Source organism: Kitasatospora sp. NPDC057940, from assembly GCF_042887425.1.
Classification (GTDB): Bacteria; Actinomycetota; Actinomycetes; order Streptomycetales; family Streptomycetaceae; genus Kitasatospora.
Window position 1 is genome coordinate 377,234 of the sequence record NZ_JBHVPH010000001.1, and the last position, 56,836, is coordinate 434,069.

A 56,836-nucleotide genomic window follows, 5' to 3' on the forward strand; every position below is an offset into this window, starting at 1 on the left:
CCGAACTCCTCAGCCGCCCGCACTGCGGACAGCGGATCAGCCGCCCGGGCCCGAGCCGGCCCGGCCCGAGGTTCTGCATCGGGAACGTGGTGGTGCTGAACAGGTGCCCCTCGGCACAACGAACGACGGCGCGCTGCTCCATCGATCCCCTTCCCATCCCTAACCCAGTACTCACCCGTACTCATCGCGCCCCACGGGACCTCGCCCCGGGACAGCGTCACATTAGGGGATGCTCCGGACATTCCACACCGTGGCTCGCCGCCCCGGACCCACCCGCCGGAGCACTCGTACGCGGCCCACACAGTACGCCCCCCGCCCACCCCCGCCCGCCCCACTACTCCCCGGGCGGGCCGTGCAACCACAGTCGCGAATGGGGTACAGTGACACTGGATTGAGCGGTCTCTGACGGCTCATCAGGCGGGCGTAGTTTAATGGTAGAACATGAGCTTCCCAAGCTTAGAGCGCGAGTTCGATTCTCGTCGCCCGCTCCATACCGAGAGCCGCAGGTCATCTGACCTGCGGCTCTCGTGTTGTCCGGACCACTTCGGGGCCGCCGTGCCGGGTCCGTGCTCGCGGGGGTCGGCCGTAGTTCGATGGGGTTCGCACTGTTGTTTCCGTCGCTCGCGGTCACGCATGGTGGATCAATCGGATACGGGCTGCCCGCGGCCCTGTTGTCTCATGGGGTTGGGTGGGCGGGGGTTGCCTGGCAGGGGAGGACGCGGATGATCAGGGTTCTGTTGGCCGAGGACATGGCCATGGTGCGCAGTGCGCTGATGGCACTCCTCGCGTACGAGGACGATCTGGAGGTCGTCGCGGACGTCGAGCGCGGTGACCTGGTGGTGCCGACGGCGTTGCGGGTCCGGCCGGACGTGGCGGTGCTCGACATCGACATGCCAGGTCTGGACGGGCTCCGGGCCGCGGCCGAGTTGCACGACAAGCTCCCGACGTGCGGGACGCTCATCCTGACCGGGCTGGCGAGACCCGCGCATCTGCGCAGTGCGATGTCCGTTCACGTGCTCGGGTTCCTCGGCAAGGACGCCCCGGCCGAGGAACTGGCCGCGGCGATCAGGAAGGTGGCCGCCGGCGAGCGCGCCGTCGACCCGGAGCTGGCCCTCGCCGCCCTGGGGGCGCGCGAGAACCCGCTGACGCCCAGGGAGTTGGACACCCTGCGGCTGGCCGCGGAAGGTGCCTCCGTCGCGGAGATCGCCGCCCGGCTGTTCATTTCGGCGGGAACCGCGCGCAACCACCTGGCCGCCGCGGTGACCAAGGCCGGGGGACGCAGCCGGGTGGACGCCATTCGGATCGCCGAGGAGATGGGCTGGCTCTCCGCCGGCCCTCGCCCCTCGTAGGGCCCCGGACGCAGGGGTCGAACCATCGGAAGTCCGGAAAGCCGGACCGGAAGTTTTCTTCGTCGAATTCCGAAGGCCGGCGTTCGGTTGTTCCGCACAAGTGTGGTCCCGGTATTCGGGCGGCCTTTTGGCTGCGATGAATTCCATGGAGCGCCCCATGCGATTCGCATGGATGTGTCCATGGGTTGTCCACGTCTGGACCTTCCCGGCCGGGCGGTCCAGCAGACGGAGTGGCCGGTTGACCTGGGGAGGAGCCTCCGGGGCCGCCGTCCGGGCGCTGTCCGGACGCCGTCGGAGGTCCCGGGCGGGCGATGTGGATCTGGCTAGGCTCGCGGTGGACGAGGGCAGGGCGCCACATCGAGGAGGGGATTCCCGTTTTCTCGCGGACTGCGGATCCCAGCGATCCGGAACAGGCCCGTTCCACTGCGGAGCCGGACCTGGCGGTGCGGCTCGACGGGGTGAGCAAGGTGTACGGGCGCGGGGCGGGGGCCGTGCACGCCTTGCGGGAGGTGTCGATGGAATTCCGGCGGGGCGGGTTCACCGCGGTGATGGGGCCCTCGGGGTCCGGGAAGAGTACGTTCCTGCACTGTGCCGCAGGGCTCGACCGACCGACCTCCGGGCAGGTCCGGCTGGCCGGCGTGGAGTTGGGGGCGCTCGGCGACACCGAGCTGACCGTCCTGCGCCGGCAGCGGATCGGCTTCGTCTTCCAGTCCTTCAACCTCCTGCCCTCCCTGACGGTCGAGCAGAACGTCACGCTGCCGCTGCGACTGGCCCGGCGCCGGGCGGACCGGGCCTGGCTGGGGGAGGTCCTCGACCGGACCGGCCTCGCCGACCGGGTGCGGCACCTGCCCACCCAGCTGTCGGGCGGCCAGCAGCAGCGGGTGGCGATCGCCCGGGCCCTGGTGACGCGACCCGAGGTCGTCTTCGCGGACGAGCCCACGGGCGCCCTGGACAGCACCACCGGTACGGAGGTCCTGCGGCTGCTGCGGCACGTCGTCGACGGCCTGGGGCAGACCGTGATCATGGTGACGCACGACCCGGTCGCCGCCTCCCACGCGGACCAGGTGTTCTTCCTGGCGGACGGCTCCTTCGCCGAGGCACTCGCCAACCCCTCGCCCGAGCAGGTCGCGGACCGGATGACCCACCTGGGAAGGCGCTGAACGGCATGCTCCTCCTGGCCTGGCAGACGGTGCGCGCCCGCAAGGCGGGCTTCGCCGGTGCTTTCACCGCACTGTCGTTCGCCCTCGTCCTGACCGCCGCGTGCGGTGTCCTGCTGGAGTCCGCCCTGCGTGCGGGCACCCCCACCGAACGCTACGCGGCGGCCCCGGTCGTGATCAGCGGCTCGACCCGGATGGCCGACGTCGACCCGCTGATCGGGAAGCTGGCCGCACTGCCCGGCGCCGGGACCGTCGCCCCGGAGGTCTCCTTCCCCGCCGCCGTGATCACCGGATCGGGGCAGGTCCTCTCCGGCCCGCAGGGCGGCGCGTCCCTCGGGCACTCCTGGACCAGCGCCGTCCTCGCCCCCTTCCGCCTGGCCTCCGGCCGCCCGCCGACCGGCCCCGACGAGGTGGTCCTCGACGAGGCGACGGGCGCCCGCGGCGGGCTCAGGACCGGCGACACCGTGCGGCTGGCCACCACCACCGCCCCCCGCGCCTACACGGTGTCCGGACTGGCGTCACCCCCAAGGGAGTTGGCCCGCCAGTCCGCCCTCTTCTTCAGCCCCGACCAGGCGGCCCGGCTCGCGGGCACCACCAAGGGCGCGGACGCGATCGGCATCACGGCACGGGACGGAGCCGACCCGCAGGCGTTGGCCGCGCAGGTCGAGCAGGTCCTTGCCACGGCCTTCCCGGCCACCGGGACGGCGCTCTGGTACGGGCCCGAGGTGAGCACCGGCGACCAGCGGGGCGAGCGGGAGTTCTCGGACACACCCGGGCCCGGCGACGGCCTGGCCTCGCTCGCCGGCACCGTCGGCGTGCTGTCCCTGTTCATCTCGGTGTTCGTGGTGGCGGGAGCGCTCGCGCTCACCGTCCAGCAACGCCTGCGGGAGATGGCCCTGTTGCGGGCCGTGGGTGCCACGTCGGGACAGGTGCGGCGGATGATCGCGATGGAGACGCTGGTCCTGAGCCTCGGCGCCGCGCTGGTCGGATGCCCGGTCGGGGTCGGCGTCGCCTCGCTGCTCCGCGGCGTACTCGTCGACCGCGGTGTGGTCCGCTCCGACGTCCCGCTCCACGTCGGGCCCACCGCACTGCTGACCGTCGTCGGCGTGGCCGTCGGCACCGCGCAACTCGCCGTGTGGGCCTCCGCGCGCCGGGCGTCCCGGGTCGAACCGACCCGGGCCCTGCGCGAGTCCGCTGCGCCCGCGCCGCGGATCGGCCGGGTGCGGGCGGTGCTCGGGGCCGGGACGCTCGCCGGGTGCGCCGTGGTGCTGGCGTCCTCCACGGGCAGCCGGAGCGGGGCGGGCACGGCCGAGAGCATGGTCCTGCTGCTCCTCCTGGGGGTGGCGCTGCTCGGACCGGTGATCGGGCGGGTCGCCAGTGTGGTGATCGGTGGACCGGTGGGCAGGCTCTTCCCCGTGGCGGGGTTCCTCGCGTCCGCGGCCCTGCGCGCCCAGCCCCGCCGCTTCGCCGCCGCCGTCACCCCGCTGGTGCTGGCGGTGGCCTTCACCGGCACGGTGCTGTTCGTCCCCGGCGTCAAGGCCCAGGCCGCCGGGGTCGAGGACGGCCGAAGGCTGCGAGCCGACCACGTGGTCCAGGCCGACGGCGTCGGGCTCCCGCCGGACTTCGCCGCTGCGGCCCGCCGACTTCCCGGCGTCGAAGCGGTCAGCGGGGTCGTACCCGCCATGACCATGGTCTCCGACGCATCGGCCGGCACCGTCGGCTCGCGGGGCGTCAGCGCCCAGGTGGTCGATTCCGCCGACCTGTCCGAGCTGCTTGATCCCGGGGTCACCGCGGGCTCGCTGGACCAACTGCGCGGGGACGGCGTCGCGTTGGGGCAGCGCTCGGCCTCAGGACTCGGCGCGGGCGTCGGCACCAGGCTCCGGATCGGCTGGACGGACGGCAGCGAGAGCACCGCCACGGTGGTCGCCGTCTACGACCGCGACCTGGGGTTCGCCGACGCCCTCATGCCCACCGAGTTCGCCGCCGCGCACACACCGAACCCCCTCGCGCCGACGGTCCTGGTCCGCTCCGCCCCCGACGCCGACCCGCAGCAGGTCGGCCGGGAGCTCCAAGGCCTCACCGCCGCCTACCCCATGGCCCGTACGAGCGACCGGGCCGCGTACGACGACGCCCGCAGGCACCGGCAGGAGTCGGCCACGGCCGTCGGCCGGCTGCTCCTCGGCATGATCAGCCTGTTCACCGCCATCGCCGTCGTCAACACCCTGGTGATGGCCACGACCGAGCGGTTGCGCGAGTTCGCCCTGCTGCGCCTGGTGGGCACCACCCGCCGTCAGATCCTGCGGATGATGGCCTGGGAGGGGGGCATCACGGTCGGCGTGGCCCTCGCCCTCGGCGCCGCCGTCACCGCCGCCGTCCTGGTGCCCGTCAGCCTCGCGCTCACCGGCTCGGCCTGGCCGTCCGTATCCGCGACCTGGGCGGCCGCGGTGCTGGGCGGGGCGGCTCTGCTGGGTCTGGGCACCGTGCTGCTGACCACCCGGCTGGCGCTGCGCAGGGAGCCGGTCGAGGCCATGGGACTCCGGGAGTAGCGGGCGCCATGCGGTCGTGGCCGTCGCCGCCGGGCTGACCGCGCGGCCACGACCGCACGGTCAGCCGGCCCTGGACGTCGTCCTGGTCTGCGGGGCCGCGATGACCGCCGAGAGGTGGAACCAGCCGGTCTCGCCCTCCTCCGCGGTCAGCCGTCCCCCGACGGCGAGCAACCGCTCCGTGAGGTTGCCGATGCCCCGGCCGCCGCCCGGCTCCGCCGGGACGCCCTCCGCCAGGACGCCGTCGTTGGACACCACCAGGCTCACGTCGCCGAGTTCGCCCCTGACGGCCCGGATCTCGCAGCGCCGTGCCGCGCTGTGCCGCAGCATGTTGGTGACGGCCTCGCGCGCCACCGTCGCCAGTACGGCGTCGTGCTCGGGCGGCAGGGTGCCGTAGGCCAGGTCGACCTCCACGCTGATGCCGGCCGCCCGCAACGCCGAGGCGGCGAAGCGGGTTTCGCGTGCCAACGACATCTGGAGATCGCCGCTGGAGATCCAACGGGTGTCGGACATCGCCTGCCTCACCATCGTCAGCACCTCGTAGATCTCCGCCCGGGCGCGCGGCGGGTCCTCCAGTACGGTCCGCTCGGCGATCTGGCACTTCAGTGCTGCCACGGAGAGGCTGTAGCCGAGCAGGTCGTGCAGGTCCCGCGAGAAGCGCAGCCGCTCCTGGTCCACGGCGCGCTCCGCCAGCTCGGTGCGAGCCGCCCTCAACTCCGCTGTCATGTCGGCCAGTCGGGCCACGCCGTAGACGACGATCCCGCCCGCGGCCGTGGAGACGCTCGCGTTGAGGCACTGCCCGGCGTTGTCGCCCAGCGCCGCGTAGACCGGGTACTGGCCCGCCACCAGCAGGGTGAAGAGGATCCAGGACCTGGGCGCGGCGACGGTCAGCAGCACCGATCCGGCGAACGACCCGGGAAGGCCGACCCACGCCCCGTCGAAGACCAGGAACGGCAGGTAGGTGATCACTCCGTGGGCGAGCAGGCTCCACGGCCACCACGGCCGCCACGGCCGCCTGTGGCGCCACGGGCCGGCGTGCAGGAGCTGGAAGCCGAGCAGGACCAGGAGGACCATGACGGCGGCCAGTTGGTACGGGAGGCCGTCGCGGTTGCGGACGGTGGCCACGACCGAGGCGGTGAAGAACCCGAGGGCCACCATGACCACGATGCCCTTGGCGAGACGGGACCGGGGATCCCTCGGGGGTGGCTGTTCGTCCGACGACTCCGAGTAGCGATCGTCGCCCCGTCGGTACGCGTCGTGACCCAATGAGAGCTCCCGAAAAGCGACTTGACCCGCCATGGGCGCATGTGAGGACCGTCGCCCACCTCAAGGCCCCCCGTGCTTCCGACCGTGAGCATAGTTCCCGTCGGAAACTCACCGTCAACGTTCGTCCCCGGCCTACGAATCCGAGATTCACTGCCGGTTGCTCCTGCCAACTCGCCCTGGACTTGGCGATGATCGGCTCCCGGCGGACCGGGCGGCGGCTCGTACAGGTGGTGCGGCGGTCGAATACGGGTCCGGGCGGGGGCTTCACTCGATGGGGGGAAGCGTGGCGGCGGGGTCCGCTATGCCCTGATTCCCGGACGTGCGTGGGCGGTGTGCTCGGGTGGGATGGGCGTCCCGATCGACTGGAGCCGCTGAGCATGGGCCTGTTCCGACGCTCCGGGAAGGCGGCTCGGACCGCCCCGGAGCGCACCGATACCGCCGACACCGCCGCGGTCGCCCCGGCCGGGGCGGTCAACGGCCATCAGGTGCTGGAGACGGTCGTCGCCCTGCCCATCAGCACCTGGCGCTACCTGTGGGAGCCCGAGCAGGTGCGGCACATCGGACCGATGGCCCAGGACTGGCACGCCTCCTTCGACTTCCACCACGAGAACACCCGCGTGATCCCCGTCGTCGACGCCAACGGCATCGCCCTGGTCTGCATCCAGGCCCTGAGCCGGCGCATCGACGAACTCGCCGCCGAGGTCCAGCGCCTGAGCGAACCGCGGGATGCGGGGGACAAGCGGGATGCGGGGGGCGCGGGAGGGGCGTGCGGGAGTGGTGCGGAAGAGGGTGTGGGAACGGTAAGAGGCGGAACTGTCCGTCCACGTCCACCGTCCAAGGAGTGACGGAATCCCGGCCCGGTCCGAACGCCGGGCGGAGCGTGGAGGGGACCAGTGCAGCCAGGTGGTGCCGAACTGAACGTCGGATGCCCGGGTGGAAGCCGAGGCGGTGCGCCGGTCGTGCCACCCGCCCGGTGGCCCGGCCCGACGCCGGCGGTCGATCAGCTCGACGCTGCCGAGCGCTGCGAGACACTGCTGCAGGACACCCTGGACGCCGTCCGGCCGGCGCCGGTCTGGCAGGGGGCGGCGCCCAGGGCGGGCGCGCGGCTGCCGCTGCCGGGGCGGGACCCGGACCTGCGCTGGTACGTCACCCGGGGGCGGGACATCCTCACCATCGTCTCGGCCGTCCGGCGGGCGGCACTGGTGGACGCGGTCGAGCGGCACTGGCGGCAGCGCGGCTGGACGATCACTTCGCTGAACGCCGGCCGGAGTCGCCCCGGAGTCGCCGCCGCCACTCTGGATGGTTATCAACTGGCTCTGACATTCGGCGAGTTGGGCGAGGCAGGACTGACCGCGAGCTCGCCCGGCGTGGCCCGCTCGGAGCGGCTGCCGTCGCTGCAGGGCGCCGGCGGTCGCGGCCCGGCGCCGCTGCCGAACGTGTGCTGCCCGTACTGGAGCGCGATGGCCTAGCCGGGCCCTGTCCGGCTGCGGGAGAACCGGGAACCGGAAGAACCGGGGAGCCGGAAGGCGCTGGGGCGGCAGAGGGTCGTGGACGCAGGGGAGGCGCGGAGCGAGTCCCCCCGGACTCGCTCCGCACCGCCTCGTTGCGCGGCTTCGCGTTGCCGCTCCCCCCGACTCCCCGGCAGCCTCGCCGTTCCCCCCTGGCAGCACCCTCCGGCGAGAGCGGTACACAGGCCCCGGCGAGCCCCCACCCCCGGGGACGTCGTGGTCTCACGCTAACAAACCGCGTGGTTGGTTTGTCAATAGTGAGATCCACGAAAAATCCACAAACGTGATGGTCGGTCCGGAAGGTCCCGCCAAGCGCTGGACCAGCGGGTTGAGGCCAGGCAGGACGCCCGGCGACCCTTCGGTGGGCGCACGACGGGCTCCGGCACGGGAAGCGAGCCGGGCGGCCGGCCGTGCTGGAATCCGACATTCCGAGCATCATGGCAGCACGCAGTGACACCGCGCGAGCGCTGAGCGCAGCGGGTGCGTCCGAGGGTGCTCCGGCAGGCTGATGCGGAGTGAGTTCACCGGTGGGCCGGGCCGGCCGTAGGTGAGGGCCGGTCAGCGCAGCAGTCGGCGCTCCTTGGCCACGGCCACCGCGCCGGACCGGGTGTCGACCCCCAACTTGTCGTAGATCCGGCCGAGATGGGTCTTCACGGTGGCCTCGCTGATGAACAGCGCCCGGGCGATCTCCCGGTTGCCCAGCCCCTGCCCCAGCTGCGCGAGGATGTCCTGCTCGCGTTCGGTGAGCTGCGGTGCGGGCGTCCGCATCTGTGCCATCACCCGGGAGGCGACCGGCGGCGAGAGCACCGTACGGCCCCGCGCGGCGGCGTGCACGGCGGCGAACAACTCCTCCGGCCGCTCGGCCTTCAGCAGGTAGCCGGTGGCGCCCGCGCCGATCGCCCGGGTGATGTCGGCGTCGGTGTCGTACGTGGTGAGCACGAGCACGTGCGGGCCGCCCGGGGCGGCGGTGATCCGCCGGGTGGCCTCCACCCCGTCGATGCCGTCGCCGAGTTGGAGGTCCATCAGCACCACCTGCGGTGCCAGCCCGGCGGCCAGCGCGACCGCCTCCTCCCCGGTGCTCGCCTCGCCGACCACCTCGATGTCGCCCGCGCTGGCGAGCAGCGCCAGCAGGCCGGCCCGGACCACCGCGTGGTCGTCGCAGACCAGCAGCCGGACGGGGGAGGGTCCGGTTCGTTCGCTCATCGGTGCTCCAGGGGGATCGCGGCGGAGACGACGGTGCCCTCGCCGGGGGTGCTCTCCACGGTCAGCGTGCCACCGAACTGCCGCAGCCGGGCGCGCATCGCGGGCAGCCCGTACCCGCGGCCGCCGGCCGCCCCGACCGCGCCCGGATCGAAGCCCCGCCCGTCGTCGGCGACGTCCAGGACGGCCTGGTCGCCGAGGTAGGACAGGGTGATCGCCGCAGCCGACGCACCGGCGTGCTCCCGGACGTTGGCCAGCGCGCCCTGGGCGATCCGCAGCAGCGCGGACTGCGCGGCGGCGGGCAGCGGGACGGGCGTGCCGTCCAGGTGGAAGCGGACCGGCAGACCGCTCTCGGCGGCCTCCCGTCCGGCGAGCGCGCGCAGCGCCTGGTCGAGCGGACGGCCGTCGGCGAGTTCGGCCGGTGCGAGGTCGTGGACGAAGCGGCGGGCCTCGGCCAGGTTGCGGGCCGCCACCTCGGCGGCGGTCCGGACGTGGGTGCGGGCGGTCGTCGGCTCGGTGTCCCAGGTGCGCTCGGCGGCCTGCAACAGCATCTGCTGGCTGGACAGCCCCTGGGCCAGGGTGTCGTGGATCTCCATGGCGAGCCGCTCGCGCTCCGCGTGGGTGCCCTCCCGCCGTTCGGTGGCGGCGAGTTCGCGTCGGGTGCGGACCAGGTCGGCGATCAGGGCGCGCTGCCGGGCGTCCTGCCGGTCCATGAAGAGGAACACGCCGGTGGCGAGCGCGGCCACCGCGAACGGCAGCAGGACGAGGGTGGCGTCCGCCCCGCCGGCCAGCCGGAGTTCGGCGATCACCACCAGCAGCGTCAGGGCCGCCACGAGCGGGATCGCCGCCCGCGCGGGGAGCGTGCGCAGCGCGGTGTAGATCAGCGGGACGGCGCACCAGGCGAAGCTCGGCGCGAGCAGCACCAGCACCGCCCAGAGCGCGACCACCAGGGCCAGCGGCCACCGGCGCCGCCGCGGAACCCGGTTGCCGGGCGCGGCTTCAGTCCCAGCTCCAGGCACGGGCGCGGGTGGCGGGTGGCGGTGCGCGAGCCAGGAGCCGGCCGGCTGGGCGAGGGCGAGGGCGATGCTCAGCCCGATCACCCAGGGGATCCGGGGGTTGCCGGGGTGGTGGGTGAGGTAGCGGCTGAGCGAGGCGGCGAGCAGCAGCAGGAAGGCGGAGTCGAGCAGCACCGCCAGGCGGCCCGCGTCCGGGTCGCCGGCGTCGTGACCGGCGGCGGGGCGGGGCTGCTGCACGGGTGGCTCCTGGCTGGACGGGCGATCGGCACCTGGGCGCCCCGGCGGGCGATCGGCATCCGGACGGGCACCGGCCGCCTCGACCGCGTGCCCGGCGTGCCCGGCGGGCTCGGTGCGCCCGGCGCACCGACCTGCACCGATCCCTCGATGGTGGCCCGTTCGGCCCGGTCCCGCATCAGCCGATCGGTTGACGGGGTTGTCCTCCATCATGCCCGCGCGGTCGCGCCGGAGCGTCGATGTGGCGGGCCCCGCCCCGGCCGGAGGATCGGGGTGGAGCCGGGCGGACCCCCTGCCGCCCGGCGGCCCCGATCCCGTTCGCCGATCCGCTGAGGAGCTGGACCATGAAGAAGATCTCCGTGCGCACCCGGGTGCTGACCGGCACCCTCGCCGCCGCCGCGCTCGCCGCCACCGTGGGCGCCGTCTCGGCCAGCGCCGAGACCTCCGAGACCCCGGCCGCGCCGGCCGCGGTGAAGGTCGACACCCAGAACAGGAACCTCGCCCAGAGCACCGGCCTGACCATCGACGCCGCAACCCGCGCCGCCCAGGCCACCCTGGACGCGGCGGCCAAGGCGGGGCAGCACGTCTCGGTCGCGGTCGTCGACCGGGACGGCGTCACCCGGGTGCTGCTCAAGGGCGACGGCGCCGGCCCGCAGTCCCCGGAGTCGGCGCAGCGCAAGGCGTTCACGGCGGTCTCCTGGAACGCGCCGACCTCGGAGCTGACCAAGCGACTGGCCCAGGCCCCGACCCTCAAGGACATCCCGGGCACGCTGTTCCTGGCCGGCGGCGCCCCGGTGCAGTCCAAGGGCGCCCCGGTCGCGGCGATCGGTGTCGCGGGCGCGCCGAGCGGAGACCTGGACGAGCAGTTCGCGCAGGCGGGTGTCGCCGCACTGGCGAAGTGACCCCCCGGCCGGTTGCCCGTCCCCTGATGCGCGGGGCGGGCCGACCGGCCAGGATGTGCGGTATGCCGACGATGACCGATGACCAGTGGCGGGCGTTCCTCTCCGAGGGCACCCGCACCGCCAAGCTCGCCACCACCCGGGCCGACGGCCGCCCGCACGTCGCGCCGGTCTGGTTCCTGCTGGACGGCGACGAGCTCGTCTTCAACACCGGTGCGGGCACCGTCAAGGGCCGCACCCTGGCCCGCGACGGCCGGGTGATGATCTGCGTGGACGACGACCGGCCGCCCTTCGCGTACGTCCTCGTGCAGGGCACCGCCCGGCTGAGCGAGGACCTGGCCGAGGTGCGCGCCTGGGCCACCCGGATCGCCGCCCGGTACATGGGGGAGGACGTCGCGGAGCAGTACGGGGCCCGGAACGGCGTGCCGGGGGAACTGCTCGTTCGGGTGAAGATCGAGAAGGTCTCCGCAGAACACGGGGTGGCCCTCTGAAAAGCCGGTGCCGCTGTCAGTGGTGCATGGCAGGCTTCCCGGTATGACGGCGTGGACCCTCAACGACATCGAACGTGCGATCCGCTCCTCCTGGGGTGTCGACACCTGTGCGCCCGAGGATCTGGCCCACTGGCGTCCCGACAATCCCGCCCGCGGCCAGTGCGGGGTGACGGCGATGGTGGTGCACGACCTGCTCGGCGGCGAGCTGATGATGGGCGAGGTGCACGTCGGCGGGATCCGGACGGATCTGCACTGGTGGAACCGCTTCGCCACCGGCATCGAGATCGACCTCACCCGCGAGCAGTTCGGGCCGGACGAACTGGTCAGCCCCGGCCGTCCGGTCGCCCGCCCGGCCCGCCCCGGCCGGCTCCAGGCCCAGTACGAGCTGCTGAGCCACCGGGTGGTCACCGAACTGGAGCGCGGCCGCGTCCGGCTGCCGGAGCGCGCCTGCGCGTGAGTCCGTCCAGTGCGCCGGAGACCACCGTCTCCTGACGTACAGTCATCCGCAGTGCGGCGACAGTGACGGTGACGGCGACGGGAGTGCGTGATGGCCGGGGCGACGATCGGCTTCGTGGGGCTGGGTGCGATGGGGCGGGGCATGGCCGGCAGCCTGCTGCGGGCCGGCCACGCCGTCCGGGTCTGGAACCGCTCGCCCGAGCCGGTGGCCGCCCTGGTGGCCGAGGGCGCCGAGGCGGCCGGCACGCTCGCCGAGGTGTACGCCGCCGACACCGTGGTCTCCATGCTCGCCAACGACGAGGCGGTCGAAGGGCTGCTGCTCGACCCCGCCCTGCTCGCGGGCGCCGCGACGACCCTGCACGTCAACATGGCCAGCATCTCCGTCGGGCTCGCCGAGCGCGCCGAGGCGCTGCACACCGAGCACGGCATCGGCTACCTGGCCGCCCCGGTCCTCGGCCGTCCGCCGGTCGCGGCGGCCGGCCGGTTGAACATCCTGACCGCCGGCGCGCCGGAGCTGCTGGCCCGCGCGGAGCCGCTGTTCGCCGCGATGGGGGAGCGCACCTGGCACTTCGGTGCGAGCCCGCGACAGGCCAACACCGCCAAGATCAGCACCAACTTCCTGCTGGCCTGCGCGATCGAGTCGATGGCCGAGGCGTGCAGCCTGGCCGAGGCCCACGGCGTCCGGCCGACCGACCTGGTCGAGATGTTCTCCGGCACGCTGTTCCCGGGGCCGGTCTACTCCGGCTACGGCGCGATGGTGGCCGAACGCCGCTACGAGCCGGCCGGGTTCAGGCTGCCGCTGGGCCTCAAGGACGTCGGCCTGGCCCTGGAGGCCGGGGCCGCGCGGAACGTCCCGCTCCCGTTCGGCAGCATCCTGCGGGACGCCTTCCTGGACGCGCTGGCCCACGGTGACGCGGACAAGGACTGGGCGGCGGTCGCGGCCGTCGCCCGGCGCCGGGCCGGCCTGCCCGCCTGAGCGGACTCCCGGGCGAACTCCCGCGCGCCGGAGGCGGAATAACCGGGGTGCGGGGGGTGCTCGCACCTCCATCCGCACCACCGACCGGGGGAGTTCCGATGGCAGACCAGCCGACGGGCGCCGAGGCGCCGCGCACCTTCCTGTTCCTCGACGCCAGTGCGCGCGCCGGCGGCAACTCCGAGCAACTCGCCCGGCTGGCCGCCGAGGCGAGCCTGCCGGCCGGGTCGGAGCAGCGCTGGCTGCGGCTGAGCGAGCACCCGCTGCCGCCCTTCGAGGACCTGCGGCACGTCGGGGGCGGCCGCTACCCCGAGCCGGTCGGTCACGAACGGACTTTGCTGGACGCCACGTTGGCGGCCACCGACCTGGTCTTCGTCGCACCGCTGTACTGGTACTCGCTGCCGACCAGCGCGAAGCTCTACCTCGACCACTGGTCGTCCTGGCTCCGGCAGCCCGGGGCGGACTTCCGCGCCCGGATGCGCGGCGGCACCGTCTGGGGCGTCACCGCCCTCGCCACCGAGGACGACAAGGCCGAACCGCTGATCGGCACGCTCCGGCTGACGGCCGAGTACATGGGGATGCGCTGGGGCGGCGCGCTGCTCGGCAACGGCACCCGCCCCGGGGACGTGCTGCGCGACGAGCGGGCGCTGATCGCGGCCAAGTCCTTCTTCGCGGGCTGAGTCCGCGCGCCCGTTCCGGCGGGCGCTCACCCGGACGTTCACCCGGACGTTCACCCGGACGTTCACGCGGGCGTTCGCGTGGACGTCCACAGGGCGTTCGCGCCGGCGCGCACAAGGCGTTGGCGCCGACCCTCACAGGACATTCACCCGGGCATTCGCCGGACGTTCACACGACCGATCGCTTCACGCCACACGAGGCGGTGCGATACGGTCCCCCGGGCGTGTACCCGTCACTCTCCGGTCATCTTTCGGCAAAGCGCAAAAGCCTTACCACTGGACGGAATTGGGCGATTCGGGCACTCCCGTCCCGTGAGCGGTCCCCAGCGTGACACCCGCCTTCCGGAGTGGCCGGATCCTTCGGTAATCTCCGTCGGACTTTCAAGCTTCGCGAGGGGTCAGAGGCGTCCACGGCCGCCCGCCCCGCCGCGCCCCGGGCCTCGCCCGGACTCTTCCGTGAGGTCTCCCTTGTCCATACGTCGCAGTCTTGCCCTTGCCGGCGTCGCCGCGCTCGCGTCCTCGCTCGTGCTGTCCGGCGCCCAGGGCGCCATGGCCGTCGGCACCACCGGTTCCCCGTCCGCCGCCGCCCAGGCGGCCGGCAAGGCCTCCCACCAGAGCCTCGACCTCTCGGTGAACGGCGTGCCCGGCACCTTCATCGCCGGCGGCGACGCCCGCGACTTCACCTTCAAGATCGACAACTCGACGAAGCACGACTTCCTCTTCCTCCCGCTGCTCAAGTTCAAGAACAAGGCGGGCTCGCTCAAGGCGAAGGACCTCAAGGTCCAGTACCAGCTGCCCGGTGGCCAGTGGCAGACCGGTTCGGTCGCCGCCGACGGCGGCGAGGACAAGGACAAGTCCGTCCTCACCCTGCTCGGCGCCCTCGGCCAGGACGGCAACCCCACCGACGACGACCTGCTCGTCGTGAACCGCGGCAAGAGCTTCTCGATCAAGGTCCGGGTCTCCTTCACCTCGGAGGCGCCGCTCGGCCGGGCCGGCGTCGTCCCGGTGGTGTTCTCCGCCGAGCTCGACGACGAGACCCACGCACCGGTCGACGGGGGCCACCTCAGCTGCGACGGCGTCCGCGGTGCGGGCTTCGTGATCAAGGCGGGCGGCGGCGGCAAGCCGAGCCCGACCATCAGCCCGACCCACACCGGCAAGCCCAGCCCGACCGCGAGCACCTCGCCGACGGCCTCCCACTCGCCGACCGCCTCCACCTCGCCGACGGCCTCCCACTCCGCGACCGCGAGCACGTCGCCGACCGCCTCCGCCTCGGCCACCCCCTCCACCTCGGCCACCCCGAGCGCCGAGCCGACCACGCCGTCGCCCTCGGTCCCGCCGACCACCCCGACCACGGGCGCGCCGTCCGGCTCCGCCTCCGCGTCGACCTCCGCCCCGGCCCCGGCCGACGGCAACGGCGACACCGCCGGCCCGATCGACTTCCCGGTGGCCGTCCCGACCCTCACCCCGCCGCCGCTCACCCCGGCCGCCGTCACCAAGGCCAAGGCCGCCGCCGACAACGGCGACAAGGCCCTGGCCCAGACCGGTGGCGGTGACGACACCACCGCCATCGCCGCGGCCGGCGGCGCCGTGCTGCTCGCCGGTGTCGGCACCCTCGTGGTGCTGCGCCGCCGCAAGTCGGCCCAGCAGGGCTGACCGCGGCCGCAAGGCACGCTCCAGCCGCTGCACCGAGGCGGCACCCGCCTGACAGCCGCCCGCGCCGCCCGGCCGTCCGTTCGACGGACCTCCGGGCGGCGCGGGCGGGACACCTCCGTCACATAGGATGTCCGGCCGGAGGGGGGCGGAACCGGCGGGGAGAGGGACAGGTGCGGGCATCACGCACGGCACGGGCGGCCACCGACTACGAGTCGGCGACCGGGCGGATCGCGGGGCTGCCGCTGCGCAGACACCACGTTCTGCTGGTGGCCTGGACGGTGCTCTGGTTCTTCCTGGTCGAGCCCAGCGGCGGCTTCTCCTGGCACTACCTGCGCCAGGGCGAGCAGCTGCTCTTCAGCGACCACCCGGACGGCGGGCTGGCGCTCTACGCCCACCACCCGGAGCTGCAGATCGGCCCGGTCAGCCTGGCCGTGGCCCGGCTCACGGCTCCGTTCTCGGCCCACACCGGCCAGCTGATCGCCGAGGCGGCGATGTCCGGGCTCGGCCTGGTGATGCTGGTCCTGATCGGTCGCACCGCCGCCCTGTACTACCTGGGCACCGGCACCAACCACCGCCGGCTCCAGCAGCGCCTGCTGATCGCCGGGCTGGCGTTCATCCCGATGTGGGTCGAGGTCTCGGTCCGCTTCGCGCACCTGGACGACGTCCTGGCGCTGTTCTTCACCACCCTCGCCGTGCACGCCCTGGCCCGGGGCAAACCCACCATGGTCGGTGTCTACCTGGCGCTGGCGGTGGACTCCAAGCCGTGGGCGATCGCCTTCGCCCCGCTGATCCTGGCGCTGCCCAGGCCCGCCTGGCTGCGCAGCGCGCTCTGGTTCGTCGGACTGGTGGCGGTCGCCTGGCTGCCGTTCTACCTGGGCAATCTGGACACCCTGGCCGCCGCCAAGTTCACCATCCCCAACCAGCCGGCCTCCGCACTGCGCTGGTTCGGGGTGACCGACCCGGCCACCCCCTGGTGGGACCGCCCGACCCAGTTCGCCCTCGGCCTCGGCCTCGGCACCATCGCGGTCTGGCGCGGCCGCTGGCCGGCCGTGGTGCTGCTCGGCGCGGACGCCCGGATCCTGCTCGACCCGAGCGTGTACACCTACTACACGGCCTCGATCCTGCTCGGCACCCTGCTCTGGGACGCGGTCGGGCAGAAGCGGCTCGTCCCGTGGTGGAGCTGGATAGCGCTGGCCGCGCTGTACGGCGGGACGCTGTTCATCCCGTCCGACGCGGGCCGCGGCTTCGTCCGGCTGGCCTTCGTGGTGGTCTCCGCCGCGTACGTGCTGTTCTGGCCCACCCAGCAGACGCGCCGCCCGCGGACCCCGGCGGACGGCGAGGGGCGGCGCCGTTCCTCCCGGCGGCGCGAGCGCGTCCTGACCGGCACCGGAGCCTGACGGGCACCGGCACCGGCACGGTCCCCAGCGCGGGCGCAGGCACGGCGCCGGGGCCCTCCCTCCCGAGGACGGCTTGACCCTCACGCGGCGTGAGAGCGGAGGCTGGTGGTCAGCACGAAGGGAGAACCCGGATGAGCAGCGAGGGCTACTCGGTCGGAGCCGTGGCCAAGATCGCCAAGGTGACCGTCCGCACCCTGCACCACTACGACGAGATCGGCCTGTTGTCCCCCGCGGACCGCACCCGGACCGGCTACCGCCGCTACCAGGACGCCGATCTCGACCGGTTGCAGCAGATCCTCTTCTACCGCGAACTCGGGTTCCCCCTGGAAGAGATCGCGGCGATCCTGGACGACGACTCGGTCAGTCCGAGCGAGCACCTCCGTCGGCAGCACCGGCTGCTGACCGACCGGATCAGGCACCTCCAGGACCTCGCCACGGCCGTCGAACACGCCATGGAGGCACGAAGAATGGGCATTCAGCTGAGCCCGGAGGAGAAGTTCGAGATCTTCGGCGAGGGCTACCGGGAGGAGTGGGAGCAGGAGGCCGAACAGCGCTGGGGCGACACCGCGGCCTGGGCCGAGTCGCAGCGCCGCACCGGCGGCTACGACAAGGCCGACTGGCAGCGGATCCAGGCGGAGATGGCCGCCCTCAACACCCGCCTGGTCGAGGCGCTCACCGCCGGTGAACCCGCCGACGGCACCGTCGCCACGGACCTCGCCGAGGCGCACCGGCAGCACATCTGCCAGAACTTCTACGACTGCACGTTCACCATCCACCGCGGCCTGGCCGGGCTGTACGTCTCGGACCCGCGGTGGACCACCACCTACGAGGACCTCGCCCCGGGCCTGGCGCAGTGGCTGCACGACGCCATCCTCGCCAACGCGGACCGGCACGAGCAGGCGTAGCCACAGGCGGAGACCGGAAGCCGGAGACCGGAAACCGGAAGCCGGAGACCGGGCCGCGTGGCCGAGGGGGCTACGCGACCCCGCGCCCGAAGGAGCGCCGGTAGGCGGTCGGGGAGGTGCGCATCACCCGGCCGAAGTGGTGGCGGAAGGTCGCGGCGCTCTCGAAGCCGACCGCCGCCGCGATCTCCTCGACCGTCCCCTCCGGTGACTCCAGCAACGGCAGGCTGGCCGCGATGCGCTGGGTGACGACCCAGCGCATCGGGCTGGTGCCGTTGCGGGCCGTGAAGTGCCGCAGGTACGAGCGGTCCGACATCCGGGCGGCGCGGGCCAGCAGCGAGATGGTCAGCGGGGACGCGAGGTGGCCCATCGCCCACTGCATGCTGCGGGCGACCCCGTCGTCCTCGTCCTCGACCGGGCGGACGGCGGCCTCGATGAACTGGGCCTGCCCGCCGTCCCGGTGCGGCGCCACCACGAAGCGGCGGGCCACGCTGTTGGCCACCTTGGCGCCGTGGTCGCGGCGGACCAGGTGCAGGCAGAGGTCGATCCCGGCGGCGCTGCCCGCGCTGGTGAGCACGTTCCCGTTGTCGACGTACAGCACGTCCGGGTTGACCAGCACGTCCGGGTGGCGCTGCTGGAGCAGGTCGGCGTACCGCCAGTGGGTGGTCGCCTCCCGCCCGTCGAGCAGTCCGGCGGCGGCCAGCGCGAAGGCGCCCGAGCAGATCGAGACGATCCGGGCGCCGCGCTCGTGCGCCGTCCGCAGCGCGGCGACCAGCCCGGGGGAGACCGTGCCGCCGAACGCGTTCGGCACCCCGGGGACCACCACCGTGTCGGCCGCGGCCAGGTCGTCCAGCCCGTGCCGGGCGGTCAGCGCGAACCCGCCCACCGCGTCCAGCGCCGTCCCGGGCCGGTCCGCGCACACCTTCAGCCCGTACCAGGGCGCTGCCAGCAGGCCGCCCAGTTCGGGCCGGGCCAGTCCGAACACCTCCACCACCACGCCGAGCTCGAACGGCGCCATGCCCGCGAAGGCGTACACCGCGACGTGGTGCACCGGTTCCGGGCGGGGGCCGATGGCGACGGGCACCGGGCCCGGCCCGGTGCCGACCGGGCCCTCGACGTGCTGCTCGGTCATGCGGACCCCCTGCTGACGGGTGGCGGGATGGCGGTGAGTGTAGCCGTTCCGGCCGGTCGGAAATCTTCCTCGGATCCACCTGCAACCTCCACCCCGGTCACACGTCCATTGGTACGGGGGCGGAGAGAGGCGGGCCGAGCGCGGCTGTCAGGATCTCCCCGATCACGATCTTGATCAGGAGTCCTGACGGTCCGGCGAGAGCCGCCACCGTCCCGGGGGAAAGCGGAAACGCGCATGTCCATGGCCATCGGGCCGATCGCCGGGCCGACGAGGGGGCGCGGTTTCTCCGTTCGCGGAGTGGTCGCCGTGCTGTTCGGCGCGCAGGAGTCCGGCGAGGTGCCCGCCGGCCCGGGCGACGAGCAGGCGGCGCAGCGCCGCTCCGGCTTCCGGCTGCTGCGCGGCGGGCGCAAGCCCACGGAGGACCGGCCCACCCTGACCGACCTGTACCACGCCCACCGGCTGGGCCTGGTGCGGATGGCCGTCCTCCTGGTCGACCACCAGGACCTGGCCGAGGACGTCGTCCAGGAGGCCTTCACCCAGCTCTACCAGCGGTACGGCGAGCACCTGGACGACCTGGACAACGCGCTCGGCTACCTGCGCACCGCGGTGGTCAACGGCGCCCGGTCGATGCTGCGCCGCCGGAAGACCGCCCGCGAGTACGTCCCGCCGCACGAGCCGGACGCCGCCTCCGCGGAGGACCACGCGGTGCTCAACGACGAGCACCGACGGGTGCTCGCGGCCATGCAGGAGCTGACCTCCCGCCAGCGCGAGGTGCTGGTGCTGCGCTACTGGTCCGACCAGTCGGAGGCGCAGATCGCCGAGACCCTGGGGCTGTCCCGGGGCGCCGTGAAGTCCACCGCCAGCCGGGCCCTGGACGCCTTGGAAAAGCATCTGGAGAAGGTTCGATGACCGACAAGCTCCCCGGCCGCGAGAGCGGAGGCCGAGACGGTGACGGGCCGGCCGAGACGGCGACCGAACGGCTGCTGCGCGAGGCGATGAGCGCCCGCGCCTCGCTGATCACCGCGCGCGACCTGCGCCCGGCGCAACCGCCGCGCGGCCGGGTGCGGCGACTGCGCCCGGTCTACCTGACGGCCGTGCCGGTCTTCGCGCTGGCCGCCTCGCTGGCGATCGGCCTGCTCACCTTCCACGGCGATCCGCTGGCCAAGAAGGACGTCCCCCCGCCGGCCGCCACCATGACGACCTCGCCGAGCCCGACCCCCGAGCCGACCGCCGCCCCGACCCCCACGGCCACCTCGCCGGACACCGGCAGCCCCGCCGCCGACCCGGGGACCGGTGCCCCCCTCTCCGACCCGACGTCGGCCGGCACCCGGACGACGGCGCCGCCCACCACCCCCGCCACCACCGCGCCGGCCGGGACGACGTACCCCTTCCGGGGCGCCAGGTTCAAGATCCCGCCGGGCTGGCGGGCCGTCAATCCGGATCCTGCCGCCAACAGCCTCTGCATCCTGAGCCCGAGTGCTCCGCAGGACGCGTCGGCCGGTGACTGCCTGCCGCACGGCGTGCTTCTGACGGTCCTGGACCAGGAGTCGTACACCTGGCCGAGACTGTCCGACCTGGATTCCGACAGCGGTTGGACCACGCAGCCCTGGTGCCCGGCGTGGTCCTACTCCCCCACGCTCGACAGGAGCGGAGGGATCGACAGTGCCGGGCCGACCAAGAGCACACCCACCGTGGCAGGCCGCGCCGCACGCAAGTCGCAGTGGCAGATCAACTGCGGCGGCGACGCCTTCACGGCCCAGATGTGGGCCCTGCCGAAGGACTTCGTGTCCGTCTCGGCGATCGGCCTCAAGGCCGACTACCAGCCCGGACTGATGACGATCGTCAACACCCTCGACCTGAGCGGCCGCCAGGCGCCGCCCACGGAGGCCAACCGGAACGACATCGCGGTCTCCTTCGACGGCCTGGCGGCCGGTCAGCAGCTGACGGCGGGGAGTTCGGTCGTCACCTTCTCGGTGACCTTCCGGAACACCAGCCAGAACACCTACGGAAAGTTGCAGCCGCTGGTCGTCACGGAGCCCTACCCGGGGTCGCCGCCGGTGCAGGTCGTGCAGACGCCCAACGACGGCAAGCTGGAGCGTCAGGACGGCGACACCTGGAAGCCGGGGCCGATGGGGCCGGGCAGCGACATGGGCTACGCGATCGCGGACCAGGCGTCGCTCTTCTCCCTGGCCCCGGGGCAGAGCCGGAAGGTCACCTACCGGCTGACCCTGGGCGCCGGGAACGGCCCGGGGGACATGCCGGTCTCGGCGCAGGTGACGCTTCCGTACAACGGAAGCAAGCTGACCGTGCTCGGCGAGAAGAAGATCTCCGTCAAGGTCACCAAGTGACACGAGGGCCCGGCCTCCCCACCACGGGGAGGCCGGGCCCTCGGTGCGTGGCTCAGGCCAGCGAGGCCATCCAGGCCTCGACCTCGTCGGCGCGGCGCGGCAGGCCGGCCGAGAGGTTCTCGTTGCCGTCGGCGGTGACCAGGATGTCGTCCTCGATCCGGACGCCGATGCCGCGGTACTCCTGCGGCACGGTCAGGTCGTCCTGCTGGAAGTACAGGCCGGGCTCGACGGTGAGGACCATGCCGGGCACCAGCAGCGCGTCGGCGTGCTCCTCGCGGCGCGAGTGGGCGCAGTCGTGGACGTCGAGGCCGAGCATGTGGCCGGTGCCGTGCAGGGTCCAGCGGCGCTGGAGGCCCAGCTCCAGGACCTTCTCGACGTCGTGGGCCGAGGCGTCCAGCAGGCCCCAGGCGAGCAGGCGCTCGGCGAGCACGCGCTGCGAGGCGTCGTGGAAGTCGCGGAAGCGGGCGCCGGGCTTCACCGCGGCGATGCCCGCCTCCTGGGCGTCGTACACGGCGTCGTAGATCTTGCGCTGGAGCTCGTTGAAGCGGCCGTCGATCGGCAGGGTGCGGGTGACGTCGGCGGTGTAGAGGGTGTGGGTCTCGACGCCGGCGTCCAGCAGCAGCAGCTCGCCGGGGCGGACGTCGCCGTCGTTGCGGACCCAGTGCAGGGTGGTGGCGTGCGGGCCGGCGGCGGCGATGGTGCCGTAGCCGACGTCGTTGCCCTCGACCCGGGCGCGGCGCCAGAAGGTGCCCTCGATCCAGCGCTCGGAGGTGGCGACGGCCTGGCCGAGCTCGCGGACCACGTCGGTGAAGCCCTTGACGGTGGCGTCGCAGGCGGCGCGCAGCTCGCCGACCTCCCACTCGTCCTTGACCAGGCGCAGGCCGCTCAGGAACTCCTTGAACTCGGCGTCCCGGTCGGCGTCCAGCACGTCGGCCAGGGTGTCCTCCAGGCCGGCGTCGTAGCCGCGGACGATCCGGGTGGGCACCGAGGAGTCCTTGGCGCGCCCGGCCAGTTCCTCGGCGGCCTTGCGCACGTCGCGCGCCGGCAGGCCGAGCAGCTGCTCCTGCTCGCCCAGGCTGTTGCGGCGGCCGACCCACAGCTCCCCGTAGCCGTCCAGCCAGAACTCGCCGTTCTCGCGGTCGGAGCGGGGCAGCAGGTAGAGGGCGAACTCGTGGCCGGCGTCGCCGGTGGGCTCGGCGACGAGCACGGCGTCCTCGGTCTGGTCACCGGTGAGGTGCACGTACTCGCTGGCGGCGCGGAAGCTGTAGTCGGTGTCGTTGGAACGCACCCGCAGGTTGCCGGCCGGGACGACCAGCCGCTCGCCGGGGTAGGCGGCGGAGAGCCGGGCGCGGCGCTCGGCCGCGTACGGGGCCTGGGCGACCGGGACGAGGCCGTGCAGGTCGGTGTCGGCCCAGCCGGTCTTCATCGAGGCGGCCAGCTCGTCGGAGACCTCGCCGTACAGGCCGTTCTTGCGGCCCTTGAACTGCTGCGGCTCGTCGCCGCCGTCGGCTTCGGGGTTCTCGGCCACTGCGGGCGTGCGGTCCTCGGTCACGTGTAACGCCTCCTTGGGGTGGTACCGCCGCCCCTCGGGGGAGTGTCGGATCGCGACAGGCGCGGGCGGCCGTGCGTCCATGGTACGGACGCCCGGCCGCTCGCCCGTTCGGGGTCGGGACGACTGTTCGGGGCGGCTATTCGAAGCGGGCCGCGAGCAGCAGCAGGTCGTCGGTGGCCGGTCCGGGCCCGGGGTCGGGGCAGACGGCCAGCAGGTGGGCGCAGAGCCGGTCCGGGTCGATCCGCACGTCGCGCGGGGCGTCGGCGGCGGCCCGGCGCAGGTTGGCCTGGCCGGCGTGCAGGGTCGGGCCGCAGCGGCGGGCCAGCCCCTCGGTGTAGAGCAGCAGGGTGTCGCCGCGGTCGGCGGTGAGCTCGACGCCGGGGGCCTCCCAGCAGGTCAGCATGCCGAGCGGGGCGGAGAGCGAGGTCTCCACGAACTCGGCGCCGTGCCGGCCGACCAGGACGGGCGGGCAGTGGCCGGCGCCGGCCAGGGTGATCCGGCGCTCCTCGGGTTCCACCCAGGCGTAGACGGCGGTGGCGGTGCGGGCCGGTTCGGTGGTCTTGAGCAGCAGTTCCAGGTCGCCGAGGACGGACACCGGGTCCTCGCCCTCCAGGACGGCGTAGGCGCGCAGCGCGGCCCGGATCCTGCCCATCGCGGCGGCCGCGCCGGGGGCGGAGCCGGGGCCCGCGCCGGGGCCGTCGCCGGAGACGGAGCCGACGGTGAGGCCGACGGTGCCGTCCGGCAGCGGGATGGCGTCGTACCAGTCGCTGCCGCAGGAGCGGTCCAGGCCGGCCGGGAGGATCCGGGCGGCCAGCCGCAGGCCGGCGGGCTGGGGGAGCCGGTCGGGCAGCAGGCCGCGGCGCAGCGCCTCGGTGGTGCGCCGGACCTTGTCCGCCTCCAGCTGTTTGGCGAGCAGCGGGGCGGCGATCCCGGCGTAGCGGTGGGCGAGCGCGCGCTGGCGCTCGGTGGGTTCGGCGGGCTCGTCGTAGAACCAGAGGGCGGCGGCGAGCGGGCCGTCCTCCTCGGTGGCGAGCGGCAGGCCGTAGCAGCCGCCGAGGCCGAGCTGGGTGGCGAGTTCGCGCAGCCGGGCGCCGGTGGCCGGGTCCTCGGCGAGGTCGGGGGAGTGCAGCCGTTCGGGCCGGTCCTGTTCGCGCAGCAGCCTGGCGAGCAGGCTCTGCTCGGGCGGGACGGTCTCCAGCGCGCCGAGGCTGGCGCGGTCGAGGCCGAGGCCGACGGGCTGGCCGGGCCGGCCGCCGGGCATCCGGGTGACCAGGACGCCGCGGCGGGCCCCGAGCAGGGCGGCGCCGGAGGCGAGGACGGTGTCCAGGGTGGCGTCGAGGCCGCGGGCTCGGGCGAGCTGTTCGGTGTGCCGGTGCAGGCTGGCGAAATCGGACAGTCGTCCGGCCAAACGGTCCTGCACCCCGGCGGCCGGGGCCGTGCGGACGTCCGCCGTGCCGTCCTGCGCGTCGGCGGGGCCGGGGAAGCCCGGTGGGTCGAGGACGGTCAGCCCGCCGGCGCTGCCGGGTTCGCCCGGCTCGGAGGGTGTCGACGACGACGGGTGGGACTCGGTCATGCCGCCACTCCTGACGTGCTACGTGCCATGCGGAACCCCCAGGTACGGCCGGTGTGGAGCGATGACGGCCAAAGGGCGCGTTTCGCCTCGATTCGCTACTACTCGTCATTGATCGACAGCAATGCCACCACTTCTACACAGGCCATTTGGGGCATGTCCAGATCCAGGACGACGCGGTGGCCTGTTCCACATCCGCGAGACCCGGTCGGGGGGCGCGTACGGCCTGGGCACGCGCTGGTCCGGTCGGGAGGAATGGAGGGGACCGGGAGCGGGCAGAACGGAGGGGACGGACCCGGCGGCCGTCCGGATCGTATGCCCGCGCCGCCCGGGACCCGGGCTGGCCGGAAGTCTCTCACTCGTACGGTGGAACCAAGCGCGCCCGGGCGGCGTCCATCCGGTCGCATACGGGATTCTCGTTCCAGGGGCTGTTCCAGTGCGCGGCCCTTCTCATGTCGTGCTCCACACCGTGATCCACGTCGTCGCCGCGCCGCCCGCCATGCCGCCCGCCCCCCTTCGCGCCGCCGGGGCCGTGCCACCGCGGGTCCGCGTGACGAGTCCCGGCGGTGCCGACGGGCCGGAGCGAACCGAGCGGTCAGGGAAAGGAACGAGCGCCATGCGTGAGAACCCGAAAGATCCGTGTCCGCCCGCCACTCCCCACCACCCCGTCCAGGACGACGTCGCACGTCAGCGCCCTGCCCGGCTCGCCGCGGCCCTGACGGCCGCCGTCGACCACCGCTGGCCCGTGGTGCCCGGGGCGGTCCTGCGCGGCGGTCAGTGCTCCTGCGGCGACCAGGACTGCGCCGTGCCGGGCGCGCACCCGCACGACCCGTCGCTGCTGGCCGCCACCACGGACGCCCGGATGGTGCGCTGGTGGTGGGAGCGGCAGAGCCCGGACGCTCCGGTGCTGGCCGCCACCGGTTCGGTGGTCTCGGCGGTCAGCCTGCCGGCGGCGGCCGGCGCCCGGGCGCTGGTCTACCTGGGCGCGCTGCGGCTGCCGCTCGGTCCGGTGCTGGCGATGCCGGGCCGGTACGCGCTGCTGGTGGCCCCGTACTCGCTGGACGCGCTCGGCGAGATGCTCTCCCAACTCCCTTGGGTGCCGGGCTCGTTGCGCTATCACGGGGTGGACGGCTTCCTGCCGCTGCCGCCCGGCGGAGCGGCCGGCCGGGTGCGCTGGGTGCTGGCCCCGCGCCCGGACGCCGACGGCGGGGTGTGGCTGCCGCAGGTCGGGCCGCTGCTGGGCGAGTTGGTGGAGGCGACGGTCCGACTGGACAGCGGTCGCTCGGCGTACTGATCCGCCGGTCCGTTCCCGGGCCGCTCGTCGGGGCCCTGCGGAAAACAAAAGATCCGGCCGCTGGCGACGGGGGATGCACCAGCGGCCGGACTCTTTAGACAGTAACAAGGATCCGCGCCCGCGCCAATTTCCAAGACGCCCTGCCCGCCCGGAAATTGCGGCTCCATGGCGACAATGTGACGCGTATCACCCGGATCCCGGGCGCTTTAGTTCAAGGTGACCTGACGGTTCACCAGGTTCGCGCGGGCACGCCGCTCCTCGGCGGTCAACGGGGTCTCGTCGGCGAGCACCGAGGCCAGCCGCTCGGCGAACTCGGCGGCCGGCTTCTCGCAGTCGGCGGCGGTCATGGCGAGCGGGAGGTCCCAGACCGGGACGGTCAGGCCGTGCGCGCGGAACGAGCCGACCAGGCGGGTGTCCGGGCCGAGCGAGGACCGGTCGGCGGCGCTGAGCCGGGCCAGCGCGTCCAGCAGCCGCTCCTCGGGCACGGTCATCACCCAGCGCAGGTGGTTCTTGTCGGGGGTGCCGCACCAGTAGGCGGCGTCGGCGCTCGCCAGCTTCTCGGTCGGGATGGCCGAGGCGTTGGCGCGCTCCAGGGAGGCGGCGACCTCGCCGGTCGCGGTCTCGGCGTCCTCCAGCCAGAACTCGAAGCCGGTGTGCACGGCGGGCGTGAACGCGGCGGTGACGTCCAGCAGGTCCTGGAGCCGGCGCCCGCCCGCCTCGGTCCGGCGGGACGGCACCGGGTTGCCCGGCTCGGTGGCCAGCGCCAGCTCCAGGGCGTCCGCGAGGTCGCGGCTGAGGTCGCCGGAGGAGGACTGGGTCTGCAGGCCGAGCAGGATGGAGCCGTCCTGGCGGCGCAGGGCCGGCCAGGCCAGCGGCAGCACGGTGGCCAGGGTCACCGACGGGACCTCGCCGGTGGCGCCCTCGGCCACCCCGGCGGCCAGCGTCAGCGGCACCGTGGCGGCGGGCACCAGCTCGCGCAGCGCGACCCAGTCGGCCTCGCCCGCCAGGCCCTCGAACGGGCGGTGCACCAGCTCCTGCACCGCGTGCGAGGCCTCCCGGCCGTGACAGGCCTTGTACCGGCGGCCCGAACCGCAGGGGCAGTTCTCGCGGGCCCCCACCACGGGGACCTCGCCCGCGACGGCGGTGGTGGACTGACGCTGCGGCGCCTTCTTGGCGGCCTTCTTGCCCATGGTGCGGCTCTCCCGGGAACGGTGGTCCTTTGCTCCGGGCAGCCTACTGACGTTCCCCCGGCGCGCGGGCACACGCCGGGCGGACGGGCGGGGAGCGCGCGTCGGTTCAGGCGCTGCGGGCGTCACCACCGGTGCGCCGGGCGTGCCGGGCCCGGGCGGGCAGCGCCGCCCAGACCGTCACCTCGCCGGGCGCGTCGCGCACGCCCCAGTCGCTGGCCAGCTGGTCGACGATGTTCAGTCCGCGACCGCCGCGCGAGGTCAGCGAGGGGCCGGCGGGCAGCGGCCGGGTGGTCGCGCCGCCGTCGGTGACCTCCAGGGTGAGCACGCCGTCGGCGTGCAGCTGCCAGCGGACCAGCACGCCGCCGTCCGTTCCGCTCCCGTGCTCGTCGCGCTCCCGGCCGCCCGTGGCGGAATGTGCCCCGGAGGGGACGCCGACCAGTAGCTGGTCCACCACCTCGGCCCGGGCGCCGCGCCCCAGGGCCCGCAGCGGGCCGAGCGGACGGGCGTACCGGCAGGCGTTGCTCAGCAGTTCGGAAAGGATCAGTACGGCATCATCGATGACCGGCTCCGGTATCTCCCGGTCACCCAGATCTCGACGCAGTCGGCGCCGTGCGACCCCGACACTCGCCGGGCCGTGCGGCACTGCCATGGTCGATGAAGTCGGCACTTCACGCGCCACCATCAACGCCACCCCCGGACCTCCTTCAGCGTATGCCGAGGGAGAGATGCCCCTTGGTAATGCGTCGGAAACGACCGCCGGACGATCCCGCGAGGACATTTCAAGCGATTGCGACCGAGGGTGGACCTGAGGTCATTCCGTGCTCACCGTGCGTCGCCCCGGCGCATGAATTCCGGCAATAACGGGCCCGGAAGGTTTGACTGCCGACCAGAACGATCAGGTTGTGTCCGGGCTTTGCGGGTGGATTTGCGGGCGGCCCGCCGTCCGACGCCGGATCACCGGCCGAGCTGCGCCAGGACCTCGGCGGGCCGGTTGGTGATGATCGCGGACACCCCGAGCTCCAGGCACAGTTCCACGTCGGCCGGTTCGTCCACGGTCCACACGTGCACCTCGTGCCCCAGCTCGCGCAGCCGCGTCACCAGCTGCGGGCGGGCCCGCACCAGGTCGATGCCCGGTCCGGCGATCCGCGCCCCGCCGGGCAGCGGGGAGCCCGGGCGCAGCCGGCCGACCAGCGGCAGGGTCCGTTCGAACAGGAACACCCGCCGGTACTCCGGCGCCGAGGCCGCCACCCGGTCCAGCCCCACCGAGGAGAAGCTCATGATCCGGGCCGAGGGGCGCTCGCCCTCCCGGCTCGCGCCGATCTTGAAGCGTTCGAGCGTCCGCAGCAGTTCGGCCTCCACCCGGCCGCGGTAGCGCACCGGGTGCTTGGTCTCGATCGCCAGGTCCACCGGGCGGCCGCAGTCCACCACCAGCTCCAGCAGCCGCTCCAGCCGCAGCACTCCGCGCAGCTCGGGGTCGGTGCTGGGGCGGCCGGTCTTCCAGGCGCCGAAGTCGTACGCCTCCAGCTCGGCCAGCGTCATCGCCGAGACGGTGCCCTGGCCGTTGGAGACCCGGCCGATCCGGCGGTCGTGCACGCAGACCAGCTCGCCGTCGGCGGTCAGCCGGACGTCGCACTCGACCGCGTCCGCGCCCTCGTCGAGCGCGCGCCGGTACGCCGCCAGGGTGTGCTCGGGCAGGGCGTGCGAGGAACCGCGGTGGGCGATCACCTGGACGGGCGGCGTGCTGCGCGCCGCCGTCGAGGACGGGTCTGTGCTGGTCACGGGCCCCACGATAGGCGGCGGAAGTGACGCGCAGGCGAAGACGGCCCCAATCCGCGGGGCCGTCTTCGGTGCCGGTCGGTCAGCTCGGCGCCGCCCTGCGGGTCAGCGGGGTGAGCGCCCAGGTGACCAGCGCGGGCACCAGGAAGGCGAACAGCGAGGCGGACGTCCACTCCTGCGGGGTGAAGTGCAGGGCGTCCTGGGCGGAGGTCCAGAAGTCCGTCCACCAGCCGGCCACCGCGGTCGGCGCGATGAACTGGTAGACCGCGAAGCCCAGCACCCACGGCAGCAGCATCAGGCGGCGCGAGGGCGCGTCGGCGGAGAGGTTCCAGCCGTACCGGCCGGCGCCGAAGAAGTAGTCCACCGCCAGCACCGCGAGCAGCGGCACGAAGACCGAGCCGATCAGGCCGAGGAAGTTGGTGTAGGTGTCGGTGAACTTGTCGATCTGCAGCGCCAGCACGGTGATCAGCAGGCCGATCCCGCCGGTCAGCACCCGGCGGTCCACCTTCGGCAGCAGGTTCTGCACCGACATCGCGGTCGAGTACACGTTGGCGAAGGACTGGTCCGTCTCGCGCAGCACCAGCACCAGCAGGAACAGCCAGCCGGCCCAGACGCCGAGGAAGGAGTCGAAGATCCTGTTCGGGTCGCCGTCGGACTGCAGCAGGGCCATCAGGCCGAGCACGTAGCACCAGACCTGGGCGATCGTGTAGCCGGAGAAGCTGCCCCAGAACGCCGAGCGCGCGGTGCGCGAGTGCCGGGTGTAGTCGGCGGCCAGCGGGACGAAGGAGATCGACACCGCGATCATCGCGTCGGTGGCGCCCAGGAAGCCGTGCCAGTTGCCGGCGCCCGGGTCGGGCACCCCCTGGCGGCCCAGCTGGACGGTGAAGTACACCATCGCGACGGCGACCGCACCGGCCACGAAGCGGCGCAGCACCGCGATCGAGCCCAGCGGCCAGATGGTCAGCGCGGTGGTCAGCGCGCCCGCCAGGAGCACGAACAGCCAGCGGTAGCCGTCGGTGTGGGCGACGGTCTGCGCGCCCGCCGCGATCGTCAGCAGCTCGAACACGCCCCAGCCGACGCACTGGACGATGTTCAGCACCGTCGGGACGTACGACAGCCGGGTGCCGAACAGCCCGCGCAGGTTCGCCATCGCGGGCGCGCCGGTACGGGCCCCGATCAGCGCGGCCACGCCGAGCATCGCGGTGCCGACCACGGTGCCGGCCACGATCGCGGTCACCGCGGCGGCCAGCGACAGCTCGCTGCCCTTGGCGCCGAGCACGGTCGCGGCGGTGGAGAAGCCGATCAGGCTGACGCCCAGGTTCATCCAGAGCGCGAAGTGGTCCCGGAAGCGCAGCGTGCGCGGCGGCTCGGTGTCCAGCACGAGCGGCGCCTCGGCACGCTCGGGGCGGTCCAGGACGGCGGTCGCCGTGCCGGTGGGGTCCGCGTGACCGCCGTCACCGCCGTCACCGCCGTGAGCGGCCGGGGACGGTTCGGGGAAACCCTTGGACGCGGGCGCGCCCGAAGAAGAGGATGGCGAAGCAGGCGACATGGCCGATACTCCCTACGCCGGCATTACCCGGACAGGTTCCGGCGGTCTGCGCCCCCTCGACGGTCCGCCCACGATCCCGTGGCGTACGGTCGACCAGCGCACTCTCAGCCTGGACGGTCCAAGCTCCCGCGTGTCAGTTGTGAGCGACAGGCTAACCGGCCCGGGGGTGAACGCCAAGGCCACGGGGTGTGCGGCCCGCATCGCGGGACGCCCGGCGGAGGTGGGGGAGCCTCCGGTCGCCGGCCGGTCGCCGGTTCGGCCGTCGACTTGCCCGTCGGCTCGGTCGTGTTGCCCGTCGGCTCGGTCGTGGGCCCGGTCGTCGGCGCAGGACAGCCTGGTCGGCGGCCCGGCTGTCGGCGGCGGCTAAGGATTCTTATGAGTTATTCAGAGGGGTCCTTACGGCAAACGAATCGGCAGTACGAAAAACTATGGTCCTTGGTTCTGTCAGCTATGGAGGTCGTTCGTGAGCACCGAGCGCGAGGTTGGGCCCACCGGGCCGCAGGGGGAGCAGCCCTCGGGCGGCCAGGCGGCGGCTGTTCCCGCTTCCGACGGCCACGCCTCGGGCGGGCACCAGCCGACACTGGCCTTCGGCCGGGTCCCCGAGCCCGGGGCCGCTCCGGCCGCCGAGGCCGCACCGGCCGAGGCCGCGCCGACGGAGGGCGTGGCGGCCGACGGTGTTCCGGCCGAGGGCGGGTACCAGCCCACGGTGGCCTTCACCAAGGTCCCCGCGCCGGAGGCGCCCGCGCAGGCCCCGGCCGTGCCGGTCGCCGACGCGCCGGCCGCCCCGGTCGACGCCGCCACCGGCTACATCGACGCGCCGCCGCCGGTCCTGCCGCCGGCACCGCCGGTCCCGGCCGCGCCGACGGCACCCGTCGCACCCGTCGCCGAGAGCCCGGCCCTGCCGCCGGGTGCCAACCCGTACGCCACCCCGGCCCACGGCGTCCCCGCCGCCGGCCCGCACGACCCGTACGGCACCCCGGCCGCCCTCGGCGCGCCCGCCGCGCACCCCGCGCCCGGCCACCACCCGTTCGGCGCCGGCCAGCCGCTCGGCGGCTGGGGCGCCGCCCACGACGCCGGCGGCGGCGCGGGCTACCCGGGCGGCCCGGCCGGACCGCTCGGCTACCCGGCCGACTACCCCGGCGGCCCCGGCGGCCCGCGCAAGAAGCGCGGCGGCCTGGTCGCCCTGATCGCCGCCGTCGCCCTGGTCGCCGGCGTGGCCGGCGGTGCGCTCGGCGTGACCGTCGCGGACCGCAACGACAGCACCAACAGCGCCGACGACCACCGCAGCACCACCGTCCAGGCCAGCAACACCCAGAAGAACGAGCCCGCCCCCGGCTCGATCGCCGGCATCGCGCAGAAGGCGCTGCCCAGCGTCGTCACCATCAAGGCGCAGGGCAACGGCGAGTCGGGCACCGGCACCGGCTTCGTCTTCGACACCGAGGGCCACATCCTCACCAACAACCACGTGGTCGCGCCGACCCTCAACGGCGGCAAACTGACCGTCAAGTTCGCCGACGGCACGTCCTACAACGCGTCCGTGCTGGGCCACGCCGAGGGCTACGACGTCGCCGTGGTCAAGATCGACAACCCGCCGAAGAGCAAGCTGGCCCCGCTTCCGCTGGCCGACTCCGACAAGGTCAACGTCGGTGACGCCACCGTCGCGATCGGTGCGCCGTACGGCCTGGAGTCCACCGTCACCAGCGGCATCGTCAGCGCCAAGGACCGCCCGGTCGCCTCCGGCGACGAGACCGGAGGCCAGTCCTCCTACATGAACGCGCTGCAGACCGACGCCTCGATCAACCCCGGCAACTCCGGCGGCCCGCTGCTCGACTCCAGCGGCTCGGTGATCGGCATCAACTCGGCGATCCAGTCCAACGCCTCCGCCAACGGCCGGGCCGGCAGCATCGGCCTCGGCTTCGCCATCCCGATCAACCAGGCCAAGTGGGTCGCCGACACCCTGATCAAGACCGGCAAGCCGGTCTACGCCAAGCTCGACGTGCTGCGCAACGACGACTACAAGGGCGACGGCGCGCAGATCCAGACCCGCGACATCCAGGGCCAGCCGGCCGTCACCCCCGGCGGCGCCGCCGACAAGGCCGGTCTCAAGCCGGGCGACGTCATCACCAAGCTCGGCGGAGTGCCGATCGAGAACGGCCCCGCCCTGGTCAGCCGGATCTGGACGCACAAGCCCGGCGAGACCGTCGACGTCGAGTACACCCGCAACGGCCAGCAGTTCAACACCAAGGTCACCCTCGGCCAGCGGGACGGCGACAGCTGACCCCCACCCGCACGAAACGGTGTGCACCGAACCCCGCCGGACCCGTTAGGCTGACCTCCGCCTGGAGAGCTGCCCGAGCGGCCTAAGGGAACAGTCTTGAAAACTGTCGTGCGGTGACCCCGTACCGTGGGTTCGAATCCCACGCTCTCCGCTGGTTGGAGAACCACCTGCTCAGGGCGGGTGCCGAGATCACTCGGCACCCGCCTTCCGCGTTTCCGGGGGCGGGGGTTGACCCTGACACGGTGGCAGGGGGTGGAGTGGGGGCACCATGTTGAACATCGGAGACTTCGCCAGCCACGGCCGGGTGTCGGTGCGGATGCTGCGCCACTACGACGCGATCGGGCTGCTGCGGCCCGCCAGGGTGGACCCGGTCAGCGGGTACCGGTCCTACGAGGCGTCCCAACTCGCCCGGCTCAACCGGGTGATCGCGCTCAAGGAGCTCGGCTTCACGCTGCAGCAGGTGCGGGCCGTCCTGGACGAGCAGGTGGACGCGGCCGAACTGCGCGGGATGCTGCGGCTGCGCCGGGCCCAACTCGCCGAGGCGATCGCTGCGGACGAGCAGCGGCTGACCCGGGTGGAGGCGAGGCTCCGGACGATCGAGAGCGAGGGGACCATGTCCGCACACGACGTCGTACTGAAGCGGGTGCCGTCCGTCCGGGTGGCCGAACTGACCGCGGTGGCCGCGAGTTACCAGCCGGAGGACATCGGACCGGTGATCGGCCCGCTGTTCGCGGAGCTGTGCAGGCGGCTGGCCGAGGCCGGGATCGCCGAGGCGGGCCCGTCCGTCGCCCGGTACGAGGACGTGCCGGAGGGGGAGGGCACGGTGCTGATCCGGGTGGCCGTCCCGGTCGGGCCGGCGGTGGAGCCGGGCCGGTACGACTTCGCGGTGCTCGACCTGCCGCCGATCGAGGAGGCGGCGACGGTCGTGCACCGCGGCTCGATGGACGAGGCGATGGGGGGCTTCCAGGAGCTGGCCCGCTTCATCGACGCGAACGGCTACCGCTCGGCCGGCTACGCCCGGGAGCTCTACCTGGAGTGCCCGGACGACCCGGCGCGGTGGGTCACGGAGTTCCAGGAGCCGGTGGTCCGCCGGTAGGCCCGGTCCGGCCGGGGCTCATGCCCGCGGATCCGCCGGGGGCCCACTTGCCCGGCCCCCGGCGGGCGGGCAGAGTGCGGTGGAGGCGGCGGGCGGCGAGTGGAGGCGGCGATGGGTGACCTGACGGACCGACTGGCGCAGGGCCTTCCGGCCGGGGCGGTGGTGGTGGATCCGGACGTGACCGCCGCCTACCGCCACGACATGGCCGGCTTCTGCGCCGCCGGTGCGCCCGCCGTGGTGGTGTTCCCGGAGACGGTCGAGCAGGTGCAGCACGTGCTGCGCACCGCCACCGCGCTGCGGGTGCCGGTGGTGCCGCAGGGGGCGCGGACCGGGCTGTCGGGGGCGGCGAACGCCGTGGACGGCTGCATCGTGCTGTCGATGGTGAAGTTGAACCGGATCCTGGAGCTCGACCCGGTGAACCGGATCGCGGTGGTCGAGCCCGGCGTGGTGAACGCCGAACTGTCGCGAGCAGCCGAGGAGTTGGGCCTGTCGTACCCGCCGGACCCGTCCAGCTGGGAGTCCTGCACGATCGGCGGCAACATCGGCACCGGCGCGGGCGGGCTCTGCTGCGTGAAGTACGGCGTCACCAGCGAGTACGTGCTCGGCCTGGACGTGGTGCTGGCGGACGGGCGGCTGCTGTCCACCGGGCGCCGGACGGCCAAGGGCGTGGCCGGGTACGACCTGACCCGGCTGCTGGTCGGCTCGGAGGGCACGCTGGGCGTGGTGGTCCGGGCGGTGCTCGCGCTGCGGCCCGCGCCGGCGCCGCAGCTGGCGCTGGCGGCGGAGTTCCCGAGCGCGGACACGGCGGGCGCGGCCGTCTGCGAGGTGATGGCGTGCGGCCTGACCCCGTCGCTGATGGAGCTGATGGACGCGGTCAGCGTGCGGGCGGTCAACGACCTGGGGCGGATGGGGCTGCCGGAGACGACCCGGGCGCTGCTGCTGGTGGCCTTCGACGGGCCGGACCGGGAGGCCGGGCTGGCGCGGGTGGCGGAGCTCTGCCGGGCGGCCGGGGCGACCGAGGTGGTGCCGGCCGAGGACGAGGCGGAGTCGCAGCTGCTGCTGGAGGCCCGGCGACTGGCGCTGCCCGCGCTGGACCGGCTGGGCACCACGATGATCGACGACGTGGCGGTGCCGCGCTCCCGGCTGGCCGAGATGCTGAACGGCGTGGCGGTGATCGCGGAGCGGCACGCGCTGACCATCGGGGTGGTCAGCCACGCCGGGGACGGCAACACCCACCCGATCGTGATCTTCGACGGCTCGGACGCGGAGCAGGCGGCGCGGGCGCAGCGCTCCTTCGACGAGATCATGGCGCTGGGGCTGGAGCTGGGCGGCACGATCACCGGGGAGCACGGGGTGGGGCTGCTCAAGCGGGACTGGCTGGCGCGCGAGCTGGGGCCGGTCGCGCTGGACCTCCAGCGACAGCTGAAGGCGGTCTTCGATCCGCTGGGAATCATGAACCCGGGCAAGATGGTGTGATGTTATTTCCCCCCATATTTCAGTACGACTTTCCGATGGTCTGGGAATGGCTGGAAAAGTCGACATGGGAGGGTGGTCGAACTTTTCGGGGGCGCGTTTCCTGATTTCCCTGCGCCGGGGGTGGTGCGCCTGGTGGCTCGCGTGACGGTGGAGCGCCCTGTCTGAAGGGCCCTCCGGGAGGTCGTCGTCCAAGCAAAGTGCCAGCTCAGTAGGGGTGTGTCGGCGCGCTGTCCGATTTTCGGTCCGTTATGCGCAGCCCGGGTGGATATCACGCTAACGGGCGAAAACTGCTCCGTCGACTAGTGCTTTGTCGATTTGTTGCGGAAGTCTGTCTCTCGGCGTCGCAGCCCGCAGGTGTTCGTCTGGCCGGCGAACTCCCGCACCCCCAGCTCGACAATTGCACGATTTACAGCTTATTGGAGGCTCTCATGGCTCGCATCCACACTCGCCGGGTGGCCGGACTCCTGCTCGCCGCCCCGCTCGCGGCCGGCCTGCTGCTGGCCGGCGCCGGCGCTGCGGCGGCCGACAACGGTGCGGGCGCCGGTGCCGGCTCCAACGCCGGCGTGGTGTCCAACGTCGGCACGGGCAACGTGTTCGGCGGGGTCGACGGCAACTACATCTCCACCCAGCAGACCGCCACCGGGACGGGTGCCTCGAACCAGAACAACACCCTCGCGGTGAAGGACAACGCGGGCACCATCCTGGCCGGGCAGTCCAACAAGAACATCAACGTCGTGTTCGCCCCGATCTTCCACTGATCCGATCGGGCACCACCGACGGCGGGGGCGCCGGAGGTGGGCGGCCGCGGGTGAGCTGAGCACTCGCGGAGGGGCTCGAACCAGTCTCCGGGCGGAATCGCCGCCCGGGCGCGGATCAGAACAGCGCATGACCGGCCAGCGGAAAGGGTCACCGCGAAGCCGGCCTCGTGGGCGGTGCCGCCATCGGCACCGCCCACGAGTGCGTCCGGAGCCGGGAGCGAACCGCCCGGGCCCGCCCGTCGCCGGCTGCCCGTCGCCGCCGCCCGGTAGCGTCCGTCGCCACCGGCACCGCCCGGTAGCGTCCGTCGCCGCCGACACCGCCCGATACCGCCCGGGACCGCCCGTCGAGGCAGGCCCGGACTGCGCGAACGCGTCCAGCGAGGGCCCGCGCCCGGAGCCGTCGGTGTTCGGCGGTACGGTTGCGCTCCGACAGCGCACCACGTGCCCGGGCCCGGGAAGGACGGCCCGGCCGGGGCGGCGACCGCGGCAACCGGAGGAGAGGGCGCGCGATGGCGGCGGAGGAGGAGGGCCTGACCGGCCCGGGCGAGGCCTGGCCTGCACCGGAGCCGGATCCGCGATCCGGGCCGGACGCCCGCCGGGAGCCGGCCGAGCACCGGCCCGAGCCGAAGTCCGTGCCCGAGCTGCTGCTCGGACGCCCGCCGATGGCCCGCCCGCTGCCGACCTTCGACGCCGAGGCCGCGCCCGCCGAGCCCGGCCCGCTGTTCGTGGACTGGCTCGCCACCGCGCTGGCCGCCGGCGTGCCGGACCCGCAGGTGGTCACCCTCTCCACGGTCGACGGGGACGGCCTGCCGGACGCCCGGGTGCTGGTGCTGCGCGACGTCGACGCGTCCGGCACCGGCTGGGTCTTCTCCGCCGCCGCCGACAGTCCCAAGGGCCGCCAGCTGGCCGACCACCCGGCCGCCGCGCTGACCGTCTACTGGCCCCAGCTGGGCCGCCAGGTCCGGGTCCGCGGCACCGTCGAGCGGGCCGCCGACCTGGTCGCCGCCGCCGAGTTCGCCACCCGCTCCCCGGACGCCCGGGTCGGCGCGCTGGTCGGGCGGCAGAGCGAGCCGATGGCCTCGCTCGCCGAGTACGACGAGGCCGTCGCCGTCGCCCGCCGCCGACTGGAGGCCACCCCGGACGCCGTCGCGGCCGGGCACGCGGTCTACACCCTGTGGGCGCACGAGGTGGAGTACTGGCAGGGCGACGCGCAGCGCCGGCACGTCCGGCTGCGCTACACGCGCACCGGCCCGGTCCGGACCCCGGAGTGGTCGCGCACCCTGCTGTGGCCGTAACGGTCCGACGGTCCGAGGGCCAGGCCCTCGGACCGGCCGCGCCGCCCTACCGCCGCCCGGTCAGCGTGGCTCCCACGCTGGCCGCCACCACACAGCCGATCCCGGCCAGCTGCGGCACGCCCAGCAGCTGGCCGAGCACCACCAGGCCGACCAGCGCGCTGACCGCCGGCTCCAGACTGACCAGCACGCTGAACACCCGCTGAGGCATCCGCCGCAGCGCGGTCATCTCCAGCGCGTACGGGATCACCGGCAGCAGCAGCGACACCCCGGCCACCGCGGCCAGCAGCCCCAGCGGCGAGGCGCCGGGCGCGGTCAGCCCGTCCCAGGCCTGGCCGAGGCCGAACGGCGCCAGGGCGAGCGCGCCGACCGTCATCGACACGGCCAGGCCCTGGAAGCCCTGGAAGGCGGCGCCGACCTTGTCGGTGAACAGGATGTACGCGGCGTAGCAGGCGGCCGCCCCGAAGGCGTAGAGGAGTCCGACCGGGTCGAGCCCGCCCCCGTCGCCGCCCTCGCCGAGCAGGGTCAGCAGGACGACGCCGCCGGCGGCGAGCAGCGCCCAGAGCAGGTGGCTGGCGCGCCGGGCGAAGACCAGGGCGACCGCGAGCGGGCCGAGGAACTCGATGGTCGCGGCGGTGCCCATCGGCAGCCGGTCGATCGCCCCGGCGAACAGGAAGGTCATCCCGGCCGAGGCCACGCCCAGCAGGGCCGCCGCGGCGAGGTCGCGCGGGCGCTTGTCGCGCAGCCGGGGCCGGGTGACGGCGAGCAGGATGACCGCCGCGAAGCCCAGCCGCAGGAAGGTGGTGCCGCTGACCCCGAGCGGGCCGAACAGCGGCTTGGACAGGGCGATCCCGGTCTGCACCAGGAACATCGCGGTCAGACAGAGAAGCGGCGCCGGGATCCTCTCCGGGCGCCGCAGGACCTTCGGGAGTCGGCCGGTGGGCCGGCCGGGGGGCGCGTCGGGCGGTGCCGTGGAGCCGGGTGCCCCGCCTCGTCGCCAGCTGCCCCGCTCGCCGGCGGGCTCGCCCTGGGGGGCGGGCGGCATGGCAAGCGCCTCGGCGACGGCGGCAGCCGGCATCGGGGCGGTGGTTTCGCTGGGATGGGAGCTGGGCATATGGGCGAGTTTGCCGTAAGGAGTGATAAACGGGCAAGCTCGTTACAACTATCGGGACGGATGTGGACGGGTACGGCCGAAAGGGTGGGCTCTCCCAGGGCGCCCGGCGTGGTTGCCGCGTTCGTCCGATGGTCCGTCAGTAGCAAGGGCGGGTGCGCTACCTCCGCCCCGCGGCCCTGTTCACCGCCTCCCTCGTGCTCCTGCTGGCCACCGACGGGACGGGCGTGAGCGCCGGAGCCGCCGCCCTCCCCCGTATCCGGGCCCTCACCCTGCCCGACCGGGTCGGCCCGCCCAGGATCCACGACGACTTCACCGGCCCCGCCTTCGACGTCTGCACCGCGCCGCCCCTCGACACCCTGCGGGCCTGGCACGGGACCTCCCCGTACGGCGCGCTCGGCATCTACGTCAGCGGCGCCCAGCGCGGCTGCGGCCAGCCCCGGCTCACCGCCGAGTGGGTGCGCCAGGCCCGCGCACTGGGCTGGCGCTTCCTGCCGGCCCACGTCGGGCTCCAGGCGCCGTGCAGCGAACTCGGCAACAAGCCGCGCCGGATCGACCCCGCCCACGCGGTCGAGCAGGGCCGGGACGAGGCCACCGAAGCCGTCCACGCGATGGGATCGCTCGGATTCGGCAAGGGCGGCCCGGTCTACCTCGACGTCGAGGCCTACCCGCGGCGCGACCCCGCCTGCGGCCAGGCCGTGGTCGACTTCGCCGTCGGCTGGACCCAGGCCCTGCACGCCGCCGGCTACCGCTCCGGCTTCTACTCCAGCCTCGACTCCGGCATCGCCGACCTGGCCGCCGCCGCCCGGGCCGGCAGCTCCCCGCTGCCCGACGCCCTCTGGTACGCCCGCTGGGACGACCGGGCCGACACCGCCGACTCCGGCGCCCTCGGCTCCGACCTCTGGGGCTACCACCAGCGCGTCCACCAGTACCGCGGCAACGTCGAGGAGACCTACGGCGGCGCCGCCCTCACGATCGACCGCAATTACGTCGACGGCCCGACCGCGGGCTGACGCGACGCCGATCCGTGACGCGGGCAACGGAGCCGGGATACTGACAGCGGGCGGGGCGGGGCGGCACAATCGGGCACGTCCGCGCGCATTACCGCCCGGTAGGTGCCGCAGGCGCAGCCGCCAGTGCCGCCAGGTCAAGGAGGACCCGTGTTCAGCACGATGCAGGACGTCCCGCTCACCGTCGCCCGGATTCTGGAGCACGGGTCCACCATCCACGGCCGGTCCACCGTCACCACCTGGGACGGCACCGGGCCGGTCGTGCGGACGTACGCCGAGGTGGGCGCGCGGGCCGCGCAGCTCGCCCACGCGCTCCGCGACGAACTGGGGGTCACCGGGGACGACCGGGTCGCGACCCTGATGTGGAACAACGCCGTCCACCTGGAGGCGTACCTCGCCGTCCCCGCGATGGGGTCCGTGCTGCACACGCTCAACCTGCGGCTGCCCGCCCACCAACTGTCGTTCATCGTCAACCACGCCGCCGACCACGCGGTGATCGTGGACGGCAGCGTGCTCCCGCTGCTCGCCGCCGTCCTGCCGGACCTCGCCCCGACGCTCCGGCACATCGTGGTGAACGGCCCCGGCGACCGCTCGCTGCTGGCCGGCTTCCCGGGCACCGTGCACGACTACGAGGAGCTGATCGCGGGCCGGCTCACCGCCTACCCATGGCGCGGTGACCTCGACGAGCGCGAGGCCGCCGTGCTCTGCTACACCTCCGGCACCACCGGGGACCCGAAGGGCGTGCTCTACAGCCACCGCTCGGTGTACCTGCACTGCCTCCAGGTCAACACCGGCGACAACTTCGCCTTCACCCCGCGCGACACCGCGCTGCCGGTGGTCCCGATGTTCCACGTGAACGCCTGGGGCATCCCGCACGCCGCCTTCATGTCCGGTGCCAACCTGCTCATGCCGGATCGTTTCCTCCAGCCCAAGCCGATGGCCGAGATGATCGCCGCCGTCCGGCCCACCGTCGGCGCCGCCGTCCCGACCATCTGGAGCGGCCTGCTGGACGAGCTCGACGCGGGCGACTACGACACCTCCAGCCTGCGCATGGTGGTCATAGGCGGCAGCGCCTGCCCGCCCTCGCTGATGAAGGGCTTCGAGGAGCGCCACGGCATCCGCGTGCTGCACGCCTGGGGCATGACCGAGACCTCGCCGCTCGGCTCCTTCGCCCAGCCGCCCGGCGGCCTCACCCCGGAGGAGGAGTGGCCCTACCGGGTCACCCAGGGCATCTTCCCGGCCTCCGTCGAGGCCCGGCTGGTCGGCCCGTCCGGTGAGCGGATGCCGCACGACGGCGTCGCGGCGGGCGAGCTGGAGGTGCGCGGCCCGTGGATCGCCGGGGCCTACTACGGCGGTGCCGGGCAGGACCCGCTCCGGCCGGACGACAAGTTCTCCGAGGACGGCTGGCTGCGCACCGGCGACGTCGGCACCATCACCGCCGACGGCTACCTGACCCTCACCGACCGGGCCAAGGACGTGATCAAGTCCGGCGGCGAGTGGATCTCCTCGGTCGAACTGGAGAACCAGTTGATGGCCCACCCCGAGGTGGCCGAGGCCGCCGTGGTCGCCGTCCCGGACGAGAAGTGGGGCGAGCGCCCGCTGGCCACGGTCGTGCTGCGTCCGGGTGCCACGGCCGGGCTGAGCGAGCTGCGGGCCTTCCTGGCCGGCCGGATCGCCTCCTGGCAGCTGCCGGAGCGCTGGTCGATCGTCGAGTCGGTGCCGAAGACCTCGGTCGGCAAGTTCGACAAGAAGGTGATCCGCGCCAGCTACGCGGCGGACGAACTGGACGTGACGGTGCTCGGCAAGGAGTAGCCGCCCGCCCGACCACCGAGGGCCGGGCCCCCCCCCGGCCCCCGGGGGGGGCGGGCCCCGGCGGGAGGGGGGGGGGGGCCCCCCCGTTCCAGCGGGGGTGGCCGGCCCTCGGCGTCAGGGTGCGGTCAGCCCGCCGCGGCGACGCCCGCCTCGCCCATCGCGCCGATCCGCCCGAGCAGGTCGACGATCCGGGACTGGACGTCGGCGCTGGTCGAGCGCTCGGCGAGGAACAGCACCGTCTCGCCGGTGCGCAGCCGGGGCAGTTCGCGCGGGTCGAGGTCCACCGAGGTGTAGACCACCAGCGGGGTGCGGTGCAGTCGGTCGTTGGCGCGCAGCCAGTCCAGCAGGCCGACCCGGCGGCGGCGGATCTGGAGCAGGTCCATCACCACCAGGTTGGGCTGCACGCTGCTGGCCCGGGCGACGGCGTCGTTCTCGTCCACCGCGTGCTCGACGTGCATGCCGCGCCGCTCCAGGCTGCTGATCATGGCGGCGGCGATGTCCGGGTCGCCCTCGACCAGCAGGACGCGCGGGGCGTGGTGCTCGCCGTCGCGCGGCGCGAGGGCGCGCAGCAGCACGGCCGGGTCGGCGCCGTACGCGGCGTCCCGGGTGGCCTGGCCGAGACCGGCGGTGACCAGCACCGGGACGCGGCTGTTGAGCGCGGCGGTGCGCAGCGACTGCAGCGCGGTGCGGGTGATCGGGCTGGTCAGCGGGTCGACGAAGAGCGCCGCGGGGAAGCCGGCGACCTGGGCGTCCACCTCCTCGCGGGAGCGGACGATCACCGGGCGGTAGCCGCGTTCCTGGAGGGCCTGTCGGGTGGCCGGGTCGGGCTCGGGCCAGACCAGCAGCCGACGGGCGCTGCCGCCCTCGCCGTTCGAGCCGTTCGGGCCGTTCGGGCTGGCCATGGTCGGCGGCTGCTCGTCGGTCCGGTCGCCGGCGGCGGCGGGCAGTTCGGCCATCGGGCGTGGGGCGGTCCTGGCCTCGGCCGGGACGGGCGGCTGCGGTCCGGCGGCGGGGGCCGGCGAACCGCCGAGCGGGCGCGGCGGCGCGAGTTCGGCGAGGCCGGTGCCGACCGGGCGCGGGCCGGACGGGTCCTCGGCGGCGGGCAGCGCCGGGCGGGCGGGCGGCAGCGCGGCGGGGCCGTCGGGCGCGGGCCGGTCCTCCTGCGGGGCCTGGTCGGACGGCGCGGCCGGGGTCTCCTGGCCGGGGCCGGGCGGCACGGCCAGCCGCCGCCGGCGGCCGGTCGGGGCGGCGGCGGGCTCGGGCTGCGCGGGCGCCGGGCCGGTCGGCAGGGCGTGCTCCAGGCCGGGGTACACCGGGGTGTCGGGGGCGCCGGGGAGGGCGAAGCCGCCGGAGGAGTCCTCGGTGGGGGGCAGGGCGCGGCGCCGGCGGGGCTTGGCCTCGGCGCCGTCGGCGGCCGGGGCGCCTTCCGCGGCGGGTGTGCCGCCCGCCGGGGTGCCGTCGGCGGGGGCGGCACCGGTGCCGGGGCCGAGCGCGAGCGGTTCGCGCCCGCCGGTCCGGTGCTGTTGCGGGCGCTCGCCCTCGACGGGGACGGCGTAGGCGGGGCCGGAGCGGCCGTCGTCCTTGCCCCAGGGGTCGCGCTGCGCGCCGTCCGGACCGGCCAGTCCCTGGCGGCCGTACGCGGGGTCGTTGCCGGTGCCGTTCCACTGTTCGGGGACGGCCCGCTCGATCCGGGCGGGGGCGTTCGGCCACTGGTCGGCGGGGGCGTTGGGGGCGGTCCGGGCCGGCGGCGCCGGTTCCTCGGCGGCGGGGCGGCCCCGGCGGCCGCGCCGCTCGGCGGCGGGTTCCTCGGCGGGCTGCTCCGGAGCCGGAGCCGGAGCCGGGGCCGGGGCCGGGGCCGGGGTCTCGCGGTCGGGCTGCTTGCCGTCGTCGGCGACCGGCTCGGCGGCCTCGTCGCTGCTGGGCAGCTGCGGGATGCCCGGAAGGTCGGGCAGGACGGCGCTGTCGCCCTCCTTGGGCCGGTCGGAGCGGCCCTCGGCGGCCGCGCGCTCGGCGGCGGCCTTCGCGGCGGCCGGGTCCAACGGCAGCTCGACGACGTACGTGGTGCCGGCCTTGCCGGGCAGCTCGTGCGGCTGGAGCACGCCACCGTGGCGCTCGACCACCGCGCGGGCTATCGGCAGGTGGACGGGGCTGCCGCCGAGGCCGGACCCGCGGATCTCGACCCGGGCGACCTCGCCGCGCTGGGCGGCGGCCAGGACGACGGTCGGCGGCTCGCCGCCGGAGGGCAGCGCGGCGGGCGCGCCGGGGGCGGCCAGGCCGGGGGAGGGGGCGGTCGGGGCGTCCAGGGCGAGGCCGATGCCGCTGACGTCGGCGACCAGGTGGGCCAGCGCCTGGGCGAGCCGGCGCTCGTCGGCGATCACCTCGACGGCGGCGGCGTGCACCGAGAACCGCACCCGGCCCGGGCCGACCAGCTCGCCGGCCGCCTCGACGGCCCGTCGGACCACCTTGTCCAGGGCGACGGGCACCCGCCGCTCGGTCGGCTTGCGGCGGTCCTTGCCGTCCTTGCCGTCCTTCGCGTCCGGGCCGTCCGCCGGGGCGGTCTCGCCGGTCTCGCCGGCCTCGGAACGCTGGTGCGCGAGCACGCCGTCGATCAGCCGGCTGAACCGGCGGCACTCGTCGGCGAGCCGACGCAGCGTCCAGTTGGCCTCCGGCCACAGCTGTCCGGCCGGGTCGGCGGCGAGTGCGTCCAGCCGCTGGTTCAGCGCGGTCAGCGCGCCGCCGAGTTCGCTCTCCAGGACGGCGGTGAGGTGTTCGTTGCGGGCGACCAGGGCGAGTTCGCGGCTGCGGTCGGTGAAGGTCATCACCGCGCCGACCAGCTGGTCGCCGTCCCGCACCGGCGCGGTGGTGAGGTCGACGGTGACCGGGCGGCCGTCCTTGCGCCACAGCACGGTGCCGCGCACCCGGTGCTTGCGCCCGGAGGTCAGGGTGTCCAGCAGCGCGGACTCCTCCAGCGCCAGCGGGGTGCCGTCGGCCCGGGAGTGCTGGATCAGCGGGTGCAGTTCGCGCCCGCCCAGCTCGCTCGCCCGGTACTCCAGGATGTGCGCGGCGGCCGGGTTGACCAGCACGCAGCGGCCTTCGAGGTCGACGCCGAGCACGCCCTCGGCGGCGGCGCGCAGGATCATCTCGGTCTGCTTGTGCTGGCGGCGCAGCTCGGCCTCGACGCCGAGCCGGCTGGAGAGGTCGCGGACCAGCAGCAGGAGCAGGTCGCTCGCGGAGGACGGGCGGGAGCGCTCGCGGTACGAGTCGTACGAGGTGAGCCCGTAGCCGCGGCCCTCGCCGGTGCCGTCGTCGGGGAAGTCGTTACCGGAGACCTCGACCGGGAAGCTGGTGCCGTCGGTGCGCCGGGCGGTCATCCGGACCGGGCGGTCGGGCTCGTCGCCGTCGCGGGCGGCCGGGCGCATCGAGCCGGGGATCCGGCTGGGGTCGAACTCGGGCAGGAGGTCCAGCACGCCCATGCCGACCAGCGAGGTGCCGGGCGTCTGGAGCGCCTGGACGGCTGCGCTGTTGGCGTCCACGACGGTGCCGTTGCTGTTCACCAGCAACAACGCGTCGGGCAGGGCGTCGAGTATGGCGGCGAGGCGAGCAGCGCCTCGGATCGGCCTGCTGCTCACGTCGACAGGTCTCCTCGGCTCAGGGCAGCTCCTCCGGAGACGGCAGTATCTCATTCTTCTTTGCGGCGGGGTCGACCCGCCTAGTAACGTGGGCGGTGGTTGGTGCCGAACCCCACGGTTGTGGCATCATCTCAGGCACACGGAACGGGTCCGCTCACGCGGACGTGGTCCCTGTGGAGGAGGCTTCGCCTAGTCCGGTCTATGGCGCCGCACTGCTAATGCGGTTTCGGGGTTATTCCTGATCGAGGGTTCAAATCCCTCAGCCTCCGCAGCCGGAAAGCCCCGTCGACGATCTTGTCGGCGGGGCTTTCCCCATCTCCGGGGAGGTTCCGGCCCCACCTGCGGCCCTCTCCCCGACCTGCCTCCCCGACCTGCCCCGCAGGCCGGGGCCGTCGGGGGCCCGGAGCGGCCTCCAGGGGGTCGGCCCGGGGGGAGGGAGCAATCGATTTCGTCCCGCGTCGCAGGTCATGTAATGTTGTCCCCGCAACGCCCCGCTGGCACCGTTCATCAGGGCGAGCGCTCATAGCTCAACGGATAGAGCACTTGACTACGGATCAAGAGGTTGCAGGTTCGAATCCTGCTGAGCGCACCAATCTCCGCAAGATCGGGTTCGCCCGTTCCTTGCGCTCATAGCTCAACGGATAGAGCACTTGACTACGGATCAAGAGGTTGCAGGTTCGAATCCTGCTGAGCGCACCAGCGAGAAGCCCCCGGCCACCGGCCGGGGGCTTCTCCCGTTTCCGGGCCCGGACGAGGGCGCCGGGTGCCTGCTCCGCTCTGGATTGCGGGCCTAATGGATGAAATGCATCTGTTTCGGGTACATCCCGTCCTGTCGCTCGGATGACCGCCAAACGGGTGGGACCCGGCTATAAGCCCAGGTGTCGCAGTATGACCGGTTCAGGATCGTGATTCCTTTTTGTCAGATCTTGTGCCCAGACTGCCCGGCACCCCGGCAGCCGACCGCGAAGGAGAGCCGGATGGGCCGACAGTTTCCCCGCACGGCCGCCGCCCTGACCGTCCTCCTGGCCGGGCTGCTGACCGGTTGGAACGCCCCACTCTCGGTGGCCCAGCAGTCCCCTGACGCCTGGTCGGGGGAGCACCGGGCGGTCCTGCCCTCCGGCCTCTCCGTCCAGCTCGAATTCGCCGCCACCCCGGGCACCGAGGTGGCCGCCGCGGCCGGCGAACTGGCCGACCGCCCCGGCGGGGGGCGTGCGGCCGGGCCGTACGCGGACGGAATGCACCCCGGAAACCCCGCGCAGACCTTCAGCGTCACCGAGAACCGGCCGCAGGCGGACGGATCCTGGCGCACCGTCGGAACGCTCCGGCTCGCCTTCTCCCGGCCGGTCCGCAACCCCCGGCTGCACCTCAGCGGACTGGTCGCGCTCGCCACCGGGAAGTCCGGCACCACCAGCACCGCGGCCCGGCTGACCCTCACCGGCGGCTCACCCGCCGCCCCCACCCTGGTCAACCGCACCGACTGGCCCGGCTGGACGGTCGACGCCAACGCCCTCGCGCCCGTCGGCGCCGACGGCAGCTCCGACGGCGCGGCCGGCTCCGTCTCCGAGGGCACCCTGGAACTCGTCGGCACCCTGCGCACCGCGGTCTTCCGGGTCGAGCAGCGCTCCACCGCCCGGGCCGGCAGCACCACCGCCCCGCCCGTCCTGCGCCAGGCCTACACCGTCACCGTCGACGAGGACCTCGGCACCGCCCCGCAGAACTACGGCAACGCCTCGCACGTGCTCTCCGACCTTTTCCTCGGCGCGGCCGCCGCCAACGCTGCGCACCGCACCCGCCCCCGGTCCGCCGACGACCGGGACGCGGCCGACCGGCCGACCGACGAGCCGCTGGTCCAGCTCGACCACGGGGCCGGCCGGCGCAGCGCCTTCGCCAGCCCGCCGCCGCCCAAGCTCCAGCCCGGCCGCGGCGAGTACCAGGGCGCCGACCCGTCGATCAGCTTCCCCACCGAGGCCGCGATCGGCCGCTACTACCGGCTCACCGTCCCGGTGGCGGTCGGCGACCAGCCCGCGACCCTGGCCGGCTGGATCGACTTCGACCACAGCGGGCGCTTCGACCCCGCCGATCGGGTGCAGACCGAGATCCCGGCCGGTGCCGACACCGCGACCCTGGAATGGACCGTCCCGACCGGCGCCGGCTCCGGCGACACCTGGGCCCGGCTGCGGATCGCCCGCGACGCCAGCCAACTCGTCCCCTCCGGCGGCTTCGCCGACTCCGGGCAGGTCACCGACCAGCGGATCAAACTGACGGTCGGCGCCGCCCGGCCCGAGATCGCCGAACCCGTCGACGGCGCCGTCCTCGCCGAAGCCCGGCCGCGGATCCACGGCGACGGAGCGGTCGCCGGTGCCTCGGTGGAGATCCGGGACGGCGACGCCACGGCCTGCCGGGCCCGGGTCGAGCGCCGCGGCGACTGGTCCTGCCGGCCCGGTGAAGCGCTCGCCGCGGGCCCGCACTCCCTCACCCCGGTCGAGATCACCAGCGGTGGTGTGGTGCTGCGAGGCGAGGCCGTCCGGGTCACCGTGAAGACGGCGCCGCCCGCGGCGCCCGTCCTGACCCTCCCGGAGTACACCAACGACCCGGGGATCCAGCTCACCGGCACCGGCGAGGCGGGCAGCATCGTCGCGGTCACCGACCAGGCCGCCGAACTGTGCCGCAGCGCCGTCCGGGCGGACGGCCAGTGGTCCTGCCTGCCGGTCGAGAACCTGCTGGACGGGCGCCACCTGCTCACCCCCGTCGCGGTCGACGCGGCCGGGAACCGGACGGCCGGGCAGGCGGTCGCGCTGGTCGTCGACACCGTTCCGCCGGACAAGCCGGTGCTCGGCTCGCCGGCCGCCGGGGAGACCCTGCGGGTCAGCCGGCCGACGTTCACCGGGCGGGCCGAGCCGGGCTCGAAGGTGCTGGTCACGGCGCGGGCGGGCGGCTCGGCGGCCTCGGGCTCGGCTTCGGCGGCGGGCGAGCGGACGGTGCTGTGCGGGGCGACGGCGGCCCTCGACGGCAGCTGGACCTGCACCGCCAACCGTGACCTGACGGACGGGCAGCAGTGGCTGGTCGTCACGGCGACCGACCTGGCGGGGAACGGGGCGGCGGCGGACGCGGTGCCGGTGCGCGTCGCGGCGGCGGCGAGCCCGTCGGCATCGGCGCCGGCATCGGCGTCGGCTTCGGCTTCAGCGGTGCCGAGTTCGGGAGCGTCGGCTCCTGCGCGGCCCAGCCCTGCAGCTTCGGTGCCGACCGTGGCGAGCCCGTCGGCATCGGCGTCGGTGGCGGCTTCGGCTTCTGCGGTGCCGAGTTCGGGGGCGTCGGTTCCCGTGCGGCCCAGCCCTGCGGCCTCGGTGCCGACCGTGCCGACCGTGCCGACCGTGCCGAGCCCGTCGGCGTCGGCTTCGGTGCCGATCGGGCCGAGTCCGAGCGTGGCGGTGCCGGTGCTGCCCTCGGCCGGTGCTTCCGCGCCGGTGGCCTCCTCCGTACCGTCCCGTCCCGCGATGTCGCCCACATCCCCGGCCCCGTCCCCGTCCCCGTCCAGGCCTTCGATCCCGGTCACCTCGTCGCCGAGCCCGGCTGTGGGGGCGGCGCCCGATGCGCCCGTGCTCGCGCCGGTGCCGGTGGGCGTGCTGCCGATTGCCGTTCCGGCGGCGGCAGGGCCGTCCGCTGCTTCAGTCACCCCGACCGCCCCTACTGCCCCGACCGTCCTCCCGACCGCCCCCACCACCACCAGTTCCGTCCCTCCGACGCTCCGTACCGTTCCGCCCCTGGACGCCAGTCCGTTCCGGGCGGCCGTCGGTGTCGTGGCGTCGTCACCGTCACCCTCACCGTCACTGCCGCCGCCCCCGGCATCGCCTCCGTCACCGTCATCGACGCCGGTGGTCGCCGAACCGCTCGGGTCCGCCGGGGAGAGTGCCGGGCAGCTGCCGGCGCCGCCCAGCACGCCGCCCGTGGGGGCGGCCGCGGAGGCCTCGCAGGCGGCGGCCGCTCGGTCCACCGTGAGCGGTTGGCGCGGTGGGGTCGCCGGTGGCCTGCTGGTGCTCGCCGCCATCGGGCTGATCACCCGCCGGGTGTTCGCCCGTGGTGACGGTGGCCGGCGGCGCTGACCTGCGCTGAACCATCCCGACCATCCATTCATGTGCCTGCGCGTCAGGTCGGCTTCGGACGATTCGTCAGCAAATGTCGACACACCTCACCTCAAATGTCGCATTTGATGACGTATGAACTTAGCCTGATCTTGGCACTGCCCGTCAGATCCGGGCCGCCCGTTGCGCGACACACCGACCCCGAGGATCCGTGCATGGACGTCACCCGCGATTCTTCGCAGCGACCCGACCACCTGCCCAAGGCGCTCCCACCGGCCTTGCCGGAACGTTCCGCCTCCGGCGCCAGCCCGCTGGCCACGGCCACGGCCACAGCCACGGCCGCCAAGACGGCCAAGCTGCTCGGCCCGGTCGACGGCGGCCCCGCGACCACTCCGTTGGTCGTCGTTCCCGGCCCGGCCTCCGGCGCCTCCGCCGACCTGCGCGATCCGCTGGAGGCGGCCGCCCCGGAGACCGCCGAGATCCCGGAGCCCGTCCAGGTCGGCGCCACCGCGGCCGCCACCTCCCGCCGCCCCCCGCGCGCCGACCAGGCGGTCCGCGAGCACGGCGCCACCGCCCTACCCGGCTGGATCGCCCTGCTGGTGGTGCTGGTCGGCGTGGCCGGCGTGCTGCTGATGCTGCTGCGCGACGGCGTCATCCCGTACTGGGACGCGCTGCCCGACCTGCGCAGCGCCGCCGCGCAGGCGAGCGGCCGGGCCGAGGTGGACGCCAAGTCGGTCGCCGCGGTCAGCGCGGTCGGCCTGCTCGTGGTGTTCGCGCTCGCCGGACTGCTGGCCAACGCGGGCGGCGAGACCCGGGTGCTGACCCGCTGGGGCCGCTACCGGGGCACCGTCCGCCGCACCGGCCTGGTCTGGGTCAACCCGCTGCTGCGCCGGCGCCGGGTGGACGTGCGGCTGCGGCACTGGCGCAGCGAGCCGGTCAAGGCGGTCGACCGGACCGGCACGCCGATCGTCGTCCGGCTGCTGATCGTCTGGCGAGTCAAGGACACCGCGCGGGCGCTGCTGGCGATCGAGGACCACGAGAGCTACCTGCGCGAGCAGGTCCAAGCGGTGCTCACCCGCACCGCGTCCATCCTGCCGTGCGACAGCAACGCGGCGCCCGGGCCCGCGCTGCGTGACGGGCAGTGGTTCGCCGACGAGCTGACCAGAGCACTGGCCGCCGAGGTCGCCCCGGCGGGTCTGGAGGTCTACTCGGCGCAGCCGCTGGCACTGGACTACGCGCCCGAGGTCGCCGAGTCGATGCGCCGCCGTCGGCTGGCCGACCTGGACGCGGGCCTGCGGACGGTGCTGGTGGACGACGCGGTCGAGGCGGCGGCGCTCGCCGTCCGGCGGCTGGAGCGCGCCACCGCCCACGAACTGGACGAGGCCGCCCGCAGCGCGCTGATGGAGCAGCTGCTGGTCGCCTTCGTCGCCCCGGCCGGAGTGGCCGCCTCGGTACCGCCCCCGGCCGCACGGGCCGGGCGGAAGGAAGGACGACCCGCATGAGGATAGCCACCGGCGCGTACGCCGATCCCGGCCTCGACCTCGACGCCGATTTCGACGCCACCCTCGACCGGGGCCTGATCGGCTTCGAGGAGAGCACCGGCAGCATCCCCGCGATCGCGGGGTGCGGCTGCCCGAACTGCGCGGCCCGGCCGCGCACCGCCCGCTCCGCGACGGGGACCGGCGGCAGCCGAATACACCGTGCCGTGCGGAGTACCTGTCTGGCCACCACCGTGCTGGCCGGCGCCGGCGTGGTCGGCCTGACGGCCGGTGCCGGGTCCGCGCACGCCGCGGCCGGGAAGCAGGGCTGGGACGGGTCGAAGTACTGGTTCAAGAACGGCGCCGGCGAGTGGCGGTGGACCAGCCACTACGACGTGTACGCGAGCCGCACCGGCCAGTCCGGCGGCTCGGGCGGCTCCAGCGGTGCCAGTGGCAAGGCGGCCGCCGTGTCCAACGGTTCCGCCTCCTCCGCTTCCTCCTCCGGGCTGCGCCAGGGCTGGGACGGGTCGAAGTACTGGTTCAAGAACGGCAGCGGCGAGTGGCGGTGGACCAGCCACTACGACGTCTACGCGAGCCGCACCGGCCAGTCCGGCGGCGGCGCTGATCCCGCTCCCTCCCGGCCCGCGGCCACGCCGTCGGCGGACCAGGCACCGGCCTCCGGCAGCATGGAGGCGGCCATCGACTACGCGCTCGCCCAGCTGGGCAAGCCGTACGTCTGGGGCGGCAACGGCCCGTCAGGCTACGACTGCTCGGGGCTCGTCCAGCAGGCCTACCGGCGCAGCGGGATCAGCCTGCCGCGGGTGGCCGACGACCAGTACGCGGCCACCACGCCGATCGGCGCGGGGCAGCTGCGCCGCGGCGACCTGGTGTTCTGGTCGGACAGCGGCCGGGCCTCCGGGATCCACCACGTGGGGATCTACCTGGGCGGCGGCAAGTTCGTCGAGGCGCCCCGGCCCGGCAAGACGGTCCGGGTCTCCACTCTCAACTCGGGTTACTACCCGACGCACTTCGGGCGGCCGTAGCGCCGGGGCGCTTCGGGGCCCCCGACAGCGGCGTGCTGTCGGGGCCCGAAGCGTGACCTTGGTCGCCTGGTCGTCCTCGCCGAGACCTCGGGTGCGCAGTTCGGGCCCGATCTGCCAATGGGCTGGTGTGCCAGCCGCGTTGGCCGTCTTTTTCCGGGCCGATTCGCCGACCGCCCGGAAAGTCGCCTGGATTTCGTCGACGGTGCCGGCGCGGGCCCTCGGATCGGCGGGGCCGACGGTCATCCTGCGGGTGTTACCGCCCGGGCCCGGATTGTCTGCGGAATCGAGGGCCGGGCACGCGTACTTCTTCCGGTCCTCGTCGTCGAGGGAGCCCGTCCCGGGCGGGATTCCCGGTGATGCCGCCGCCGTGCCGGCTTCGGCGTCGAAGTCCCGTTCCGGGTCGGGCCGTTCGTGGACCAAGTTCGATCACTGCGGACGGCGTTCCCCGCCGGGCGGGGTTCGCCGGGAACGGGTGCAGGCTGCGAACGAGCCCTGTGGGGGCGGGTTCGCAGCCTGCGGGTGGGGCGGGGTCAGGCGGAGGCGGCGTCGAGGAGGGCGGTCTGTTCGGGGGTCAGCCGGAGCGTGGTGGCTGCCAGCAGGGGCGGGAGCTGCTCGACGGTGCGGGCGCTGGCGATGGGGGCGGCGACCGTCGGCCGCCCGGCCAGCCAGGAGAGGGCGACCGTGGCGAGGGCGACGCCGTGCTCCCCGGCGACGGTGTCCAGGGCTGCCAGCACCTTCGGGCCGCGCGGGTCGTCCAGGTAGCGGGCGGCGCCCTCGGAGCGGGCGCTGTCGACGCCGGGGCCGCCGGGGCGGTACTTGCCGGTGAGGAAGCCGGAGGCGAGCGCGTAGTACGGGACGGTGGCGAGGCCGTGCTCGGCGACCACGTCGGCCAGCGGGCCCTCGAAGGTGCCGCGCGAGACCAGGTTGTAGTGCGGCTGGACGGCGACGTACTTGGCCAGGCCCTCGCGGTCGGCGAAGGCCAGCGCCTCGGAAAGCCGCTCGGCGCCGATGTTGGAGGCGCCGACCGCGGCGACCTTGCCCTCGCGGACCAGCTCGTCCAGCGCGGTGACGAACTCCTCGACCGGGGTGTCGTCGTCCCGGTGGGTGTAGTACAGGTCGATCCGCTCGACGCCCAGGCGGCGCAGCGAACCCTCGGCCGCGGCCTTGATGTTGGCCGCGCCCAGACCGCCGGCCTCGGGGTGCATGCCGACCTTGGTGGCGATCACGACGTCGTCGCGGTTGCCGCGGCTGCGCAGCCAGTTGCCGAGGACGGTCTCGGACTCGCCGCCGGTGTTGCCCGGGGCCCAGGCCGAGTAGACGTCGGCGGTGTCGACGAAGTTGCCGCCGGCCGCGGCGTAGGCGTCCAGGACGGCGAAGGACTGCTGCTCGTCGGCCGTCCAGCCGAAGACGTTGCCGCCGAGGGAGAGCGGGAAGACGGAGAGGTCGGAGGCGCCGAGGCGGACCCGGCCCGGGGCGTCGCTGTGGTTTCCGGTCATGGTCGGATTCAACCGGATCGCACTGGGCGGCATTCCGCGTGTCGGGCGGACTTCACGAGGATGTCGTACCGCCGTTGCGCGACCGGGTGGTGGGGGTCGCGCAGGAGGGGTCCGGGGTGTCCGTGAGGTGGGCGGATTCGTTAGAGTCCGTGCCATGGCTGACAACGACTACGACCCCGCCGGCAGCACCCAGATGTTCCGGGCGTTCGTCGACGAGACCCCGGCGGCCCCGCAGGCGCCGGGCACCGTCTCCACCTACGGCCGCAGCAGCAGCGGTGGTGGTGGCCGCACCGGCGTGATCGCGCTGGTCGCCGTCATCGTGCTGGCCGTGTTGGGCGGCGTCATCTGGCTGGCGGTCAAGTGATCCTCGCGCGGGTGACCCGGACGAGGGTCACCCGCGCGACGGAAACCGGTGCGCCGAGAACCGGTGCGCCGGTGCTCAGCAGGGCTTGCGCCAGGCGTTCAGGTCGAGCTTCTTCTGCATCGAACTGAAGCCGAGCGACTTGGCCTTGGCGCAGAACTGGTCCGTGCCGAGCTTGTACTCGACGTGGAAGACCGCCTTGCCCGCCTTGACGAACGGTGCGACCCGGTCGCACTCGTCGAACTGCGAGCACTCCTCGTTGACCGCGAAGTCGAAGTCCGGCAGCAGCGCCGGGATCTGGTCGAGGTCGTTCTTCAGACCGATGGCCAGGCCGCGTTCGTGGGCGAGCTGGGCCAGCATGCGGTTGTACTTGATCTGGTCGTCAGGAGTGAGCGGGAAACCGCTGTTCTGGTTGTAGGCCTCGATGGTGTCCGGCTCGATGGCGTCGAAGCCCTTGCTCTTGCACATGTCGAAGCGGGCCGCCATCAGCGGCTTGAGCTGGTCGAGCTTGCGGATGTCGAACCACTTCTCGCCCTTCCAGCCGGTGTCGGAGCCCTGCAGGGACTTGGCGAAGGCGGCGGAGTCGGGGCGGAAGTTCTCCCAGGAGCCGGCGTTGATGTAGCAGATCACCTTGCGGCCCTTGGCGTGCAGCGCGGCCACCACCGAGGCGTCGTTCTCGAAGCCGTCGATGTCGTAGACCGGGACGTCCACGGACTGGTCGACGGTGCCGCCGAGCTGCCACTGCCAGGCGAGGCCCGGGGTGGGCTGCCAGCGGGCGCCGGCCGGTTGCGGGGCGGTGGTGCCGCCGGGAGTTCCGCTCGGGGTCCCGGGGGTGCTCGGGGCGGTGGTGGCGCCCGGGGGCGTGGTGGCGCCGGGCGCGGTGGGTGTGCCGGGGGCGCTGGGCGTGCCGGGGGCCGGGGGTGTGGTGCCGGCGTCCGACGGGGTGCCCGGGGTCGCGCTGCCGTCCGGGGTGGTCGGGGCGGTGGCCGCGGGCGGGCTGCTCGGGGAGCCGTCGGCCGAGGAGCCGTCGTCGTCCGAGCCTGAGCTGCTGCACGAGGTCGCCAGCAGGGCGGCGGCGATGGTGATGGCGGCCGGCAGGAGCCGGGTACGGCGGTTCACGGTAGTCGAACTCCGGATCGGGTCAGGTCAGTTCAGCAGCGGTCAGGCCGTAGGGCAGGGTGCGCCAGGGGTTCTCCCCGGCGCCCGGTACGGCGCAGCCGACGCCGGCCCGGCGGGCGGCGATCAGCGCGGTGGCGTCCTCGGCGTGTTCGGCGGGGACGTCGTACACCAGGTGGCAGAAGCGGGAGGCCGCGTGGCGGCCGGTCCACAGCGGGAGCGTCATCGCACGGTACGTGTCCCAGTCGCCCTCGAAGGTGACCAGCAGGTCGGCCAGGCCGACTTCGGCGTACCCCGGGTCGGGGTGCTCGCCGTGGCCGAAGACCACGGTGCCGCAGCCGGCCGCGCGCGCGGCCGTGGCCAGCCGCCGGTAGTGCGCGAGGGCGCCCGGGTGGGTGGCCACCTGGTCGAGGTAGACGCCGGTGATGTCGTGGCGTTGACGGTAGGTCAGGATGTCGGCGACCACCGCCGCGTGCGGTCGGCGGCCGTAGTCGGTGTCGGTGTAGCCGACCAGCGGCACTCCGGCCGCGCGGAGTCGGTCGGCTGCCTCGGCGAAGACGTTGTCCGGGTTCTCGCCCGGCCCGTCGGCGAGGTTGAGCACGACGGCGGCGATCCGGCCCGGGTCGGCGGCGGCGACCGCCTGCCAGGCCGCCGGGTCCACCGCGGGGTGGACGTACAGCGGCACCAGCAGGCGGCCGTCGGGGATGATCCCGCCGGTCATGCGACGACCGGTGGGGAGGCGGGCTCGGCGGTGCTGAGCCACAGGTCGCGCAGGGTGTCGGCGAGGTCCGTCTCCGGGTGCCAGCCGAGCTCCCGGGCGGCGGCCGACACGTCGGCCTGCTGCCAGGAGACCGCGGCCGAGCGCTCGGAGCCCGCCCCGCTCTCGTCGATCCGGCCGGTGAAGCCGGCCGCGGCGACCAGCCCGTCCGCGATCGCCCGGACCTGCTGAGCCTGCCCGGAGGCGAGGTTGAGCACCCGGGGGAGCGGACGGTCCGCGGCGGCGGCCAGGCCGACCGCGCGGGCGATGTCCCGGGCGTCGACGAAGTCGCGGTAGGCGGAGAGGTCGCCGACCGTGATCACGCCGTCGGCGCCCTCGGGCGCCACCCGGAGCAGCTCGGCGGCCAGCCGGCCGGGCAGCGAGCCCGCCGGTGCCCCCGGGCCGACCGGGTTGAACACCCGCAGGACCACGGCGTCCAGCGCCGAGCCGGCCACCGAGAGGGAGCCGGCCAGCTTGGTCGCGCCGTACACGCCGACCGGGCGGGCGTCGGAGTCCTCGGACAGCGAGCTGCCCGCCGGACAGACGCCGTACTCGCCGGCCGAACCGATGTGCACCAGCCGGGCCTTCGGGGCGCCGAGCTGCAGCGCCTCGCAGAGCACGGCCGGGCCGCGCGCGTTCACCTCGGCGAGCTTGACCGCGCTGCCGGCCACCGCGCCGGCGAAGTTGACCACCACGTCGGGTGCCAGCGCGGCGAGTTCCTCGCCGAGCGGGCCGGCCTGGGCGGTGGCCAGGTCCAGCCGGAGGTCGTGGGCGGGCCGCCGGCCCGCGGTCAGCACGGTGGCACCGGGCAGTGACCGCAGGACGGTGGTGGCGTGACGGCCGAGGAAGCCGTCGCCGCCGAGGAGCAGGATTCTCACGCGGCCCGTCCGTCACTCTGGGCGCCCGCGGTGGCGGGAGCCTCGGCCGTGTCGTCCGGGGCGGTGCGGGCGGCCGGGATCGGCAGCTCCGCCACGCCCTGGCCGGCGCTGGCCGACTCGAAGGGCATCAGCACTGGTCGGATGGACGAGAACTCGGCGTTCGCCCGGTCGTAGTCGTCCGGGCGGCCGATGTCCAGCCAGTAGCCGCCGAAGTCGTACGCGGCGGGCGGGGTCTCGGCGGCGAGCAGGTCCAGCACCAGCTCGTCGAAGCCCAGCGGCAGGCCGGGGGTGTACTTGGCGAGCGCCGAACGGGACACGCCGTACACGCCCATCGAGACGCGGTAGTCGATGCTCGGCTTCTCCTGGAAGCCGGTGATGCTGCCGGACTCGGCGGTCAGCACACCGAAGTCGATCTTCACCTGACGGGCGTAGGTGGCGATGGTGAGCGGTGCCCCGGACGCCTCGTGGTGCTTGAGTACCCCGGCGAAGTCCAGGTCGGTGAGGATGTCGCCGTTCATCACCAGGAAGTGCTCCGGCAGGCGGTCCTGCATGGTGAGCAGCGGGCCCATGGTGCCGAGCGGGCTGTCCTCGACGGCGTAGCCGACCCGCAGCCCCCACTGGGAGCCGTTGCCGACGTACGCGCGGATGATGTGGCCGAGGTGGCCGATGGCCAGGGTGACGGTCTTGAAGCCCGCGGCGGCGAGCTGGCGCATCACGATCTCCAGGATCGCGTGCTGGTCGCCGATCGGGACGAGCGGCTTGGGAAGCGCGGTGGTGTACGGGCGGAGGCGGACGCCCTTACCGCCGGCCAGGATCACTGCATGCATGGTGTTTCCCCCACGGAAAGGATGTGCAGGACACGAACCTTGGTTACCAGGACGGGCATTGATCGCTACGGCGGTCAGACGTTGTAGATGTCGGTCTTGTAGCGGGCCAGGTTGGCCGGGTCGCGGAAGAACTCGATGGTCTGCTCCAGGCCCTGCTCCAGGGTGAACTGGGGGGCCCAGCCGGTGGCCTCGCGCAGCCGGGTGGCG

Annotated in this window: 45 protein-coding genes, 5 tRNA genes, 1 pseudogene and 1 riboswitch (2 of these 52 cut by a window edge); of the genes and pseudogenes, 32 read left to right on the top strand and 19 right to left on the bottom strand. The window is 74.1% G+C overall.

The genetic code is table 11. The features are described from left to right. Positions 1-142 carry the 5' portion of a hypothetical protein gene (locus tag ACFVTF_RS01720; protein ID WP_079135746.1) on the bottom strand. The gene continues 80 nt to the left of window position 1, outside the view, so the window shows 142 of its 222 coding nt (coding positions 1-142); the start codon lies at positions 140-142; its stop codon lies beyond the left edge, outside the window. A gap of 275 nt (positions 143-417) precedes the next feature. On the opposite strand from ACFVTF_RS01720, the gene ACFVTF_RS01725 reads away from it, so the two are divergent. From ACFVTF_RS01725 to ACFVTF_RS01740, 4 genes are all read left to right on the top strand, one after another. Then, positions 418-491, top strand: a tRNA-Gly gene (locus tag ACFVTF_RS01725). A gap of 231 nt (positions 492-722) precedes the next feature. After that, positions 723-1,349: a DNA-binding response regulator gene (locus ACFVTF_RS01730; RefSeq protein WP_371517942.1), complete on the top strand. Its 627-nt coding sequence runs from the start codon at positions 723-725 to the stop codon at positions 1,347-1,349. Between the two features lie 311 nt (positions 1,350-1,660). Then, positions 1,661-2,509 carry an ABC transporter ATP-binding protein gene (locus ACFVTF_RS01735; protein WP_387807725.1) on the top strand — a complete coding sequence of 283 codons (849 nt, stop codon included), beginning with the start codon at positions 1,661-1,663 and terminating at the stop codon, positions 2,507-2,509. Positions 2,510-2,514: 5 nt separating this feature from the next. Further along, complete coding sequence (locus ACFVTF_RS01740) at positions 2,515-5,052, top strand: ABC transporter permease (protein WP_387807728.1); 2,538 nt, start codon at positions 2,515-2,517, stop codon at positions 5,050-5,052. A gap of 60 nt (positions 5,053-5,112) precedes the next feature. On the opposite strand, the gene ACFVTF_RS01745 is transcribed toward ACFVTF_RS01740, so the two are convergent. Beyond that, positions 5,113-6,207 carry a sensor histidine kinase gene (locus ACFVTF_RS01745; protein ID WP_387807730.1) on the bottom strand — a complete coding sequence of 365 codons (1,095 nt, stop codon included), beginning with the start codon at positions 6,205-6,207 and terminating at the stop codon, positions 5,113-5,115. A 485-nt stretch (positions 6,208-6,692) separates the two neighbouring features. Between ACFVTF_RS01745 and ACFVTF_RS01750 the strand changes: the two genes are divergently transcribed. Both ACFVTF_RS01750 and ACFVTF_RS01755 read left to right on the top strand, forming a co-directional pair. Continuing rightward, positions 6,693-7,160 (top strand): tail fiber domain-containing protein, encoded by a 468-nt coding sequence (locus tag ACFVTF_RS01750; protein ID WP_387807732.1) that lies wholly within the window; start codon positions 6,693-6,695, stop codon positions 7,158-7,160. Positions 7,161-7,274: 114 nt separating this feature from the next. Then, a complete protein-coding gene (locus tag ACFVTF_RS01755) occupies positions 7,275-7,784 on the top strand; it encodes a hypothetical protein (RefSeq protein ID WP_371517947.1) in 510 nt (169 codons plus the stop codon). Between the two features lie 597 nt (positions 7,785-8,381). On the opposite strand, the gene ACFVTF_RS01760 is transcribed toward ACFVTF_RS01755, so the two are convergent. Both ACFVTF_RS01760 and ACFVTF_RS01765 read right to left on the bottom strand, forming a co-directional pair. Continuing rightward, on the bottom strand, positions 8,382-9,026 hold the full coding sequence (locus tag ACFVTF_RS01760; protein ID WP_387807734.1) for a response regulator: 645 nt from the start codon (positions 9,024-9,026) through the stop codon (positions 8,382-8,384). Next, positions 9,023-10,276, bottom strand: a complete 1,254-nt coding sequence (locus tag ACFVTF_RS01765) for a sensor histidine kinase (protein ID WP_387807736.1) — start codon at positions 10,274-10,276, stop codon at positions 9,023-9,025. Before ACFVTF_RS01765 ends, ACFVTF_RS01760 begins: the two co-directional genes overlap by 4 nt. 341 nt (positions 10,277-10,617) lie before the next feature. On the opposite strand from ACFVTF_RS01765, the gene ACFVTF_RS01770 reads away from it, so the two are divergent. The 8 genes from ACFVTF_RS01770 to ACFVTF_RS01805 all read left to right on the top strand — a co-directional run bounded on the left by ACFVTF_RS01770 (position 10,618) and on the right by ACFVTF_RS01805 (position 17,724). Continuing rightward, complete coding sequence (locus ACFVTF_RS01770) at positions 10,618-11,175, top strand: heme-binding protein (protein WP_387807739.1); 558 nt, start codon at positions 10,618-10,620, stop codon at positions 11,173-11,175. Positions 11,176-11,246: 71 nt separating this feature from the next. Further along, complete coding sequence (locus ACFVTF_RS01775; protein WP_107453052.1) at positions 11,247-11,663, top strand: PPOX class F420-dependent oxidoreductase; 417 nt, start codon at positions 11,247-11,249, stop codon at positions 11,661-11,663. A gap of 43 nt (positions 11,664-11,706) precedes the next feature. Next, positions 11,707-12,120: a hypothetical protein gene (locus ACFVTF_RS01780; protein ID WP_063348559.1), complete on the top strand. Its 414-nt coding sequence runs from the start codon at positions 11,707-11,709 to the stop codon at positions 12,118-12,120. A 90-nt stretch (positions 12,121-12,210) separates the two neighbouring features. Then, complete coding sequence (locus ACFVTF_RS01785) at positions 12,211-13,095, top strand: NAD(P)-dependent oxidoreductase (protein WP_387807742.1); 885 nt, start codon at positions 12,211-12,213, stop codon at positions 13,093-13,095. A 98-nt stretch (positions 13,096-13,193) separates the two neighbouring features. Next, a complete protein-coding gene (locus ACFVTF_RS01790) occupies positions 13,194-13,772 on the top strand; it encodes a flavodoxin family protein (RefSeq protein ID WP_387807745.1) in 579 nt (192 codons plus the stop codon). Between the two features lie 465 nt (positions 13,773-14,237). Further along, positions 14,238-15,422, top strand: coding sequence for an LPXTG cell wall anchor domain-containing protein (locus tag ACFVTF_RS01795; RefSeq protein WP_387807748.1), 1,185 nt, complete (start codon positions 14,238-14,240; stop codon positions 15,420-15,422). Positions 15,423-15,592: 170 nt separating this feature from the next. Beyond that, positions 15,593-16,819, top strand: a complete 1,227-nt coding sequence (locus tag ACFVTF_RS01800; protein WP_387807751.1) for a hypothetical protein — start codon at positions 15,593-15,595, stop codon at positions 16,817-16,819. 131 nt (positions 16,820-16,950) lie between these two features. Continuing rightward, on the top strand, positions 16,951-17,724 hold the full coding sequence (locus ACFVTF_RS01805; protein ID WP_387807754.1) for a MerR family transcriptional regulator: 774 nt from the start codon (positions 16,951-16,953) through the stop codon (positions 17,722-17,724). Between the two features lie 70 nt (positions 17,725-17,794). On the opposite strand, the gene ACFVTF_RS01810 is transcribed toward ACFVTF_RS01805, so the two are convergent. Then, positions 17,795-18,853 (bottom strand): helix-turn-helix domain-containing protein, encoded by a 1,059-nt coding sequence (locus ACFVTF_RS01810; protein WP_387807757.1) that lies wholly within the window; start codon positions 18,851-18,853, stop codon positions 17,795-17,797. Between the two features lie 234 nt (positions 18,854-19,087). On the opposite strand from ACFVTF_RS01810, the gene ACFVTF_RS01815 reads away from it, so the two are divergent. Together ACFVTF_RS01815 and ACFVTF_RS01820 are read left to right on the top strand one after the other, a co-directional pair. Further along, the gene (locus ACFVTF_RS01815; protein ID WP_387807760.1) at positions 19,088-19,762 is read left to right on the top strand and encodes an RNA polymerase sigma factor; all 675 of its coding nucleotides are present in this window, start codon (positions 19,088-19,090) and stop codon (positions 19,760-19,762) included. Then, positions 19,759-21,201 (top strand): hypothetical protein, encoded by a 1,443-nt coding sequence (locus ACFVTF_RS01820; protein WP_387807763.1) that lies wholly within the window; start codon positions 19,759-19,761, stop codon positions 21,199-21,201. The genes ACFVTF_RS01815 and ACFVTF_RS01820 overlap by 4 nt, the downstream gene beginning before the upstream one ends. A 52-nt stretch (positions 21,202-21,253) precedes the next feature. On the opposite strand, the gene ACFVTF_RS01825 is transcribed toward ACFVTF_RS01820, so the two are convergent. Next, positions 21,254-22,753 (bottom strand): aminopeptidase P family protein, encoded by a 1,500-nt coding sequence (locus ACFVTF_RS01825; protein WP_387807766.1) that lies wholly within the window; start codon positions 22,751-22,753, stop codon positions 21,254-21,256. A gap of 136 nt (positions 22,754-22,889) precedes the next feature. Next, positions 22,890-24,326, bottom strand: coding sequence for a PP2C family protein-serine/threonine phosphatase (locus ACFVTF_RS01830; protein ID WP_387807769.1), 1,437 nt, complete (start codon positions 24,324-24,326; stop codon positions 22,890-22,892). Positions 24,327-24,939: 613 nt separating this feature from the next. Here ACFVTF_RS01830 and ACFVTF_RS01835 point away from each other — a divergent pair. After that, positions 24,940-25,617, top strand: coding sequence for a bifunctional DNA primase/polymerase (locus ACFVTF_RS01835; protein ID WP_387807772.1), 678 nt, complete (start codon positions 24,940-24,942; stop codon positions 25,615-25,617). A 206-nt stretch (positions 25,618-25,823) separates the two neighbouring features. Here the strand turns inward: ACFVTF_RS01835 and ACFVTF_RS01840 are convergent, their stop codons facing one another. The 4 genes from ACFVTF_RS01840 to ACFVTF_RS01855 form a co-directional block, all read right to left on the bottom strand. After that, positions 25,824-26,807 carry a DUF5926 family protein gene (locus tag ACFVTF_RS01840; protein WP_387807774.1) on the bottom strand — a complete coding sequence of 328 codons (984 nt, stop codon included), beginning with the start codon at positions 26,805-26,807 and terminating at the stop codon, positions 25,824-25,826. Positions 26,808-26,913: 106 nt separating this feature from the next. Beyond that, positions 26,914-27,456: an ATP-binding protein gene (locus ACFVTF_RS01845; protein WP_387807777.1), complete on the bottom strand. Its 543-nt coding sequence runs from the start codon at positions 27,454-27,456 to the stop codon at positions 26,914-26,916. A gap of 305 nt (positions 27,457-27,761) precedes the next feature. Beyond that, complete coding sequence (locus tag ACFVTF_RS01850; protein ID WP_387807780.1) at positions 27,762-28,586, bottom strand: glycerophosphodiester phosphodiesterase; 825 nt, start codon at positions 28,584-28,586, stop codon at positions 27,762-27,764. 79 nt (positions 28,587-28,665) lie between these two features. Beyond that, the gene (locus ACFVTF_RS01855; RefSeq protein ID WP_387807783.1) at positions 28,666-30,132 is read right to left on the bottom strand and encodes a purine-cytosine permease family protein; all 1,467 of its coding nucleotides are present in this window, start codon (positions 30,130-30,132) and stop codon (positions 28,666-28,668) included. After that, positions 30,125-30,272, bottom strand: a riboswitch (TPP riboswitch). It overlaps the preceding gene by 8 nt. Before the next feature lie 323 nt (positions 30,273-30,595). Here ACFVTF_RS01855 and ACFVTF_RS01860 point away from each other — a divergent pair. From ACFVTF_RS01860 to ACFVTF_RS01885, 6 genes are all read left to right on the top strand, one after another. Further along, a complete protein-coding gene (locus tag ACFVTF_RS01860; RefSeq protein WP_387807786.1) occupies positions 30,596-32,410 on the top strand; it encodes a S1C family serine protease in 1,815 nt (604 codons plus the stop codon). Between the two features lie 63 nt (positions 32,411-32,473). Next, positions 32,474-32,561, top strand: a tRNA-Ser gene (locus ACFVTF_RS01865). A 117-nt stretch (positions 32,562-32,678) separates the two neighbouring features. Then, positions 32,679-33,506 carry a MerR family transcriptional regulator gene (locus tag ACFVTF_RS01870; RefSeq protein ID WP_387807788.1) on the top strand — a complete coding sequence of 276 codons (828 nt, stop codon included), beginning with the start codon at positions 32,679-32,681 and terminating at the stop codon, positions 33,504-33,506. 111 nt (positions 33,507-33,617) lie between these two features. Next, positions 33,618-34,982: an FAD-binding oxidoreductase gene (locus tag ACFVTF_RS01875; RefSeq protein ID WP_387807791.1), complete on the top strand. Its 1,365-nt coding sequence runs from the start codon at positions 33,618-33,620 to the stop codon at positions 34,980-34,982. Between the two features lie 428 nt (positions 34,983-35,410). Continuing rightward, positions 35,411-35,740 carry a hypothetical protein gene (locus ACFVTF_RS01880; protein ID WP_363579777.1) on the top strand — a complete coding sequence of 110 codons (330 nt, stop codon included), beginning with the start codon at positions 35,411-35,413 and terminating at the stop codon, positions 35,738-35,740. Positions 35,741-36,249: 509 nt separating this feature from the next. Next, the gene (locus tag ACFVTF_RS01885) at positions 36,250-37,035 is read left to right on the top strand and encodes a pyridoxal 5'-phosphate synthase (RefSeq protein WP_371517967.1); all 786 of its coding nucleotides are present in this window, start codon (positions 36,250-36,252) and stop codon (positions 37,033-37,035) included. Positions 37,036-37,081: 46 nt separating this feature from the next. Here the strand turns inward: ACFVTF_RS01885 and ACFVTF_RS01890 are convergent, their stop codons facing one another. Beyond that, on the bottom strand, positions 37,082-38,146 hold the full coding sequence (locus ACFVTF_RS01890) for a DMT family transporter (RefSeq protein WP_371517968.1): 1,065 nt from the start codon (positions 38,144-38,146) through the stop codon (positions 37,082-37,084). Positions 38,147-38,298: 152 nt separating this feature from the next. Between ACFVTF_RS01890 and ACFVTF_RS01895 the strand changes: the two genes are divergently transcribed. Both ACFVTF_RS01895 and ACFVTF_RS01900 read left to right on the top strand, forming a co-directional pair. Then, complete coding sequence (locus tag ACFVTF_RS01895; protein ID WP_387807795.1) at positions 38,299-39,156, top strand: glycoside hydrolase domain-containing protein; 858 nt, start codon at positions 38,299-38,301, stop codon at positions 39,154-39,156. Positions 39,157-39,303: 147 nt separating this feature from the next. Next, positions 39,304-40,965, top strand: a complete 1,662-nt coding sequence (locus tag ACFVTF_RS01900) for a long-chain fatty acid--CoA ligase (protein ID WP_387807798.1) — start codon at positions 39,304-39,306, stop codon at positions 40,963-40,965. Positions 40,966-41,090: 125 nt separating this feature from the next. On the opposite strand, the gene ACFVTF_RS01905 is transcribed toward ACFVTF_RS01900, so the two are convergent. Further along, on the bottom strand, positions 41,091-44,594 hold the full coding sequence (locus tag ACFVTF_RS01905; protein ID WP_387807801.1) for a PAS domain-containing protein: 3,504 nt from the start codon (positions 44,592-44,594) through the stop codon (positions 41,091-41,093). Between the two features lie 178 nt (positions 44,595-44,772). On the opposite strand from ACFVTF_RS01905, the gene ACFVTF_RS01910 reads away from it, so the two are divergent. The 6 genes from ACFVTF_RS01910 (at position 44,773) to ACFVTF_RS01935 (ending at position 51,194) form a co-directional block, all read left to right on the top strand. Then, positions 44,773-44,863 (top strand) — tRNA-Ser (locus ACFVTF_RS01910). Between the two features lie 247 nt (positions 44,864-45,110). Then, positions 45,111-45,186 (top strand) — tRNA-Arg (locus tag ACFVTF_RS01915). 31 nt (positions 45,187-45,217) lie between these two features. Then, positions 45,218-45,293: transfer RNA gene (locus tag ACFVTF_RS01920), tRNA-Arg, on the top strand. A 278-nt stretch (positions 45,294-45,571) separates the two neighbouring features. Then, complete coding sequence (locus ACFVTF_RS01925) at positions 45,572-48,694, top strand: Ig-like domain-containing protein (RefSeq protein WP_387807804.1); 3,123 nt, start codon at positions 45,572-45,574, stop codon at positions 48,692-48,694. A 194-nt stretch (positions 48,695-48,888) separates the two neighbouring features. Further along, positions 48,889-50,175 carry an SPFH domain-containing protein gene (locus ACFVTF_RS01930; protein ID WP_387807807.1) on the top strand — a complete coding sequence of 429 codons (1,287 nt, stop codon included), beginning with the start codon at positions 48,889-48,891 and terminating at the stop codon, positions 50,173-50,175. Then, on the top strand, positions 50,172-51,194 hold the full coding sequence (locus tag ACFVTF_RS01935; protein ID WP_387807810.1) for a C40 family peptidase: 1,023 nt from the start codon (positions 50,172-50,174) through the stop codon (positions 51,192-51,194). Before ACFVTF_RS01930 ends, ACFVTF_RS01935 begins: the two co-directional genes overlap by 4 nt. A 530-nt stretch (positions 51,195-51,724) precedes the next feature. Here ACFVTF_RS01935 and ACFVTF_RS01940 read toward each other — a convergent pair. After that, positions 51,725-52,690, bottom strand: a complete 966-nt coding sequence (locus ACFVTF_RS01940) for an aldo/keto reductase (protein WP_363579767.1) — start codon at positions 52,688-52,690, stop codon at positions 51,725-51,727. Between the two features lie 154 nt (positions 52,691-52,844). Here ACFVTF_RS01940 and ACFVTF_RS01945 point away from each other — a divergent pair, with 154 nt between their 5' ends. Then, positions 52,845-53,054 carry a hypothetical protein gene (locus ACFVTF_RS01945; protein WP_063348621.1) on the top strand — a complete coding sequence of 70 codons (210 nt, stop codon included), beginning with the start codon at positions 52,845-52,847 and terminating at the stop codon, positions 53,052-53,054. Positions 53,055-53,129: 75 nt separating this feature from the next. Here ACFVTF_RS01945 and ACFVTF_RS01950 read toward each other — a convergent pair whose 3' ends face one another. The 5 genes and pseudogenes from ACFVTF_RS01950 to ACFVTF_RS01970 all read right to left on the bottom strand — a co-directional run. Continuing rightward, on the bottom strand, positions 53,130-54,170 hold the full coding sequence (locus ACFVTF_RS01950) for an endo alpha-1,4 polygalactosaminidase (RefSeq protein WP_371518020.1): 1,041 nt from the start codon (positions 54,168-54,170) through the stop codon (positions 53,130-53,132). 22 nt (positions 54,171-54,192) lie between these two features. Further along, on the bottom strand, positions 54,193-54,888 hold the full coding sequence (locus ACFVTF_RS01955; protein ID WP_363579765.1) for a spherulation-specific family 4 protein: 696 nt from the start codon (positions 54,886-54,888) through the stop codon (positions 54,193-54,195). Further along, positions 54,885-55,802, bottom strand: a complete 918-nt coding sequence (locus ACFVTF_RS01960; RefSeq protein WP_387807815.1) for an NAD-dependent epimerase/dehydratase family protein — start codon at positions 55,800-55,802, stop codon at positions 54,885-54,887. Before ACFVTF_RS01960 ends, ACFVTF_RS01955 begins: the two co-directional genes overlap by 4 nt. Before the next feature lie 125 nt (positions 55,803-55,927). Next, positions 55,928-56,629, bottom strand: a pseudogene (locus ACFVTF_RS01965) (NDP-sugar synthase); the annotation flags it as partial. Between the two features lie 74 nt (positions 56,630-56,703). Continuing rightward, positions 56,704-56,836: the end of a GDP-mannose 4,6-dehydratase gene (locus ACFVTF_RS01970; RefSeq protein WP_371518022.1), read on the bottom strand. 860 nt of this gene lie beyond the right edge of the window; 133 of the gene's 993 nt are visible here — the last part of the coding sequence; its start codon lies beyond the right edge, outside the window — the gene reads right to left on this strand; its stop codon occupies positions 56,704-56,706.

Bases quoted from the DNA above. Each gene is read 5' to 3' on its own strand.
- ACFVTF_RS01730 (WP_371517942.1), top strand. From the start codon at position 723: ATGATCAGGGTTCTGTTGGCCGAGGACATGGCCATGGTGCGCAGTGCG.
- ACFVTF_RS01735 (WP_387807725.1), top strand. From the start codon at position 1,661: ATGTGGATCTGGCTAGGCTCGCGGTGGACGAGGGCAGGGCGCCACATC.
- ACFVTF_RS01740 (WP_387807728.1), top strand. From the start codon at position 2,515: ATGCTCCTCCTGGCCTGGCAGACGGTGCGCGCCCGCAAGGCGGGCTTC.
- ACFVTF_RS01745 (WP_387807730.1), bottom strand. From the start codon at position 6,207: ATGGTGGCCCTCGGGTTCTTCACCGCCTCGGTCGTGGCCACCGTCCGC.
- ACFVTF_RS01750 (WP_387807732.1), top strand. From the start codon at position 6,693: ATGGGCCTGTTCCGACGCTCCGGGAAGGCGGCTCGGACCGCCCCGGAG.
- ACFVTF_RS01760 (WP_387807734.1), bottom strand. From the start codon at position 9,026: ATGAGCGAACGAACCGGACCCTCCCCCGTCCGGCTGCTGGTCTGCGAC.
- ACFVTF_RS01770 (WP_387807739.1), top strand. From the start codon at position 10,618: ATGAAGAAGATCTCCGTGCGCACCCGGGTGCTGACCGGCACCCTCGCC.
- ACFVTF_RS01775 (WP_107453052.1), top strand. From the start codon at position 11,247: ATGACCGATGACCAGTGGCGGGCGTTCCTCTCCGAGGGCACCCGCACC.
- ACFVTF_RS01780 (WP_063348559.1), top strand. From the start codon at position 11,707: ATGACGGCGTGGACCCTCAACGACATCGAACGTGCGATCCGCTCCTCC.
- ACFVTF_RS01785 (WP_387807742.1), top strand. From the start codon at position 12,211: ATGGCCGGGGCGACGATCGGCTTCGTGGGGCTGGGTGCGATGGGGCGG.
- ACFVTF_RS01790 (WP_387807745.1), top strand. From the start codon at position 13,194: ATGGCAGACCAGCCGACGGGCGCCGAGGCGCCGCGCACCTTCCTGTTC.
- ACFVTF_RS01805 (WP_387807754.1), top strand. From the start codon at position 16,951: ATGAGCAGCGAGGGCTACTCGGTCGGAGCCGTGGCCAAGATCGCCAAG.
- ACFVTF_RS01810 (WP_387807757.1), bottom strand. From the start codon at position 18,853: ATGACCGAGCAGCACGTCGAGGGCCCGGTCGGCACCGGGCCGGGCCCG.
- ACFVTF_RS01815 (WP_387807760.1), top strand. From the start codon at position 19,088: ATGTCCATGGCCATCGGGCCGATCGCCGGGCCGACGAGGGGGCGCGGT.
- ACFVTF_RS01820 (WP_387807763.1), top strand. From the start codon at position 19,759: ATGACCGACAAGCTCCCCGGCCGCGAGAGCGGAGGCCGAGACGGTGAC.
- ACFVTF_RS01830 (WP_387807769.1), bottom strand. From the start codon at position 24,326: ATGACCGAGTCCCACCCGTCGTCGTCGACACCCTCCGAGCCGGGCGAA.
- ACFVTF_RS01835 (WP_387807772.1), top strand. From the start codon at position 24,940: ATGCGTGAGAACCCGAAAGATCCGTGTCCGCCCGCCACTCCCCACCAC.
- ACFVTF_RS01840 (WP_387807774.1), bottom strand. From the start codon at position 26,807: ATGGGCAAGAAGGCCGCCAAGAAGGCGCCGCAGCGTCAGTCCACCACC.
- ACFVTF_RS01845 (WP_387807777.1), bottom strand. From the start codon at position 27,456: ATGGCAGTGCCGCACGGCCCGGCGAGTGTCGGGGTCGCACGGCGCCGA.
- ACFVTF_RS01855 (WP_387807783.1), bottom strand. From the start codon at position 30,132: ATGTCGCCTGCTTCGCCATCCTCTTCTTCGGGCGCGCCCGCGTCCAAG.
- ACFVTF_RS01870 (WP_387807788.1), top strand. From the start codon at position 32,679: ATGTTGAACATCGGAGACTTCGCCAGCCACGGCCGGGTGTCGGTGCGG.
- ACFVTF_RS01875 (WP_387807791.1), top strand. From the start codon at position 33,618: ATGGGTGACCTGACGGACCGACTGGCGCAGGGCCTTCCGGCCGGGGCG.
- ACFVTF_RS01880 (WP_363579777.1), top strand. From the start codon at position 35,411: ATGGCTCGCATCCACACTCGCCGGGTGGCCGGACTCCTGCTCGCCGCC.
- ACFVTF_RS01885 (WP_371517967.1), top strand. From the start codon at position 36,250: ATGGCGGCGGAGGAGGAGGGCCTGACCGGCCCGGGCGAGGCCTGGCCT.
- ACFVTF_RS01890 (WP_371517968.1), bottom strand. From the start codon at position 38,146: ATGCCCAGCTCCCATCCCAGCGAAACCACCGCCCCGATGCCGGCTGCC.
- ACFVTF_RS01925 (WP_387807804.1), top strand. From the start codon at position 45,572: ATGGGCCGACAGTTTCCCCGCACGGCCGCCGCCCTGACCGTCCTCCTG.
- ACFVTF_RS01930 (WP_387807807.1), top strand. From the start codon at position 48,889: ATGGACGTCACCCGCGATTCTTCGCAGCGACCCGACCACCTGCCCAAG.
- ACFVTF_RS01935 (WP_387807810.1), top strand. From the start codon at position 50,172: ATGAGGATAGCCACCGGCGCGTACGCCGATCCCGGCCTCGACCTCGAC.
- ACFVTF_RS01940 (WP_363579767.1), bottom strand. From the start codon at position 52,690: ATGACCGGAAACCACAGCGACGCCCCGGGCCGGGTCCGCCTCGGCGCC.
- ACFVTF_RS01945 (WP_063348621.1), top strand. From the start codon at position 52,845: ATGGCTGACAACGACTACGACCCCGCCGGCAGCACCCAGATGTTCCGG.
- ACFVTF_RS01955 (WP_363579765.1), bottom strand. From the start codon at position 54,888: ATGACCGGCGGGATCATCCCCGACGGCCGCCTGCTGGTGCCGCTGTAC.